The 57,024-nt window shown below is 70.7% G+C and carries 52 protein-coding genes and 1 pseudogene (2 of these 53 running past the window's edge); 24 read left to right on the top strand and 29 right to left on the bottom strand.

Translation table 11 applies throughout. The features are described 5' to 3' along the window. The 3 genes in view from KALB_RS44615 to KALB_RS38165 are tightly spaced (each overlapping or abutting the next) and all read right to left on the bottom strand, a layout consistent with a single transcriptional unit that may run on beyond the window. On the bottom strand, window positions 1-441 hold the 5' portion of the coding sequence (locus tag KALB_RS44615; protein ID WP_025360947.1) for a hypothetical protein. It extends 51 nt beyond the left edge of the window; only the first 441 of its 492 coding nucleotides appear in the window; the start codon lies at window positions 439-441; its stop codon lies off the left edge, out of view. Beyond that, a complete protein-coding gene (locus KALB_RS38170; protein WP_025360946.1) occupies window positions 438-1,883 on the bottom strand; it encodes an ATP-binding protein in 1,446 nt (481 codons plus the stop codon). Before KALB_RS38170 ends, KALB_RS44615 begins: the two co-directional genes overlap by 4 nt. Continuing rightward, window positions 1,880-2,554 carry a response regulator transcription factor gene (locus KALB_RS38165; protein ID WP_030108478.1) on the bottom strand — a complete coding sequence of 225 codons (675 nt, stop codon included), beginning with the start codon at window positions 2,552-2,554 and terminating at the stop codon, window positions 1,880-1,882. Before KALB_RS38165 ends, KALB_RS38170 begins: the two co-directional genes overlap by 4 nt. A 98-nt stretch (window positions 2,555-2,652) precedes the next feature. Between KALB_RS38165 and KALB_RS38160 the strand changes: the two genes are divergently transcribed. Continuing rightward, a complete protein-coding gene (locus tag KALB_RS38160; RefSeq protein WP_025360944.1) occupies window positions 2,653-3,246 on the top strand; it encodes a D-alanyl-D-alanine carboxypeptidase family protein in 594 nt (197 codons plus the stop codon). Window positions 3,247-3,326: 80 nt separating this feature from the next. Next, entirely contained in the window at window positions 3,327-3,872 is a 546-nt protein-coding gene (locus KALB_RS38155) for a SigE family RNA polymerase sigma factor (RefSeq protein ID WP_081790039.1), read from the top strand. Here KALB_RS38155 and KALB_RS38150 read toward each other — a convergent pair. Continuing rightward, complete coding sequence (locus KALB_RS38150; RefSeq protein ID WP_025360942.1) at window positions 3,829-5,385, bottom strand: FAD-dependent monooxygenase; 1,557 nt, start codon at window positions 5,383-5,385, stop codon at window positions 3,829-3,831. The genes KALB_RS38155 and KALB_RS38150 overlap by 44 nt on opposite strands. Before the next feature lie 77 nt (window positions 5,386-5,462). On the opposite strand from KALB_RS38150, the gene KALB_RS38145 reads away from it, so the two are divergent. Further along, window positions 5,463-6,182 (top strand): TetR/AcrR family transcriptional regulator, encoded by a 720-nt coding sequence (locus KALB_RS38145; protein WP_025360941.1) that lies wholly within the window; start codon window positions 5,463-5,465, stop codon window positions 6,180-6,182. Here the strand turns inward: KALB_RS38145 and KALB_RS38140 are convergent. The 5 genes from KALB_RS38140 to KALB_RS38120 form a co-directional block, all read right to left on the bottom strand. Beyond that, complete coding sequence (locus KALB_RS38140; protein WP_025360940.1) at window positions 6,155-6,961, bottom strand: SAM-dependent methyltransferase; 807 nt, start codon at window positions 6,959-6,961, stop codon at window positions 6,155-6,157. The genes KALB_RS38145 and KALB_RS38140 overlap by 28 nt on opposite strands. Before the next feature lie 35 nt (window positions 6,962-6,996). Next, entirely contained in the window at window positions 6,997-8,760 is a 1,764-nt protein-coding gene (locus KALB_RS38135) for a fatty acyl-AMP ligase (RefSeq protein WP_025360939.1), read from the bottom strand. Between the two features lie 248 nt (window positions 8,761-9,008). Beyond that, entirely contained in the window at window positions 9,009-9,791 is a 783-nt protein-coding gene (locus KALB_RS38130; RefSeq protein ID WP_025360938.1) for a carbohydrate ABC transporter permease, read from the bottom strand. Between the two features lie 63 nt (window positions 9,792-9,854). Then, complete coding sequence (locus tag KALB_RS38125; protein ID WP_025360937.1) at window positions 9,855-10,757, bottom strand: carbohydrate ABC transporter permease; 903 nt, start codon at window positions 10,755-10,757, stop codon at window positions 9,855-9,857. After that, window positions 10,754-12,019, bottom strand: a complete 1,266-nt coding sequence (locus KALB_RS38120; protein ID WP_025360936.1) for an ABC transporter substrate-binding protein — start codon at window positions 12,017-12,019, stop codon at window positions 10,754-10,756. Before KALB_RS38120 ends, KALB_RS38125 begins: the two co-directional genes overlap by 4 nt. A gap of 326 nt (window positions 12,020-12,345) precedes the next feature. Between KALB_RS38120 and KALB_RS38115 the strand changes: the two genes are divergently transcribed. Further along, complete coding sequence (locus KALB_RS38115) at window positions 12,346-12,603, top strand: hypothetical protein (protein WP_025360935.1); 258 nt, start codon at window positions 12,346-12,348, stop codon at window positions 12,601-12,603. A 300-nt stretch (window positions 12,604-12,903) separates the two neighbouring features. Here the strand turns inward: KALB_RS38115 and KALB_RS38110 are convergent, their stop codons facing one another. From KALB_RS38110 to KALB_RS38090, 5 genes are all read right to left on the bottom strand, one after another. After that, the gene (locus KALB_RS38110; protein ID WP_051913388.1) at window positions 12,904-13,827 is read right to left on the bottom strand and encodes an ABC transporter permease; all 924 of its coding nucleotides are present in this window, start codon (window positions 13,825-13,827) and stop codon (window positions 12,904-12,906) included. Next, entirely contained in the window at window positions 13,824-14,777 is a 954-nt protein-coding gene (locus KALB_RS38105) for an ABC transporter permease (protein WP_030111466.1), read from the bottom strand. The genes KALB_RS38110 and KALB_RS38105 overlap by 4 nt, the downstream gene beginning before the upstream one ends. After that, window positions 14,767-16,266 carry a sugar ABC transporter ATP-binding protein gene (locus KALB_RS38100; RefSeq protein WP_236650108.1) on the bottom strand — a complete coding sequence of 500 codons (1,500 nt, stop codon included), beginning with the start codon at window positions 16,264-16,266 and terminating at the stop codon, window positions 14,767-14,769. The genes KALB_RS38105 and KALB_RS38100 overlap by 11 nt, the downstream gene beginning before the upstream one ends. 80 nt (window positions 16,267-16,346) lie before the next feature. Then, entirely contained in the window at window positions 16,347-17,405 is a 1,059-nt protein-coding gene (locus KALB_RS38095; RefSeq protein WP_025360934.1) for an ABC transporter substrate-binding protein, read from the bottom strand. Between the two features lie 84 nt (window positions 17,406-17,489). After that, window positions 17,490-19,976, bottom strand: coding sequence for a glycoside hydrolase family 2 (locus KALB_RS38090; protein WP_025360933.1), 2,487 nt, complete (start codon window positions 19,974-19,976; stop codon window positions 17,490-17,492). Window positions 19,977-20,256: 280 nt separating this feature from the next. On the opposite strand from KALB_RS38090, the gene KALB_RS38085 reads away from it, so the two are divergent. After that, a complete protein-coding gene (locus KALB_RS38085; RefSeq protein WP_236650107.1) occupies window positions 20,257-22,023 on the top strand; it encodes an LCP family protein in 1,767 nt (588 codons plus the stop codon). A 242-nt stretch (window positions 22,024-22,265) separates the two neighbouring features. Beyond that, on the top strand, window positions 22,266-23,852 hold the full coding sequence (locus KALB_RS38080; protein WP_201771865.1) for an alpha/beta hydrolase: 1,587 nt from the start codon (window positions 22,266-22,268) through the stop codon (window positions 23,850-23,852). Between the two features lie 225 nt (window positions 23,853-24,077). Here KALB_RS38080 and KALB_RS38075 read toward each other — a convergent pair whose 3' ends face one another. Continuing rightward, window positions 24,078-24,299 (bottom strand): hypothetical protein, encoded by a 222-nt coding sequence (locus tag KALB_RS38075; protein WP_025360930.1) that lies wholly within the window; start codon window positions 24,297-24,299, stop codon window positions 24,078-24,080. A 203-nt stretch (window positions 24,300-24,502) separates the two neighbouring features. Between KALB_RS38075 and KALB_RS38070 the strand changes: the two genes are divergently transcribed. Further along, entirely contained in the window at window positions 24,503-25,447 is a 945-nt protein-coding gene (locus KALB_RS38070; RefSeq protein ID WP_025360929.1) for an AraC-like ligand-binding domain-containing protein, read from the top strand. Here KALB_RS38070 and KALB_RS38065 read toward each other — a convergent pair. Continuing rightward, complete coding sequence (locus tag KALB_RS38065) at window positions 25,434-25,784, bottom strand: PH domain-containing protein (RefSeq protein ID WP_025360928.1); 351 nt, start codon at window positions 25,782-25,784, stop codon at window positions 25,434-25,436. The two genes, KALB_RS38070 and KALB_RS38065, sit on opposite strands and share 14 nt — an antisense overlap. Before the next feature lie 150 nt (window positions 25,785-25,934). Between KALB_RS38065 and rarD the strand changes: the two genes are divergently transcribed. Both rarD and KALB_RS38055 read left to right on the top strand, forming a co-directional pair. Then, complete coding sequence (rarD, locus tag KALB_RS38060; protein ID WP_025360927.1) at window positions 25,935-26,861, top strand: EamA family transporter RarD; 927 nt, start codon at window positions 25,935-25,937, stop codon at window positions 26,859-26,861. A 20-nt stretch (window positions 26,862-26,881) separates the two neighbouring features. Further along, window positions 26,882-27,721, top strand: coding sequence for an LLM class F420-dependent oxidoreductase (locus tag KALB_RS38055; RefSeq protein ID WP_025360926.1), 840 nt, complete (start codon window positions 26,882-26,884; stop codon window positions 27,719-27,721). Here the strand turns inward: KALB_RS38055 and KALB_RS38050 are convergent. Then, complete coding sequence (locus KALB_RS38050) at window positions 27,710-28,603, bottom strand: AurF N-oxygenase family protein (protein WP_025360925.1); 894 nt, start codon at window positions 28,601-28,603, stop codon at window positions 27,710-27,712. The two genes, KALB_RS38055 and KALB_RS38050, sit on opposite strands and share 12 nt — an antisense overlap. Before the next feature lie 66 nt (window positions 28,604-28,669). Then, window positions 28,670-29,407, bottom strand: a complete 738-nt coding sequence (locus KALB_RS38045; RefSeq protein ID WP_025360924.1) for a MerR family transcriptional regulator — start codon at window positions 29,405-29,407, stop codon at window positions 28,670-28,672. A 93-nt stretch (window positions 29,408-29,500) separates the two neighbouring features. Here KALB_RS38045 and KALB_RS38040 point away from each other — a divergent pair, with 93 nt between their 5' ends. The 6 genes and pseudogenes from KALB_RS38040 (at window position 29,501) to mtnC (ending at window position 35,152) form a co-directional block, all read left to right on the top strand. Next, window positions 29,501-31,549 (top strand): NACHT domain-containing protein, encoded by a 2,049-nt coding sequence (locus tag KALB_RS38040; protein WP_025360923.1) that lies wholly within the window; start codon window positions 29,501-29,503, stop codon window positions 31,547-31,549. A gap of 34 nt (window positions 31,550-31,583) precedes the next feature. Then, a complete protein-coding gene (locus KALB_RS38035; protein WP_025360922.1) occupies window positions 31,584-32,309 on the top strand; it encodes a class I SAM-dependent methyltransferase in 726 nt (241 codons plus the stop codon). 48 nt (window positions 32,310-32,357) lie between these two features. Continuing rightward, window positions 32,358-33,347, top strand: a pseudogene (gene mtnA, locus KALB_RS49670) (S-methyl-5-thioribose-1-phosphate isomerase); the annotation flags it as partial. Further along, on the top strand, window positions 33,321-33,914 hold the full coding sequence (mtnB, locus tag KALB_RS49665; RefSeq protein ID WP_268872282.1) for a methylthioribulose 1-phosphate dehydratase: 594 nt from the start codon (window positions 33,321-33,323) through the stop codon (window positions 33,912-33,914). The pseudogene mtnA and the gene mtnB, both read left to right, overlap by 27 nt. 9 nt (window positions 33,915-33,923) lie before the next feature. Continuing rightward, window positions 33,924-34,499: a 1,2-dihydroxy-3-keto-5-methylthiopentene dioxygenase gene (locus KALB_RS38025; RefSeq protein WP_025360920.1), complete on the top strand. Its 576-nt coding sequence runs from the start codon at window positions 33,924-33,926 to the stop codon at window positions 34,497-34,499. After that, the gene (mtnC, locus tag KALB_RS38020; protein ID WP_030111335.1) at window positions 34,496-35,152 is read left to right on the top strand and encodes an acireductone synthase; all 657 of its coding nucleotides are present in this window, start codon (window positions 34,496-34,498) and stop codon (window positions 35,150-35,152) included. Before KALB_RS38025 ends, mtnC begins: the two co-directional genes overlap by 4 nt. Window positions 35,153-35,310: 158 nt before the next feature. On the opposite strand, the gene asnB is transcribed toward mtnC, so the two are convergent. The 6 genes from asnB to KALB_RS37990 form a co-directional block, all read right to left on the bottom strand. Continuing rightward, a complete protein-coding gene (gene asnB / locus KALB_RS38015) occupies window positions 35,311-37,134 on the bottom strand; it encodes an asparagine synthase (glutamine-hydrolyzing) (protein ID WP_025360919.1) in 1,824 nt (607 codons plus the stop codon). Between the two features lie 129 nt (window positions 37,135-37,263). Then, window positions 37,264-39,441 (bottom strand): 3-hydroxyacyl-CoA dehydrogenase NAD-binding domain-containing protein, encoded by a 2,178-nt coding sequence (locus KALB_RS38010; protein ID WP_025360918.1) that lies wholly within the window; start codon window positions 39,439-39,441, stop codon window positions 37,264-37,266. 18 nt (window positions 39,442-39,459) lie between these two features. Next, window positions 39,460-40,674 (bottom strand): acetyl-CoA C-acetyltransferase, encoded by a 1,215-nt coding sequence (locus tag KALB_RS38005; RefSeq protein ID WP_025360917.1) that lies wholly within the window; start codon window positions 40,672-40,674, stop codon window positions 39,460-39,462. Between the two features lie 198 nt (window positions 40,675-40,872). Beyond that, complete coding sequence (locus KALB_RS38000) at window positions 40,873-42,456, bottom strand: beta-N-acetylhexosaminidase (protein ID WP_030111336.1); 1,584 nt, start codon at window positions 42,454-42,456, stop codon at window positions 40,873-40,875. Window positions 42,457-42,545: 89 nt separating this feature from the next. After that, window positions 42,546-43,184 carry a LuxR C-terminal-related transcriptional regulator gene (locus KALB_RS37995; RefSeq protein ID WP_025360915.1) on the bottom strand — a complete coding sequence of 213 codons (639 nt, stop codon included), beginning with the start codon at window positions 43,182-43,184 and terminating at the stop codon, window positions 42,546-42,548. Next, complete coding sequence (locus KALB_RS37990) at window positions 43,172-44,248, bottom strand: sensor histidine kinase (protein WP_025360914.1); 1,077 nt, start codon at window positions 44,246-44,248, stop codon at window positions 43,172-43,174. The genes KALB_RS37995 and KALB_RS37990 overlap by 13 nt, the downstream gene beginning before the upstream one ends. Window positions 44,249-44,335: 87 nt before the next feature. Here KALB_RS37990 and KALB_RS37985 point away from each other — a divergent pair, with 87 nt between their 5' ends. Both KALB_RS37985 and KALB_RS37980 read left to right on the top strand, forming a co-directional pair. Further along, complete coding sequence (locus KALB_RS37985; protein WP_025360913.1) at window positions 44,336-45,169, top strand: CPBP family intramembrane glutamic endopeptidase; 834 nt, start codon at window positions 44,336-44,338, stop codon at window positions 45,167-45,169. Window positions 45,170-45,231: 62 nt separating this feature from the next. Then, window positions 45,232-45,678, top strand: coding sequence for a hypothetical protein (locus KALB_RS37980; RefSeq protein WP_148309813.1), 447 nt, complete (start codon window positions 45,232-45,234; stop codon window positions 45,676-45,678). 4 nt (window positions 45,679-45,682) lie between these two features. Here KALB_RS37980 and KALB_RS37975 read toward each other — a convergent pair whose 3' ends face one another. Next, window positions 45,683-46,882 (bottom strand): cytochrome P450, encoded by a 1,200-nt coding sequence (locus KALB_RS37975; protein WP_025360911.1) that lies wholly within the window; start codon window positions 46,880-46,882, stop codon window positions 45,683-45,685. 86 nt (window positions 46,883-46,968) lie between these two features. Here KALB_RS37975 and KALB_RS37970 point away from each other — a divergent pair, with 86 nt between their 5' ends. Next, entirely contained in the window at window positions 46,969-47,595 is a 627-nt protein-coding gene (locus KALB_RS37970) for a TetR/AcrR family transcriptional regulator (RefSeq protein ID WP_148309812.1), read from the top strand. A 219-nt stretch (window positions 47,596-47,814) separates the two neighbouring features. On the opposite strand, the gene KALB_RS37965 is transcribed toward KALB_RS37970, so the two are convergent. Then, entirely contained in the window at window positions 47,815-48,474 is a 660-nt protein-coding gene (locus tag KALB_RS37965) for a VC0807 family protein (RefSeq protein ID WP_025360909.1), read from the bottom strand. Beyond that, on the bottom strand, window positions 48,471-49,796 hold the full coding sequence (locus KALB_RS37960; RefSeq protein ID WP_025360908.1) for a carotenoid oxygenase family protein: 1,326 nt from the start codon (window positions 49,794-49,796) through the stop codon (window positions 48,471-48,473). Before KALB_RS37960 ends, KALB_RS37965 begins: the two co-directional genes overlap by 4 nt. Before the next feature lie 105 nt (window positions 49,797-49,901). On the opposite strand from KALB_RS37960, the gene KALB_RS37955 reads away from it, so the two are divergent. Next, window positions 49,902-50,459: a PadR family transcriptional regulator gene (locus tag KALB_RS37955; RefSeq protein WP_025360907.1), complete on the top strand. Its 558-nt coding sequence runs from the start codon at window positions 49,902-49,904 to the stop codon at window positions 50,457-50,459. An 86-nt stretch (window positions 50,460-50,545) separates the two neighbouring features. Then, window positions 50,546-51,304, top strand: a complete 759-nt coding sequence (locus tag KALB_RS37950) for a VOC family protein (RefSeq protein WP_025360906.1) — start codon at window positions 50,546-50,548, stop codon at window positions 51,302-51,304. 48 nt (window positions 51,305-51,352) lie between these two features. On the opposite strand, the gene KALB_RS37945 is transcribed toward KALB_RS37950, so the two are convergent. Together KALB_RS37945 and pabB are read right to left on the bottom strand one after the other, a co-directional pair. Beyond that, window positions 51,353-51,826, bottom strand: a complete 474-nt coding sequence (locus tag KALB_RS37945) for a hypothetical protein (protein WP_025360905.1) — start codon at window positions 51,824-51,826, stop codon at window positions 51,353-51,355. A gap of 69 nt (window positions 51,827-51,895) precedes the next feature. Then, window positions 51,896-53,866, bottom strand: coding sequence for an aminodeoxychorismate synthase component I (gene pabB, locus KALB_RS37940; protein ID WP_025360904.1), 1,971 nt, complete (start codon window positions 53,864-53,866; stop codon window positions 51,896-51,898). Window positions 53,867-53,969: 103 nt separating this feature from the next. Between pabB and KALB_RS37935 the strand changes: the two genes are divergently transcribed. The 4 genes from KALB_RS37935 to KALB_RS37920 form a co-directional block, all read left to right on the top strand. After that, window positions 53,970-54,944: an LLM class F420-dependent oxidoreductase gene (locus KALB_RS37935; protein WP_051912845.1), complete on the top strand. Its 975-nt coding sequence runs from the start codon at window positions 53,970-53,972 to the stop codon at window positions 54,942-54,944. Between the two features lie 114 nt (window positions 54,945-55,058). Next, window positions 55,059-55,811, top strand: a complete 753-nt coding sequence (locus tag KALB_RS37930) for an MlaE family ABC transporter permease (protein WP_035966547.1) — start codon at window positions 55,059-55,061, stop codon at window positions 55,809-55,811. Between the two features lie 10 nt (window positions 55,812-55,821). Beyond that, window positions 55,822-56,610 carry an MlaE family ABC transporter permease gene (locus KALB_RS37925; RefSeq protein ID WP_025360902.1) on the top strand — a complete coding sequence of 263 codons (789 nt, stop codon included), beginning with the start codon at window positions 55,822-55,824 and terminating at the stop codon, window positions 56,608-56,610. 3 nt (window positions 56,611-56,613) lie between these two features. Further along, on the top strand, window positions 56,614-57,024 hold the 5' portion of the coding sequence (locus KALB_RS37920; RefSeq protein ID WP_025360901.1) for an MCE family protein. 690 nt of this gene lie beyond the right edge of the window; the window shows 411 of its 1,101 coding nt (coding positions 1-411); the start codon lies at window positions 56,614-56,616; its stop codon lies beyond the right edge, outside the window.

The raw sequence follows: 57,024 nt of genomic DNA, 5'->3' as shown, positions 1-57,024 counted from the left end.
CTGGTAGATCCGGACCGAGGTCTGCGGAGTCTGGCCGCCGTAGGCGTTCTGTGCCACCAGCGCGGTGCAGGTGATCTGGTCCAGCGCCAGCTCGCTGAGCGGCACCTCGCTGAAGACCTGCACCGTGAAGGCGTAGTCGGGGGCGGGGTTGCCGGTCGTGAGCTTGGCCTCGGTGGGCAGCTCGCTGCTCAGGCCGTCCTTGCGCTCGGCATCGGTGGGACCGGCCAGCAGCGTCCGCAGCGTGCTGGTCGTGTCGAACGAGGTGCTGGTCAGCGGGCGCTGCACGTCGCGCAGCTTGCCCTCGCTGACGAAGAACAGGTGCGTACCCGCGATGACACCCCGTGGCGCGTCCTTGCCGGTGATCACGGGGGTGGGCCGCACCCCGCAGCCCGCGGCCAGCACCGCCGCCGCGAACAGCACCAGCCAGACGCGCGGTCTCACGGGCTGTCCTCCTCCAGGTTGCGCGGCAGCCGCAGGGTGAACACCGCCCCGCCCTGCGGACGGTTGTCGGCGGACAGGCTGCCCTCCGCCTGGCCCGCGGTGTGCAGCCGGGCGTTCTCCCAGGCTATCGCCAGGCCAAGGCCGCTGCCCTCGGAGCGGGCCCGCGCGCTGTCGGCCTTGTAGAACCGGTCGAACACGTGCGGCAGCACCTCGGGGTCCAGGCCCGGGCCGTGGTCGGTGACGCGCAGTTCCACCCAGTCGCTGTCGGCCCACAGCGTGACCTCGACCGGGGGCGAGCCGTGCCGCAGCGCGTTGCCCACCAGGTTCGCCATGATCACGTCGAGTCGGCGCGGGTCCACCCTGGCCGTGACCCCGAGGGGCAGCTCGGCCCACACCCGGCCCACCCAGCCCCTGGCCCGCAGGGTGGCGGCCACCGCCTCGGCCAGGTCGATCTCGTCCAGGGCCAGCCGCGCGGCCCCCGCGTCGAACCGGGACACCTCCATCAGGTCCTCGACCAGCCGGGTGAGCTTGCGCGTCTCCTGGCTGACCAGGGTGGCGGCCAGCTGCGCGTCCCCGCCCAGCAGCGGGGCCTCCTCGTCGAGCACGTCGGTCACCGCGGTCATCGCGGCCAGCGGGGTGCGCAGTTCGTGCGACACGTCGGCCACGAACCGCCGCGCGTCGGACTCCATCCTGCGCAGCTCGCCCACGTGGTACTCCAGCGCGGTCGCGGTCTCGTTGAACGTGCCCGCGAGCTCGGCCAGCTCGTCGTTGCCGCGCACGCGCAGCCGGGTGCGCAGGTCACCGGTGCCCAGCCGCCGCGCGGCCACGCCCAGTTCGCGCACCGGGCGCAGCACACCCCGGGCCGCGAGCAGGGCCATCACCACCGCGAGCACCGCCGCCAGCCCGCCGAGCACCCAGGAGGCGCCTGCCAGCTTCTGGATCGCCTCGGCCTGCGGGCCCAGCTCCTGCAGGGCGTAGACCTCCAGCCCCGAGCCGCTCCACTGGCCGTCGGTGTGCCAGGAGAGCACCGGGATGCCGATGATCATCACGGGGAGGCCGTCCAGGTCCAGTCGCTGCCAGGCGACCGTGCTGCCGTGCGCCACCGCGGCGCGCAGGTCGGGGGTGATCTTGGTGAGGTCGACCCCGTTCTTGGACTGCATGTCCTTGTAGACCAACTTGACGTTGCCGCCCAGCGAGCTGGCGATGCTGTCCAGGGCCTGCTGGTTGGGCGGCAGCCGCATGCCCATCAGCTGGTTGCGCACCCTGCTGTCCAGCGGCAGCACGATCGAGCTGGTGGCGTCGTCCAGGATGATCTGCCTGGCCACCACGTAGCTGGCGCCGGAGGCGGCGGTGGCGCTGATCGCCGCGATCAGCACGCAGGTGATCACCAGGCGTGGCCGCAGCCCCCACGCCTTGCCGAGCAGCTGCCGGACCCGGTTCACACGGGACCGAACCGGTAGCCGAAGCCGCGCACCGTCTGCACGAAGACCGGCTCCGCCGGGTTGTCCTCGATCTTCGCCCGCAGCCGCTGCACGCAGGCGTCCACCAGTCGCGAGTCGCCAAGATAATCGTGCTCCCACACCGCCTCCAGCAGTTGTTGGCGGCTGAGCACGCGTCCGGGGGTGTTGGACAGCTCCAGCAGCAGGCGCAGCTCGGTCGGGGTCAGGCTGACGGGACGGCCGTCCTTGCTGACCACCAGCGCTGCCCGGTCGATGCCCAGACCCGCGTGGTGCTCGGATTCGGCACGCTCCGCACCGGTGCGCCGCAGCACCGCCCTGATCCTGGCGTCGAGCACCCTGGGCTGCACGGGTTTGACCACGTAGTCGTCCGCGCCCGCCTCCAGACCGCCGACCACGTCGAAGTCGTCGCTGCGCGCGGTCAGCATGATGATCGGGATGTCCCCACCGGCGCGGATCCTGCGGCAGACCTCGAACCCGTCGATGCCGGGCAGCATCAGGTCCAGCACCACGATGTCCGGCGGTTCGGCGCGCAGCCTGGTGAGACCTTCCTCACCCGAGGCGGCCGTGTGGATGGTGTGGCCCTGCCTGCGCAGGGCGAGCTGAAGCCCCTCCCGCACTGCCTGGTCGTCCTCAATCAACAGAACCCGTGACACATCCGCAGATTATTCGGTTATGGTCCCAGCGCTGCTGGCTGAACGCCGCTGGTGGGCAGTCTGTAGCAGAACCATGACACGATCCGGACGGACAGGTGATGTTCCGACTCCGCAGGTCGTCGGGTGAGGTGCTGGTGGGCCAGGAGCCCGTGCGCCGCCGCGACCACGCCTACCGGCACGCCACGGTGGTGGTGGCCACGTTGCTGCTGCCCCTCGCGCTGGTGGTCACGCGCGGTCGGCGGTTCCGCGAGCGCGCCTGCGAGTGGGCGTTCCGCATCCGTTACCCGGCGGAGTCGCTGGCCGGGCTCACCCCGGAGACCAGGGCTGCCTTCGTGGCCGCCCGCTGCGCCGCGCTGTGGCACGACGCCGAGCTGATCGGCGTGACCTCCGGCCACCGGCTGTTCGCCGAGCAGGAGGAACTGTTCCAGGAGGCCGTGACCAGCTACGGCTCGGAGCCGAGGGCCCGCGAGTGGGTGCTGCCCCCGCAGGAGTCCGCGCACGTGCAGGGCATCGCCGTGGACGTGCGGCCCACCGAGGGCGCCCGCTGGCTGGAGCGGCACGGTGACCGGTTCGGGCTGTACCGCACCTATGCCAACGAGTGGTGGCACTTCGAGTACCACCCGTCCTACCGGGCGACCGGCCGCCGCCCGCCGATGCGGCCGACCCCGGGCACGCTGCCGGCGAGGTACTGACGCCGTTCTGTCTCGTTCTGTGACACGGCTGTGACACGGCCAGCACAGGACCAGGACACCGATTGGCCATCGTTTCGGTCATGCAGTCAACCCAGCTCCGGCCCGTTCGCCCCGCAGCCCCGTTGACGATCGAGGATCTCTACCGGGTGCACCGCAGGCGGCTGATCGGCCTGGCCATGAAACTGGTCGACGACGTCGCCAGCGCCGAGGACGTCGTGCAGGACGCGTTCGCGGCACTGCACCGCAACTGGTCCGGCCTGCGTGACGCCTCGGCGGCCTCCTCCTACCTCAGTGCCGCCGTGGTCAACGGCAGCCGTTCCATGCTGCGCCGCCGCAAGCGCGCCCGTGACTACGTGCCCCCGCACGAGCTGCCCGCGCGCTCGGCGGAGTCCCTGGCCATGCTCACCACCGACCAGCAGGCCGTCATGGACGCGCTGGCCCAGCTGGCTCCCCGGCAGCGCGAGGTGCTGGTGCTGCGCTACTACGGGGGCATGACCGAGGCCGAGATCGCCGCGGCCACGCAGATCTCGCAGGGCGCGGTCAAGTCCACCGCCAGCCGCGCCCTGGACAAGCTGGAACGGCTCATGGCCGAGCACCGCCCGGCACACCTGCGCCAGACGGCGTGAGCACCCGGTCGAGCGCCGCGCGCAACACGCCCGCGGGGTCCGCGCCGAGGTCCTCGGCCCGCCACGCGATGAACGAGTCCGGGCGGATCAGCACCGCGCCGCGGTCGGCCAGCCAGTCCACGGAGTTCGGCAGGGCGTGCACCCGGAGGCCCTGCGCCGCCGCGGGTCGCTGCCACGCCTGACCGTCAACCCCGGTCAGCAGGGCCAGGTCCGTACCTGCGATGTCCACAGTGGACAGATCCTGACCGCTGACCCACTCGTGCGGGACCCGTGAGCCGGGCGCCCCGTCCAGCACCGCGAGGGCGTCCTGGGTGGAGGGCAGTTCCGGCTCCGGGTCGATGACCGCCGAGGAGCTGTACCGGTCGGCCAGGCTCATCACGAACGGCGCGAGCAGGCCGATCTCCGCGCGCTCGCGGGCCGCCTGCTCCGAGCTGTCCCAGTGCAGGTGCGCGTTGTCCATGCGCAGCAGGGCCTGCGCCAGGTTCAGCCGCGCGGCGGGCAGACGTTCCTGCTCGTAGCTGTCCAGCAGCTTCTCGCTCGCGCGTCCACTGTGGACGAACGCGAGCTTCCACGCCAGGTTGTACGCGTCGGCCACCCCACTGTTCATGCCGGTGGCGCCCAGCGGGGGCACGGCGTGCGCCGAGTCGCCCGCGAGGAACACCCTGCCGACCCGGAAGGTCTCCGCGAGCCTGCCGTTGACCTGCCAGGACATCGTGCTCAGTACCTCGATCGGCAGGTCCGTGGCGCCGAGCGCGCTGCGCACGAGTTCCTCCGGCGTGCGCCCCGCGCTGGTGGCCACCCCGGTGTGGAACACCCAGCGGTCCACGGCGTCCATCGAGATCAGCATGCCGGGCGCCTCCGGGTTGCGCACCTCGCAGAGCAGGAAGTCGTTGCCCTGACTCAGTTCGGTGAGGTCCGCGCGGAACAGCACGCTGGTGTTCTCCGTGCCGATCGGGCCGGGTCCGGTGGTCCGCACGCCCAGTTGCTCGCGCACCTGGCTGCGCACCCCGTCCGCGCCGACCACGTGCTCGGCACGGATCTGGTAGCCGCCCGCCGGCCCGTCCACCGTCACGGTGACCCCGGATTCGTCCTGTGCCAAGGACTTCAGCTCGGTGCCGAACCGGAACTCCGTGCCAAGGCGCGTCGCGGCCTTGTGCAGCGCGGCGTCGATCCGGTCCTGGGCGCTCGGCGCGGGCCTGGTGGGCGTGAGCGCGGTCCACGGGCTGGTGCTGGTCGTGGCGGGCAGGGCCTTCGGTGCCGCAGCGCTCTCCGGGTCGGCCAGCGTGTGCACGGTGATCTTGCCGGTCCTCGGGTTGCTGCCCAGATCCTCGACGGCGCCCAGTTCGCGCAGCACCTCCATGGTGCGCATGGCCGTGCCCATCGCCCTGGGGTGCGCCGAGAGCCCGGCGCGCCGCTCGATCACCAGCGGCCGCAGCCCGTGGTGCGCCAGCAGCGCTGCCGTGGCCAGCCCCACCGTGCTGCCGCCGACGACAAGAACCCTGGTCTCCAACATCGTTCCCCCTCGCTGCGTACGTCGTACGTTCTGGGTACAACGTACGCGTCGGGTATGGTGTACGCAAGGAGGTGGCCATGAGCGTCCCCGGACTGGTCTGGATGTACGAGGGGCAGCCGTCCCGGCCTGGGCTCAGCCGTGACCAGATCGTGTGCGCCGCGGTCGCGCTGGCCGACGCCGAGGGCATCGCCGCCGTGTCCATGCGCCGGGTGGCCGACGCGATCGGCGCGGGCACGATGTCGCTGTACCGGCATGTGCCCGGCAAGGACGAGCTCCAGGAGCTGATGGTCGACCGGGTGCTCGGTGAGCAGGCCCGCACGGCGCACGAGGGGGACTGGCGTGCCCAGGTGTGCGGGTTCGCGCACGCGTACCGGGACCTGGTGCTGCGGCACCGTTGGCTGCCCGAGCTGATGGCGGGCAGGCCGCCGATGGGCCCCAACGCGCTGCGGCAGTTCGAGTCCGGTGTCGGCGTGTTCCGCGAGCTGGGCTGCGACATCACCACCGCGTCCAGCCTGATGAAGCTGATCCGCAGCTACCTGCTCGGTGTGTTGCAGGACGAGCTCGGTGATCAGGACACCTGGCGGCGCGCGGGCATGACGGAGCTGGAGTGGCGTGACCAGATCGGTCCGTACGTGCGCTCGGTGGTCGAGTCCGGGCAGTACCCGCACTTCACCGAGTACGTGTTCAACGCCGAGGACCACGAGCAGGCCGAGGAGTTCGAGTTTGGCCTGAACTGCCTGCTGGACGGGGTGGCCGCGCGGCTGCCGGATCAGGGTTTGCGGGCTACGACCCCGTAGGTGCAGCTGCGCTCCGGGTGGTCGTCGACCTCGTCGGGACCGTCCGGGCGCCACAGCGGCAGGAACACCACGCCCGGTTCCACCGGCTCCAGCCCGGACACCAGCTTGGCGACCTGCGCCTGGTTGCGCGGCGCCAACGGGTTGTCGGTCCTGGTGTAGAGCCGTTCCACCTCGCGCCCGCGCTCGCCGACCGGCTCGTGCGTGCCGTGCGAGATCACCACGTAGCTGCCGGTGGGCAGGGCGCCCATCAGGCGGCGCACCGAGGCGGCGGCCTCCTCGTCGTCCCGCACGAAGTGCAGCACCGCGAACATCAGCACGGCCACGGGCTGGTCCAGGTCCAGCAGTTCGCGCACCGGGGCGGAGTCCAGCACCACGTGCGGCTCGCGCAGGTCCGCCTGCAGCACACCGGCGCGCGGGTTGCCCTCCAGGATGACCTGGCTGTGCGCCACCGCCACCGGGTCCTTGTCCACGTAGACCACCGTGGACTCCGGGGCCGCGGCCTGCGCGATCTCGTGCACGTTGCCCACGGTCGGGATGCCCGAGCCCAGGTCGAGGAACTGCCTGATGCCCGTGCCCACCAGGTGGCGCACCGAACGGCGCAGGAAGGCCCGGTTCGTGCGCATGATCAGCGGCAGCTCCGGCATGGCCTTCATCGCCTGCTCGGCGAAGGCCCGGTCCACCGCCAGGTTGTGGTAACCGCCGAGGTAGTAGTCGTAGACCCGGGCCGCACTGGGTCTGTCCAGGTCAACCTCGCCGGGTGCCCACGAGGGTCTGTCCACCGCGCACCTCCCGAGCTCGGGCCGAACGCTCGACTCTAGTGCAATGCGGAGACACTGACCGTGTACGGCGCCTCGTGCACCGAGCCGGACAGGAATGCCTCCTTGCACGCCTGTCGGCGGATCTTCCCACTCGTGGTCTTGCTGACCAAGCCCGAGAGCCCGACTACAACCGTATGGCTGGCAAGCCGGTGGTCGGTGTACACCGCGTGCCGCACCGCCCGCACCACCTCGTCCACCAGGGCCTCGCCGGGCCGGCGGCCCTTGAGCTCCACGTACAGCACCAGCCGTTCGGCCGCGGGCTCGTTGTCCCCGGTGGTCACCGCGAAGGCCGCCACACCGCCCGCCCGCACCGCCGCGTGGCAGCCGCGCACGCTGTCCTCGATGTCCTGCGGGTAGTGGTTCTGGCCGTGCACGATGATCAGGTCCTTGTACCGGCCGGTGAGGTAGAGCTCCTCCTCGTGCAGGAAGCCCAGGTCCCCGGTGCGCAGGTACCGCCGGCCGCCGAACTCCCCGGCCACCACCGCCTCGAAGCACTCGGCGGTCTCCTCGGGCAGCCCGAAGTAGCCCAGGGCCTTGCTCGGCGAGTCCACCCAGATCTCGCCCACCTGCCCGGTGCCGCAGGGCTGCCGGGTCCTCGGGTCCACGATGCGCACGTCCGCGCCCTGCTTGGTGACCCGCCCGCAGGCCACGTAGGTCACCGCGCGCACGTCCGAGTCGTCCTCGAGCTGCACCACCTTGCCCTCGTCCAGCGCGGCCTTCTCCACCCGCAGCCGCCCGCGCCCGCCCATGGTCACGCTCACCGTGTGCTCGGCGAGCCCGTACGCGGGGTAGAACGCGTTGCGGTCCAGCCCGGAAACCGCGAAGGCCGCCAGGAAGGCGTCGACCGTGGCCGGGCGCACCTGCTCGGCGGCGGTCATCACCACCCGCAGCGCGCTGAGGTCCCAGTTCGCGCGCATCTGCTCGGTGGTCTTGCGCACGGCCAGGTCGTAGGCGAAGTTCGGCGCCGCGGTGTGCGTGGCCCGTACCCGCGCCAGCACGTCGAACCAGGTGGTGGGCCGGTGCAGGAAGGTCAGCGGGGACAGCTGGTACACCCGCCCGTTGCCGGACATGGCGCTGAGCAGGAAGCAGATCAGCCCGAGGTCGTGGAAGTGTGGCAGCCAGGACACGGCACGGGTGTCCAGCCCCAGCCCCAGGTCCACGGCGTTGTGCGCGAGCTCGTGGTGCAGGTTGCGGTGGGACAGCACCACTCCGCGCGGTGAGCCGGTGGAGCCCGAGGTGTAGTGCAGCAGTGCCGGTTCGTCCAGCTCGGCGGGCTCGTACCAGGTGGTGCGGCGCGGCCGGGTGGGCCGGTCCGTGCGCAGCCAGTGCACCAGCGGCCACGGGTGTCCGTCCTGCATCGAGGCCCGGGCCCGGTCGAAGGTGGCGTTGGTCAGCGCGACCCTCGCCCCGGTGCTCTCCGCCAGCAGGGTGAACGCGTCCAGGTCGTGGTGCAGGGTGAACGGGTTCGGCGGGCAGACCGGGACGGGGATGACCCCCAGCGCGAGGCAGCCCAGCAGCGCGACCACGAAGTCGGCCGTCTCCAGGTAGACCAGCAGCGCGCGGTCACCGGGGCCGAGCCCGCGCGCGTGCAGCTCGGCGGCGACCCGCTCGGCCTCGTCCCCGAGCTGGGCGAAGGTCAGCGTGGACTGGTCGCGGCCCTCGTGGTCGAGGAAGGTGAACACCGGCAGGTCGGGGTGTTCCGCGCGGAGCCGGCGGAAGGCCGCGGACACCGAGCATGGCGACTGGACGTCCATCGTCATTCCCGGGCCTGCCCCCTTCGCGCGCGCGTGGCACCACTGTAACCACGTCAGCGCAGGTCAACCGGGCTCCGTACCCGGATCGGGGGAATGCCCGGCGCGTCGCGCGCGCCAGGCTCGGCTGTCCGACACGCCGTACGGGATACGCCGACACGCGGTGCCGCAAGCGCCGACACACCGCACGGGAGCGTCCGACACGCGGTGCCGCAAGCGCCGACACGCGCGGGGCCTGCGCATGTCGGCGCCTGGGGTCAGCCCTTGATGCCGCTCTCGGTGACCCCGCGCACGAGGTGCCGTTGCAGCACCACGAACACCAGGACGAGCGGGGCGATGCTCACCGCGGCGGCAAGGAACAGCTCGTGCAGGTTGATGTTCTGCGCGGTCAGGAAGGTGGACAGCGCCACCTGCACGGTCCAGGTCGACTCGTCCTGGCCGATCACCAGCGGCCACAGGAACGCGTTCCAGCTGCCGATGAACTGGATCACGCCGACGGCCGCGAAGAAGCCCTTGGAGTTGGGCACCACGATCCGCCAGTACGCACCCCAGTGACCGAGCCCGTCGATGCGGGCGGCCTCCTCCAGCTCGCGCGGGAAGTCCAGGAAGTACTGGCGGAACAGGAAGGCCGTGATGCCCGCGAACAGCCCCGGCACGATCAGGCCGCGCAGGTCGCTGACCCAGCCCAGCGAGGAGACCAGCACGAAGCTGGGCACGAAGGTCACCGCCGCGGGGATCATCAGCGTGGCCACCACGGCGTAGAACACCTTGTTGGCGTGCCGGTACGGGATGCGCGCCAGGCCGTAACCGCACAGCGAGCCGAGCACGAGCTGGCCCGCGGTCTGCAACACGGCCACCAGCAGGGAGTTGAGCAGGCTGCTGGCCATCGGCACGGACTGGTCGCCGAACAGTTCGCCGAGGTTGTCCCAGTGCACGGTCCGCGGGAACAGGGTCCACTCGGGCGAGGTGATGTCCGACTCCGTGGCCAGCCCGTTGCGCACGACCAGGTAGAACGGCAGCAGGAACAGCAGCGCCGCCAGGCTCAGCGCCAGGTAGCGCAGCGCACTGGCCAGCCTGCTGGGGGAGTGTCCGACCGGCACCGTTCAGTCCCTCCGTCCGAGCCCGAGCAGCTTGCCCTGTGTCAGGGTCACCAGCGCGATCAGCAGCGCCAGGATCAGCGCGCCCGCGCTGCCGTGCCCGTAGTCCTGGTTCTGGCCCAGCGCCAGGTAGTACAGGTACACCAGCGGTGGGCGGGCGAAGTCGGGGTAGCCCTGGGCGGTGCCGAGCAGGTTGTAGAACTCGTCGAACGCCTGGTAGGCCGCGATCAGGCTGAGCAGCAGCACCGCCACCGAGGTGGGCCGCAACTGCGGCAGGGTGATGTACCGGAACACCTGCCAGCCCGGCTTGGCCCCGTCCACGTAGGCGGCCTCGTACAGGGTGGCCGGGATGCGTTGCAGGCCCGCGATGAACAGGATCATGTAGAAGCCGACCTGAAGCCACAGCCGCACGGTCACCAGCACCACCCAGTACCAGGGCGGGTTCGGGTCGGACAGCCAGGCGACCGTGTCCCCGCCGAACCAGCCCAGCACGGTGTTGGCCAGCCCGAACCGCACCCCGTTGAAGATCGACAGCTTCCACACCAGCGAGGCGACCACGTAGGAGCAGGCCGTGGGCAGGAAGAACACCGAGCGGAAGAAGGTCCTGGCGAAGCGCACCTGGTTCACGGCAACCGCCAGCGCCAGTGACAGCACGAAGGTCAGCGGCACCACGAACAGCGCGAACAGGCTGAAGGTGAGCAGGCTGCGCAGGAACCGGTCGTCGGCGAGCATGTCGGCGTAGTTGCCCAGCCCGACGAACTCGGTTGGCGTGACCGTGTTGTGCGCGTCGAACAGGCTGAGCACCGCGCTCCACCCGATCGGCAGGTAGGCGAAGATCGCCAGGCCGATCACGAACGGTCCGACGAACACCCAGAACGGCAACGCCGTGCGCTGCTTGGCGCCGGTCATCCGTACAGGCGCTTGAGCTCGGTCTGCACCGCCTGCACCGCCGTGCGCAGCTCACCGGAGGCGTCGCCCCCGCTGCGGACCGTGCGGGAGAGCAGTTCGCTGAACGCGCTCTGCATCTTCGAGGTCCACTGCGGCGGGTTCGAGGACCGGCCCAGTTCCTGCACGAAGCGCACCGCGTCGGCGGCCACACCCGTGCGCAGCTTGTCCGCCTTGGCCACGATGGACTTGCGCGCCGGGATGTGGAACCCGTAGTTCAGGTCGAAGTCGGCCTGGTAGTCGGTGCGGTCCAGCCACAGCCACTTCACGAACGCCTTGGCCTCGTTGACCTTCTGGCTCTTGCCGCTGACCATCGAGCCGTACGCGCCGAAGGGCACCGACTGCTTGCCGCTCTCGGTCAGCCTGGGCCAGGGCAGCACGCCGAAGTCCGAGCCCAGCGCCTTCTGCACCGCGGGCACCGCCCACAGCCCGGACCACTGCATCGCGGTCAGGCCCTGGGTGAACGCCGCGGGGTCCGCCCAGTCGGTCGGCGCCCCCAGCAGCAGTGAGCCGCTGGTGAACAGGCCGCGCAGCTTGCCGATCGCGGTCACGGTCGCCGGGTCGTCGAAGCCCACCTTGTGGTCGGGCGTCAGGTAGTCCAGCCCCGCCGACCACAGCAGCGGGCCCGCCAGCACCCCGACCCCGCCGTCGTTGCCCAGGAACAGGCCCTTCACCTTGTCGCTGGTCAGCCGGTGCGCCGCGTCCACCAGTTCGTCCACCGTGGTCGGCGGCGTGACGCCCGCCTTGTCGAGCAGGCTCTTGCGGTAGAACAGCATCTGCATGTCCACGGCCTGCGGGATGCCGTACACCGCCCCGTCCACGGTGTGCGAGGCCAGCACCGACTCGGTGAAGTCGGCGCGGGCGTCACCGAGCAGGTCGTCCAGGGAGACCACCTGCTTGGCCCGCACCATGTCCACGTGCAGGGTGGACTCGAACACGTCCGGGCCCGAACTGCCCGCCAGCCCGCTGGCCAGCTTCGAGTCGTAGTCGCCCGGGTTCCACTGCACGTGCACCGCGGCCTTGTCGTAGGCCTTGGCGTAGCGCTCCACCGCCTGCTGCACGCCCGCCTCGCCGTAGGCGTGGTACCACTGCTCGATCGTGGCCCCGTTGCCACGCCCGTTGTTCGAGCCGCAGGCCGCCAGCAGGCCCGCCGCCGCGACCCCGCCCGCGAGCCCGAAGAACTGCCTGCGCTGGTACCTGGCTGGTTGGTACCTGGCTTGGGACATGCCCCCACCCCTCTCGATCACGATCAGCTCATCACGACAGCTTGGACCGCGCGGCGCAATCCAACAATGTGGGACGCCGTTCGGCGGTGTGACCACCGTGATCCGACAGTGATCTGCTGCATGTTTTCCCTCAATCACTCTGCGGTGGGCGTGTTGGCACGTATGGTGTGCCGAGTGACGCCGACGAGCCTCCCGCAGGATCCGGCCTCACCGTGGACTCCCGCCGTTCCTCCCCCCTGAACGGCGGGTCTCGATGGAGCCCCCGCCCACCCCCGTGCGGGGGCTCCACCCTTTTGCCCTGTCCACCCCGCACTGGGAGCTCATCGATGTCCGTCACGTTCCACGATGCCGCCGACGCCGTGGACCACGTAGTAGACCTGATGCTGGAGACGCTGGTCCCGCTCGACGAGCTCACCGAGGGCAACCGCGTCGACTTCCTCTCCGGCATGGCGCTGGCCGCCGAGGCCCTGCGCGCCGCGGGCCGGGGTGAGCACGAGCGCGCCGACGAACTGGGCCGCTCCGCCAGCGACAACCTGCGCCGCGCCGGCTCCATCGACCTGATGCTGCCCGAGGACGAGGGCTGAGTGGCGGGGTTGTGAGCCTGCCCCACCAATGAACGTCCCCCGCCACTCCCTGGGGGGGGCGACCCCGACTCCAGCCTACCGCCCGACCCACCTCGTTGATCTTGCTGAAGATCCACGTGTGGACAACTCGGCGCCTGTGCACAGGTCGGGGCCCCAGCCCTTGTCGCAGCGGCCCTGGGCCAGGTCGGACGGTGTCAATCCCACCTTCGTGATCCGGTCACGCCGTGAAGGTGCCCTTGCGGACGCCCAACGTCCTGAACGGCACCTTCATGGCGCGTGCGGCAGCGCGAGTACTCCAGCTCAGCGCCGAGCGCGGCTCAGCAGGGTCTGCAACACCACGACGACGATGAGCACGGCACCGCTGACCACGGCCTGCATGCTGGAGTTGAACCGGCCCACCTGGTTGATCAGCTCCTGGATCACGGCGAGCAGCGCGACCCCGGCGAGCGTGCCGCTGACGGCCCCGGCCCCACCGGTGAGCATGGTGCCGCCGATGACCACGGCGGCGATCGCGTTGAGCTCCAGCCCCACGCCGACCACGGTCACGCCGGAACCGAGCTGCGCGGTGGACATGACCCCGGCGAGCCCGGCGAGCAGCCCGGACAGCACGTAGACGGACACCTTGGTGCGGGCCACCGGCAGCCCCATCAGCGAGGCGGCGTCCTCGTTGCCGCCCACGGCGAACAGCCGCATGCCGAACCCGGTGCGCTGCAACAGGACCCCACCGGCCAGGTAGCCGAGCACGGCCAGCACGACCAGCACCGCGCCCTGCCCGAGCCAGCGCAGCGCGGAGTCCTGCGGCACCAGGTAGGTGGTGCTGCCCTCCTTGGTGAGCAGCTGCAACAGCCCGCGCGCGAACAGCAGCCCGCACAGGGTCACGATGAACGGGGCCATCCGCCAGCGGGCGATCAGCGCGCCCTGCACCAGCCCGATCAGCGCGCTGACGGCCAGCGGCAGCAGCAGGGCCACGAGCAGGCCCCAGCGGGAGCCGTACGCGGCGAGCACCCCGGCCAGCGCGAAGGTCGAGCCCACCGACAGGTCGATGCCGCCGCTGACGATCACCAGCGTCATGCCGAGCGCGACCACCGCGAGGAAGGTGGCCTGCACGGCCAGGTTGCTCAGGTTGTACGGGGTGAGGAAGGTGCTGAAGGACAGCCCGCCCACCACGAGCAGCACCGCGAGCACGGCCAGCGCGCCGTGCCGCCGCACGATCCCGGCGATCATCGAGCCTCCTGACGGCGCAGCCGCAAGCCGGTGCCCTCGCGTTGCAACAGCACGGCACTGGCGATGATGACGGCCTCCAGCATCTGGGTCACCGAGGCGGGCACGTCGTGCTTGATCAGCGTGGCGGCGATCAGCTGCATCAGCAGCGCCCCGGCCACCGTGCCGATCACGCGCACCCGCCCGCCGGTCAACGGGGTGCCACCGACGACCACCGCGGTGATCGCGGACAGCTCGACCAGCAGGCCCACACTGGACGGGTCGCTGGCGGTCAACCGTGCGGTGGCCAGCACGCCCGCACCCGCGGCGAGCAGCCCGGACAGCAGGTACACAACCAGCAGCACGCGCCGCACGGGCAGGCCCGCGAACTCCGCCGCCTTGCGGTTGCCGCCGACCGCGACCAGTTGGCGGCCGAAGGTGGTCTTGCCGACCAGCAGCGCCACGAGGACCACGAGCACCGCGGCCACGAACACGGTCAGCGGCACGCCGAGCACGCTGCCCGAGCCCAGGTCGAGCAGTTGCTGGTTGCGGATCTGCTTGAGCTGCCCGTCGGCGATCACCAGCGCGAGGCCGCGCCCGCCGACCAGCAGTGCCAGGGTGGCCACGATCGGCTGCACCCCGGCGAAGGTCACCAGCGACCCGCTGAGCAAACCGGCCGCGGCCCCGGCGACCAGGCAGATGCCGATCGCGGGCAGCGCACCGTAGCCGAGGTAGAGCGGCAGCAGCGCGGCGGCGATGGCCATCACCGAGCCCACCGACAGGTCGATGCCCTCGGTGCCGATCACCAGCGCCATGCCCAGCGCCACCACCAGCACCGGCACCATCTGCACCAGTTGCGTACGAATGTTGTCCGCGGTCAGGAAGTTCGGCGTGATGACCAGGTTGACCAGCACCAGCAGCACCAGTGCGAGGTACACCCCGTGGTCGCGCAGGTTCAGTCGATCAAGCCTCATGGGCGATCACCGCCAGCACGGAGTCCACGCTGACCTGGTCGCCGGTCAGCTCCGCCACCGAGGCGCCCTCGCGCAGCACCACCACGCGGTCGGCGCCCTCCACGACCTCCTCCAGGTCGCTGGACACCAGCACGATGCCCAGGCCCTGGTCGGCCAGTTCGTCCACCAGTGCCTGCACCTCCGCCTTGGCGCCCACGTCGATGCCCCGGGTCGGCTCGTCCAGCAGCAGCACCTTGGGGCTCATCGCCAGCCACCTGGCCAGCATCACCTTCTGCTGGTTGCCGCCGGACAGCTCGCTGACCCGCTGCTCCTGGCTGGCGGCCTTGATCCGCAGGCGGCGCATGAAGGTGTCCACGAGCTCGCGCTGCCGCCGCTTGGACACGATGCCCGCGACGGACAGCCGGGGCAGCGCGGCCAGCACGATGTTCTCCCGCACCGACAGGTGCGGGATGATGCCCTCCGCCTTGCGGTCCTCCGGCACGAGCACCAGCCCGGCCCTGATCGCCGAGCTGACCGAACCGGTACGAACGGTCGTGCTGTCGACCTGGATCTCGCCGGAGTCCAGTGGTTGCAGGCCGACCAGGGCCTTGAGCGTCTCGGTGCGGCCCGAGCCGAGCAGCCCGGCCAGGCCCAGCACCTCACCGGGCGCCACGTCCAGGTCCACCCCGTCCAGCACGGTCCGCCTGCGCAGGCCGACGGCCCGCAGGGCGGTGCCGGAGCGCGAGTCGTGCTCCCCGGAGAAAACTGTACGAACGTTCGTCAACTCGCGGCCGAGCATGGTGGCGACCAGCTCCAGCCTGCCGATCTCCGCCATCTGTCCACTGTGGACGACCTGCCCGTCGCGCAGCACGGTGACCGAGTCGCAGATCCGGTACAGCTCCTCCATGCGGTGGCTGACGTAGACCACCGCCACGTCCCGCTCGTGCAGCTTGCGGATCACCTCGAACAGGGTCTCCACCTCGCGCGGCTCCAGCGAGGAACTCGGCTCGTCCATGATCACGACCTTGGCCTCGGCGCCCACCGACCGGGCCACCGCGACCATCTGCTGCACGCCGAGCCCGTAGCTGGTGAGCGGGCGCCTCGGGTCGATCGGGATGCCCAGCTCACCCAGCAGTTGCCCGGCCTGCCGGTACAGGGCCGCGAAGTCCAGCAGCCGCAAGCGGTTGCGCGGCTCGCGGCCCAGGAACAGGTTCTGCGCCACGGACAGTTGCGGCACCAGGTTGACCTCCTGGTACACCGTGCTGATGCCCGCCTGCTGGGCCTGCGCGGGCGAACCGAAGGACACGGCATCGCCGAACAGCCGCAGCTGCCCGCCGTCGGGCTGGTGCACCCCGGTCAGCACCTTGATCAGGGTGGACTTGCCCGCCCCGTTCTCACCGACCAGCGCGTGCACCTGACCCGCGCGCAGCGTGAAGTCCACGCCCCGCAACGCGTGCACCCCGGCGAAGTGCTTGTCGACGCCCACGGCCTCCAACACGATGTTCGACACGCCGACTCCTGGGTGTGCTCGAGACAGGACACCCGCCCGCCCCCTCGGCGCGCACTGCCGGAGGGGGCGGCCGGGCGGGCTCAGTAGGCCCCGGCGACCTCCGCCGCCGCGTTGCCCGGGTCGTACTCCTTGTCCTTGATCGTCACCGTGTTGGGGATGCCCTTGCCGGACAGGAAGTCCCGCAGGGTGGACATCGCCAGCGGCCCGAACCTCGGGTTGGACTCGACCACCCCGTTGATCGTGCCGTCCACGATGCCCTGCACGGCGTTGCGGGTGCCGTCCACCGAGACGACCTTGACGTCCTTGCCGGGCTTGCGGCCCGAGCCGCTGATCGCGGTGACCGCGCCCAGCGCCATCTCGTCGTTCTCCGCGTAGACCGCGGTGATCTCCGGGTGGGCCTGGAGCAGCTGCTCGGTGACCGACTGCCCCTTCTCCCTGGTGAACTCACCGGTCTGCTCGGCGACCACGGTCAGGCCCTTGCCCTGGGCCGCCAGGTAGTCCTTGAACCCGCTGGTGCGGTCGGTGGTCACGTTGTTGCCCGTGGCGCCGAGCAGGATGGCCACCTTGCCGGTGCCGCCGGTGGCCTTCACCAGCTGCGCCGCCGCCCGCTTGCCCTGCTCCACGAAGTCCGAGCCGATGAAGGTCAGGTAGTCCTTGCACGGGGTGGCCGAGCTGAGCTTGCGGTCGATGGTCACCACCGGCACGTGCTTGGCCCTGGCCGCGTCCAGCGCTGGTTGCAGGCCCTCGGAGTTGAGCGGGGCCACGACCAGCAGGTTCGCACCCTGGGCGAGCAGGCCCTGGATGTCGGAGACCTGCTGCCCCAGGTTGGAGTTGGCGTTGCGCTTGAGCAGTTTCACGCCCAGTTTCTGCGCCTCGTCAGTGATCGACTGGGTCTCGGTGATGCGGAACGGGTTGGCCTCCGCCTCGGACTGCGAGAAGCCCACCACCGCGTTCTTGAAGTCGACCTTGGTCGCCCCGTACTGCTCGATCGTGCAGGTCGGCCCGCTGGCGGCCGAGGCCGTCTGCTGGCCGCCCGACCCCGTGCCGGACGAGCCCCCGCCCTCGGGGTTCGCGCAGCCGGTCAGCGTGAGCGCTGCCAACGTTGTCAGCGTGGCACTGAGTCTCAGGGAAGACTTCATCGTGTTCCCGCCTCCTCGACCGAGTCGTAGCAAATTAACGGAGGATCCGGACGGCGTGTCAACCTTTGGCACTTCTTACCCCGATCAGGTGCCCGCGCGGTACAGCTGGGCGATCTCCGCCGAGGTCAGCGCCCGGTCGTAGACGTGCACCTGGTCCAGCGCGCCCGGCCAGAAGTCCACCTGGTTGCCGCCGTAGAGCGCCCGCCCGATGACCGTGTGGCCCGGCGCCACGTGCCCGGGGCAGTAGCCCGAACTGCCCTCCAGCACCCCGTTGACGTACAGCCTGGTCTGTGCCGCGCGTGAGTCGTACTGGCCGACGAGGTGGTACCAGACCCCGGTCTGCGGCGGTTGCTTCGCCAGCGCGCGGGTGCCCGCGGTGCTGAAGGCGAACCTGTTGTCCGCGGCGGAGTACTGGAGGAAGAACTCACTGATGCCGTCCGGCCGGTCCTGGCTGACCGCCGTGGAGAACCGGCCCGTCCTGTCCAGTTTTACCCACGCCGCAACGGTGAAGTCCGTCGAAGTGTCCAGAATGGACGCACCGGTGTCGGCCCACTGGTTGCTGCCGTTGAGCTGCAACGCGCCCGCGGTGTGCCCCTCGGTCCAGGTCGGCGCGTTGACCAGGCTGGCGTCGTGCCCGCGCCCCGAGCTGTCCGCCGTGTTGCCGTCCAGCGCCCAGGCCCCGGTGCCGGTGAGCCCCGGCGTACCGGGCGGGGGCGGCGGCACTGGATCGGTGGCGTGCGCCGAGGCGGCGATGACCTCGCGGTTCACGGCGGTGATCTGCGCACGGTCCGGCTTGAGCACCTTGCGGTCGTAGGTGAACAGGCCGTTGACCTCGTTCTCCACGTCGGTGGGCTCGGTGTAGATCGCGGCGGACAGGCCGCACTTGAGCTCGCACTCCTTGACCTGCTTGAGCAACTGCACGTACCGGCTGGTCAGCGTGGCCGCGTCCGGCTCCATCTCGTAGGAGCTGCCCTTGCCCGGCTGCCACTCGTGCCCGGTCACCCGCAGCCCGAGCCCGCCGAACTCGCCCTCAACGGCCGCCCTGGTGTCGCTGGGCGTCGGGCTGCCCGGCCCGACGTAGGTGTGGTCGTCGTAGATATCCCCGTTGCCGCCGTCGAAGGAGTAGCAGCAGTTGACCCCGCTGTTGGCGTTGACCAGCCTGCTCGGGTCCCAGGCCTTGACCTGGTCGGCCACCCCCGCCGGGTCGAACTCGCCCCAGCCCTCGTTGAACGGCACCCACTGCACGATCGACGGGTGGCTCAGGTGCTGGTCGATCATCGCGTGCAGTTCGGTGCGGAACTGCTGCTGCGCCTGGGGAGTCGGCCGCGGCTCGGAGGGCTTGGCCGAGCCGAAGTCCACGTTCATCGCGGGCATGTCCTGCCACACCATGAGCCCCAGCTTGTCCGCCCAGTAGTACCAGCGCTGCGGCTCCACCTTGATGTGCTTGCGCACCGTGTTGTAGCCCAGGGACTTCTGCTGGGCCAGGTCGAAGCGCAGCGCCTGGTCGGTCGGCGCCGTGTAGATGCCGTCCGGCCAGAAGCCCTGGTCCAGCGTGCCAAGGCTGAAGGTGAACCTGCCGTTGAGCACGGTGCGCAGCTTGCCGTCGGCGCCCTTGGCCAGCGCGATCGAGCGCATGCCGAAGTAGCTGTGCACCACGTCGCGGGAGCGGCCCGGGTCGATCAGCCGTAGGTCCAGGTCGTACAGGAACGGGCTGTCCGGGCTCCACAACTTGGGGTTGCGCAAGGGGATCCGGAACTCCTGGTCCGCGCGGCCCTGTGCGGTGGCCACCGGTCGGCCACCGTCCTTGACCGAGGCGACCACCTCGGCGCCGTGACCGCCCGTGGAGTGCACGGTCAGCCGCAGCGAGTTGGTCGCCAGGTCGGGGATCGCGTCCACGGCCGTGATGTGCGCGGCGGCAACGGGTTCCATCCACACCGTCTGCCAGATGCCCGAGGAGGGCGTGTACAGGATGTTGTTGACCGGGTTGACCCGCTGCTTGCCGATGGGTTGCCCGCCCTGCTCGGTCGGGTCCACCACGCCGACCAGCAGTTCCTGCTCGCCGCCGGGGCGCAGCGCGTCGGTGACGTCGGCGCTGAACGAGTCGTAGCCGCCCTGGTGCGCGGCCACCTGCTTGCCGTTGACGTACACGGTGGCCTGGTAGTCCACCGCGCCGAAGTTGATCATCAATCGGCTTTCCGAGCCCACCCGCCAGGAGCGCGGCACGGTGAAGGTGCGGCGGTACCACATGGCCGATTCGTGCCGCTGTATGCCGGAGAGTGCGGATTCCACCGGATAGGGCACCAGGATCCGTTCCGGGAGCTGCTGTCCGGTCGGCGGTGCGCCGGCCCCGCCCGCGAACTGCCACACACCGTTGAGGTTGCGCCAGTCGTCACGGGCCAGATGCGGGCGTGGGTACTCCGGCAGCGCGTTGTCCGGGCCGACCTGGTCGGTCCACGGGGTGCTCAGCGGTGGTGTGCCGCGGTGCCAGCCGCCGTCGGGTGCGGCCGCTGCCGGGGGGCCGACCAGCGACGCGCTGGTCAGCAGCGCTGCTAGCAGTGCGAGGGCTCTCATGGGCGCGCTCCTAGCCACAAGGGTGGTCTGGGTGCGCGAACCCCGGCGGGGACCAGATCACGGAGGATAGTAGGGCCAGCACCGTGGGTGATCAACCGCCATCCGGCCGCCGGGCGATTTCAGGCCACCGCGTCAACTCAAGTAGGCTGGATGGTGGATTTTTGTCGGTGTGCGCGCCCACAGTCGGTCGTGCCGCCGCTTTTTTCGCATCGGGAGGTGGAAGCCTGTGGAGAACCCGCCGCGTCGGCCGGGTCCCCCCTCAGGGGGTGCGGGTCGTCCGGTGCCTCCCCGGCGCCCCAATCCGCAGAACCCCGGCGCCCAGAACCCGGCCGTGCCCGGTCGGCAGCCTGGGCAGCCGCCGCGCCGCCCGCAGCCGCCCAGGTCGCAACCGCCCGGTGAGCCGGGCGCTGGTCAGCAGCGCAAGCCGGTCCCGCCGCCGCCCAAGCCGGTGGCCAAGCCCACCGAGGCCGCGCGCGCCGCCGCCCCGGACCAGCCCGCTGCCAAGCCCAAGTCGGGGCCGCGGCGCCCCGTGGCCAAGGGGGCCAACGGTTCGGTGGGCCGCAAGGCGGGCATGGTCGCCCTGGCCTTCGCCTCCACCGTGGTGCTGCTGCTCACCGGCTACGGCTACGCCACGCTGGACAGCCTGCTCAGCGGGCTGGCCACCGACGACGTGATCAAGAACGGTGGGGAGGAGAAGCCCGCCGACGGCGCCGTGGACATCCTGTTGGTGGGCCTGGACAGCCGCACCGACGCGCACGGCGACCCGCTGCCAAGGGACGTGCTCAACCAGCTCAACGCGGGCGGGGACGACGGCGAGCTGAACACGGACACGCTGATCCTCGTGCACGTGCCCAACGACACCTCCAAGCCCGCCTCGCTGCTGTCCATCCCGCGCGACTCCTATGTGGACATCCCGGGCGGCTACGGCAAGCACAAGATCAATTCCGCGTACGCCCGCGCGATGAACGACGAGATGGGCAACCTGCAGAAGCAGGGCGGCATGGACCAGAAGACCATGCAGCAGAAGGCGCAGTCGGCGGGCCGCAAGGAGCTCATCGACACGATCTCCAAGCTGACCGGTGCCACCATCGACCACTACGCCGAGATCAACCTGTACGGCTTCAGCGAGATCACCAAGGCCGTGGGCGGCGTGGAGGTGTGCCTCAAGGCCCCGGCCAAGGACTCCTTCTCCGGGGCCAACTTCCCCGCGGGCAAGCAGAGCATCCAGGGCGTGGACGCGCTGAAGTTCGTGCGCCAGCGGCACGGCCTGCCCAACGGGGACCTGGACCGGATCAAGCGCCAGCAGGTGTTCATGGCGGGTCTGGCCAAGACCGTGCTGTCCGCGGGCACCCTGACCAACCCGAGCAAGCTCAGCGACCTCATCGGCGCGATCAAGAACGCCGTGCTGCTGGACGCCAAGTGGGACCTGCTCGGCTTCGCCCAGCAGCTCAAGGGCATGACCGGTGGCGGGCTGCACTTCCAGACCATTCCCACCGGACGTCCCGACCTGGAGACCAACGAGGACGGTCAGGCCGTGGAGGTCATCCCCTCCGAGGTGCAGGCGTTCGTGCGCAAGCTCACCGGGGACACGCCCAGCTCCACCTCCAGCGCGGGCCAGCCCTCCGGAACCTCCGCCACCGGTGGCGCCAACGCGGACGTCACGGTCGAGGTGCGCAACGCCAACGGCACGCCCGGTCTTGCCGACCGCGTGCTGAACGCCTTGGCGGCCAAGGGTTTCAGCAAGGGCAACACTGACAACTCGCCCAAGCGTGCCAAGTCGGTCATCCGCTACCCCAGCGGTGGGGCCGACAACGCCAAGCGGGTCTCCGAGGCGCTCGGCGGCGGCTACACCCTGGAGCAGGACGACGCCAACGGCATCGCCTCCGGTCACGTCCGGATCTTCCTCAGCACCGCCTACGACGGTCCCGGGGCGCAGGGCTTCACCGGCCCGCAGCAGTACCAGCTCGCCCCGCCCGCGACCAGCTCCAGCGCTCCGGCCGGGGACGACGGCGCCATCACCGCCGACGGCATAACCTGCATCAACTGACCCACCCCGCGTGTCATGAAAGTGCCGTATGGGACATCTAGTGTCCGCAACGGCACTTTCATGGCATGAGGCGGCGCGGGCCGCCACTGTGGACAGTTCGCGGGTAGACCCGGCCCAACCCGATTCTTGAGTGTCACTCTTGATAACGTTTTGATCACCTTGCCACGTCGGTGCGTGTCAGGCGCGCGTGGGCACGGTCAGATTCGACGAACTCGACAGTTCGGATTCGAGGGGAACTCACTGTGAAATCACCCTTGCCGGTCACGGCGGTGCTGGTTGCCGCGCTGACCGCGGGCACCATGGCCGCCACCGGGGCGAGCGCGCTCGCGTCCCCCGCGGGGCTGCCGACCGCCGAGCCCCGCCCGGTCGCGGCGGACAAGCTGTTCACGCACGCGTGCGACGGACACCCCGGGTACGAGTGCGGCACACTGACCGTGCCGATGGACTACTCGCGCCCGTGGGGCCCGAAGCTGAAGATCGCTGTCACCAGGGCCAAGGCGACCGGCACGCCGGAACAGCGCCAGGGTGTGATCCTGTTCAACCCGGGCGGTCCCGGCGGCAGCGGCCTGTACTGGGCCACCTCGGTGCCCGCCAGCGTGCGCCAGGCCTACGACTTCATCGGTTTCGACCCGCGCGGTGTCGGCGAGAGCAGCCCGATCCACTGTGTGGACGCGACCAAGTTCTTCGCGCAGCCCTCGGCGGACCCGAACCCGGCCACCGAGGCCGACAAGGAGCCGTTCAAGCAGCGCGCCAAGGACTACGCCGCGGGCTGTGCCGCCAAGAACGGCGCGGAGTTGCCGTACCTGACCACGCCCAACACCGCGCGTGACGTGGACTCGATCCGCGAGGCGCTGGGCGAGAAGAAGATCAACTACTACGGCGTGTCCTACGGCACCTACCTGGGTGTGGTGTACGGGCAGCTGTTCCCGAACCGCGTGCGCCGGATGCTGATCGACAGCAGCACCAACGCCGACCCGGCCAACGTCTGGTACCAGTCCAACCTGGACCAGGACATCGCCTTCGAGGCGCGGGCCGACCAGTGGTTCGAGTGGATCGGCAAGTACGACTCGGTGTTCCACCTGGGCACCACCCGGGACGCCGTGAAGGCGAACTACACCAAGGCCCGCGCCCAGCTCAAGGCCAAGCCGCAGGGCATCGTGGGCCCGAACGAGCTGGACGCGATGGTGGTCAACTCCGGCTACTACGACGTCGGCTGGGTCAGCAACGCGCAGGCGCTGAGCGACTACGTGGTCAAGGGTGACGCCACCAAGCTGATCAACTACACCAAGCGCGGGGACGCCACCTCGGCGGACTCGGAGAACTCCAACGCGGTCTACACCGCCGTGGAGTGCAACGACGCGCGCTGGCCGCGTGACTGGAACACCTGGAACCGGGACAACTCGGCGTACGCGGTGAAGGCTCCGATCGAGACCTGGAGCAACGCCTGGATGAACCTGCCGTGCGCGTACTGGAAGGTGCCGCAGCAGACCCCGATCAAGATCGACGGCAGGGGCCTGCCGCCGATCATGATGTTGCAGGGCACGATGGACGCCGCCACCCCGTTCGAGGGCGCGCTGCGCACGCACGGCCTGATCCCCAGCTCGCGGATGATCATCGAGCAGGGCGGCGGCTCGCACGGGCTGTACAACGAGCCGTGGGTGCACAACACCTGCCTGGACGGCTACGCCACCAACTACCTGTTGACCGGTGCGGTGCCCTCGGCCGACGTGACCTGTGCCGGTCACGCCCAGCCGGTGCCCGCCGGTGCCAGGGAGCTGTCCACCAGCGACCTGCAGGCCAGCCGGTTCGGCGGTCGCGTCCGCGGCTGAGCCGCCCTCGTGCGGGGCGCTGCCGCGACGGCGTCCCGCACACACACCTGGTGACAGTCCCCCGCCACTCCCTGGGGGACGACCCCGTCACCAGTCTACCGCCCCACCCCGACAGTTGATCTTGCTGAAGATCCACGTGTGGACAACTCGCGCCCTGTGGACAACTGCCGGACGCAGTGATGCCCCCGTCCTCGTTGGCGGGGGCATCGTTGTGTACTGAGGGGTTCAGCTGGCGCGCTGGTACGGATCGGGCAGTTCGGCACCGACGAGCAGGATGCAGCGCATGCACTTCATGCCCTCGGCTGTGTCCACGATCAGCTCCTTGGGGGCGCTGTGCGTGCACCGCGCGCTGAGTGTGCGGCGGTCCACCTCGGTGATCTGACCCAGCGGGAAGGCGTGCACCTGGTCGTCGTAGGCGCTGCGCCACCAGATGATGGGAAGGCTCACGTCCTGGTCCCTTCGGTGTTGCGGCGTCACAGGAAGGAGACGGCTATGGAGGTTGCGGCGGCAACGTTAGGTGCCTACCCGTGAGTTCGGTCGCCAACGAGTGCACAGGTGCTTGGCGCTTCGTGCACAGTTGGCTACTGTGAACGTGAGGGGGCGGTTGGAGTACCCGCTGCTACTCCGAACGTCACTGGGGAACGAGATCCATGCCCGAGCTCGCCTTCGACGCGCAGACCCCTGTCGCGGAGCGTCTTGAGGTTTTCCAGCAGGCCGCCTCCGAGGCGTTCGCCCCGCTCCGGCTGGCACCCGAGGACCTGGCCGGGTTCGACGGCCGGATCAACTACGCCCAGGCGGGCCGTGTGCTCGTCGCCGACATCACCACCACGGCGGGCGCGGTGCAGCGCACGCCCAAGTTGATCACCTCCACCGACACCCCGCTGTACAAGGTGTCCCTGCACCTGAGCGGGCACGGCATCCTGTACCAGGACGACCGGCAGTGCGTGCTCAAGCCGGGTGACCTGGTGGTCTACGACACCACCCGGCCCTACGGGCTGGTCTACGGCAGCGACTACCGCACGGTGGTGCTGGGCGTGCCCCAGGAGTTCCTGGCCACCAGCGCCGAGGCGGTGCGCGAGGCCTGTGCGCTGCCGGTGTCCTGCGAGGCGGGGCTGGCCCGGGTCGTCGCGGGCTTCCTCGGCGGCATGGTCGAGGACCTGGAAGGCAGTGCCGTGCAGGGCGGCAACCAGCTGGCCGACTCGCTGGTCGGCCTGCTGGGCAAGGTGTTCACCGGCAGCGCCGAGCGGCTGGCCGACCCGCGCACCACGATGCGCGAGCGGGTGCTGGCCTACTGCGAGGCCAACCTGACCGACCCGGACCTGTGCGTGGAGTCGGTGGCGCTGGCGCACGGCATCTCCGTGCGGTACCTGCACAAGCTGTTCGCCGAGACGGACACCACGATGGCCGCCTGGATCCGCGGCAGGAGGCTGGAGCACATCCGCCGCGACCTGATCGACCCGTCGCTGGCCGGGCGGACGGTGGCCGCGGTGGCCGCGCACTGGGGCGTGCTGGACCCGACCCACCTGAGCCGGGTGTTCCGCAGCGCCTTCGGCGTGAGCCCCTCGGGCTACCGCAGGGCGGTCACGGGTTGCTGACCGGACCGCGCTGGGTGGGCATCCACACGGCGGCCTGCACCCTGGCCAGGCCGCCGCGCACCGCCGCGGCGAAGCGCTGGGCCTGGTCGAAGGGCACGCCGGTGATGCGCAGTTCCCCGTCCTCGGAGCGGATCGACAGCGAGCCGCCGGACAGGGAGTTGCCCGAGGTCGCCACGGAGACCACCTCGGACAGCGGGATCTGCGTGTCGCTGGACAGGATGCGGAAGTCGGTCACCAGGAGCACGGGCTGACCAGCGCCTGCGATGACGGCGTGCACACGCTCGTCGGCACCGAGCAGGGCGGACAGCTCCACGGGTACCGCAAGTGTGTCGGCCATGCGCTCAGCATCCAGCCCGTTGACCGTTGCCGTCATTCACCCGGAGGGGTGTACCCGTTGGTAACTCTGCGCGATGTGTGTAGCTGAACTACACGATTCATGCAGTAGAATTAAATAGAATTTCTTATTTGACGGAGGCAAACTAGCAGCGTGGTCGCCTCCCTGTCTGCCCCAGACGTCCGTGCCGAGCAGTCCCGCCGAGGCTCGCAGGGCCTGTGGCTCGCGGTGGCCGCCTACGGGGTGTGGGGCCTGTTCCCGCTGTACTGGCCGCTGCTCAGCCCGGCGGGCGCGGTGGAGATCCTGGCCAACCGCATGGTGTGGTCGCTGGCGGTCATCCTGGTGCTGCTGCTGGTGCGCAACCGCTGGGGCTGGGTGCGCGAGCTGCTGCGCCAGCCCGTGCGGCTGGTGATGCTGGTGCTGGCCTCGGCCGCGATCTCGGTGAACTGGGGCGTCTACATCTGGGGCGTCAACAACGGCCACGTGGTGGAGACCTCGCTGGGCTACTTCATCAACCCGCTGGTGACCATCGCGTTCGGCGTGGTGCTGCTGCGCGAGCGTTTGCGCACCGTGCAGTGGGTGGCCGTGGGCATCGGGCTGGCCGCGGTGCTGGTGCTCAGCTTCGCCTACGGGCGCCCACCGTGGATCTCGCTGGTGCTGGCCTTCAGCTTCGGCACGTACGGGCTGCTCAAGAAGCGGGTCAACCTGCCCGCGATCGAGGGGCTGGCCGCGGAGACGGTCGTGCAGTTCATCCCCGCGGCCGGGTACCTGGTCTGGCTCCAGGCCTCCGGCGCGGGGTCGCTCGGGCAGGGCTGGTCGCACACCGCGCTGCTGGTCGGCACCGGCGTCATCACGGTGATCCCGCTGCTGTGCTTCGGCGCCGCCGCGATCCGGCTGCCGCTGTCCACCATCGGCCTGGTGCAGTACCTGGCCCCGGTGTTCCAGTTCCTGGTCGGCGTGCTGGTCGTGCACGAGCAGATGAGCACCGCCAGCTGGGTCGGGTTCGGCATGGTGTGGCTGGCGCTGCTCGTGCTCATCAGCGACGCGCTGCGGCCGATGCTACGCTTTGTACGACGCTGATCGTACGAAGGTGGGATCTCATGCAACTGGGACGAGTCGGCATCTGGAACCACGAACTGGCCCGCACCGACCCTAGTGAGCAGGCCCTGTTCGGCGAGGCCGTCGCGGAGTTGGACGAGCTCGGCTACGGCACGATCTGGATCGGCGGCAGCCCCGGCGTGGACCGCGCCGCCAAGGTGCTCGCCGACACCAGGCAGATCACCGTGGCCACCGGGATCCTCAACATCTGGTGGCACGAGCCCGCCGACGTGGCCGCGCAGACCGCGGCGCTGGCCGCCGAGCACCCGGGCCGGTTCGTGCTCGGGCTGGGCGCCAGCCACAAGAAGCTGGTCAACGACTACCGCAAGCCGCTGTCGTACATGCGGGAGTACCTGGATGGCCTGGACGCCGCCGGGCAGCCCGCCGCGGAGCGCGTGCTCGCGGCGCTGGGTCCGAAGATGCTGGAGCTGTCCCGGGACCGGGCCGCGGGCGCGCACCCGTACCTGGTGACACCGGAGCACACGGCCCGCGCGCGGGCGACCCTCGGCGACGCGGTGCTCGCGCCGGAGCTCAAGGTCGTGCTGGACACCGACCCGGAGACGGCGCGTGCCACCGCCCGGGAGCACCTGGCGATCTACTTCCAGCTGGCCAACTACCTGAACAGCCTGCGCACCTTGGGTTTCACCGACGAGGACTTCGCCGAGGGCGGCAGCGACCGGCTGGTCGACAGCACCGTCGCCTGGGGTGACGAGAACGTGGTGGCCGACCGGCTGCGCCAGCACTTCGACGCGGGCGCCGACCACGTGTGCCTCCAGGTCCTCGGTGCCAGCCTGCCCCGTGAGCAGTGGCGCAGGCTGGCGCCGTTGACCTCAGTCCAGTAGCCCGGAACGGCGCCACAGCCTGACCGTGGGGCCGCCGATCAGGTCCTGCTCGGACAGGAAGCGCACGACTCGCTCGGCCCCGTGCCGCTTGGCCTCGCGGTGGTGCGGGTTGGCCCAGGCCTGGCGGCGGGCCTCGCGCGGGTCCAGCCCGGCCCGCTTGTACTGGCTCGGGTTCGTCAGCGCCGTGGCCAGCAGCATCGCGCCCTGTGCGCCCACGAACCGGGCGAACTCCTTGCTCGCCCGGTTCGTGCGCTCCAGCCTGCGGACCAGGTCCGCACGCGCGTAGCGCACGTGCCGGGCCTCCTCCGTGACGTGGATGCGCATCACCGCCTGCACCAGCGGTTGCAGCCGCTCGTCGCGCATGGTGTCGCGTTGCAGCACGTCGAACACCTCCTCGCCCATCAGCGTGGCCACCCACATCGACGGGCCGGTCAGCACCAGCGGCAGGACCTGGCCGATCCGGTGCCACACGAACGGCTGGCGGTACGGCCTGCCGTCCACCCGCTCGATGAGCCGCCCGAACATCGTGGAGTGGCGGCACTCGTCGGCCACCTCGGCGAAGGCGTAGTGCACGTGCCGCGAGGTGGGGTCGCGGTGGTAGGTCAGCCGCAGCAGCAGCTGCATCAGGATCGTCTCGAACCAGATGCCCACGCTGACGGTGTTGACCAGCTCCTGCTTGGACAGCTCGATGCGCTGCCGCTGGTCCATGGCCGCCCACATCGGCGTGCCGTAGAGCGTCACCAGGTGCTCCGGCACGTAGAACTTGTCCTCGGCCAGCGGCGCGTCCCAGTCGATGTCGATCTCGGGGTCGTAGCTGAGCTTGGCGCTGGAGGTGAGCAGGCGCTGGGCGGTGGCCTCGCGGTTGGGGGTAGACGGGCTCATTGCACGCTCCTGTCCGCACTGTGGCACTGAGGAACGTTACAATGACCATTCAAACAATGGAAGATGTCAGGGTTGCTCGCGCAGCAGGGAGCCGAACCGCTCGTCCAGCAGGTTCGCCAGCTCCGCGGTCATCGCCAGGGCCAGGGTCGCCGACACCGCCGACTGGGCCAGTGGCCGCAGCCGCCCGGTGAGCGCGGTCAACTCCGGGATCTCCTCCTTGGACGGCACCCACTTCTCCCCGTGCGGGTCCAGCACGTGGCGCGACACCATGTCCAGGAACAGCCCGGCCACCCCGTCCAGGCTCTCCCGCAGCCGCTCCGCGAGGTCCAGCACCGCGGGCACCGGCACGCCCGCCGCGATCAGCTCCCGGCCCGCCTGCAACAGGCGTGGGCTGAGCACCACGAAGTGCAGCCCACGCCGTTGCAGCACGCCCAGTCGCAGCGCCCGGCGCACGTTGTCCGGGGTCGCGTACTTGCCGAACTCGCGCACCAGTTCGGCCGCCGACACCGTGGTCGGCACCTCGTCCGACCAGGGCTCGGTCAGCGCCTGCTCCAGGCCAAGCACCTCGGCCAGGTCCCGGCCCGACTCCCAGGCCGCCAGGATCTCCTTGATCTGCGCGAAGGTGTAGCCGCGCGCCAGCATGTTCACGATGATCCGCAGCCGGGCCAGGTGCGCCTCGCTGTAGATCGCCACCCGCCCCTGGCGGACCGGCGGGGGAAGCAGGCCCCGGTCCTGGTACACGCGCACGTTGCCGACCGTGGTCCCAGCGGCGCGGGCGAGATCGTCAACCCGGTACTCCGACACGGGGGGAGTCTAGGCGGGTGACCGGGTCCCGCCTGGTGGGGCAAAGCGCCTCCGCCCACGCACGCCACCTCCTATCTTCTTCGGGTGCGAGGAATGCGGCGGAGCGGGAACGGCGGGGCGCGCAACGAGCTCACCGGCACCGCGCGCGACGTGGTCCAGATCGGCGCCGTGTACGGCGACGTGCACCTGAACCGCGCGGACTCGCCCGCCGAGGTGGACCACGCGGTGGAGCAGTTGCGGCAGGTCGTGTTCCAGCAGTGGGCCGAGGAGGCGGGGCTGCGCTCCCTGCGCCGCCCGGAACCGCTGCGGGTCAGGTGGTCGAGCACCGGGCGGCCGGTGGCGGCGGCACCAGGGGCGGTGATCGGTAGGGGAGCACTGCCCGGGCGGCCGATCCGGCTGCGGCTGCACGGGGACGTGCACCAGGTGGTGGCGGCCTTCCTCGCGCTGCCCGCCCAGCAGCTGGTGGTCATCGGTGAGCCGGGCGCGGGCAAGACCGTGCTGGCGCTGCTGCTCACCCTCGGCCTGCTCGGCAGGGCGGCACCCGAGGACCCGGTTCCCGTGCTGCTGAACGCCTCGACCTGGAACCCCCGCGCCGAGCACCTGCACACCTGGCTGGCGCGGCGGCTGATCGAGGACTACCCGGCACTGACCGACGCCCCCCAGCTGATCGCCCAGGGGCGGGTGATGGTGGTGCTCGACGGGCTCGACGAGATGCCCGCCGCGCTGCACCCGGCGGCGATCAACGCCCTCGACCGGGCCTCCAGCGACAACCGGCCGCTCGTCGTGACCTGCCGCAGCGCGGAGTACGAGGCCGCCGTCGCCGAGGGCGGCACGGTGCTGTCCCGCGCCGCCGTGGTGGAGATCGAGCCCGTCGAACTCGTCGACGCCGCTGCCTTCCTGACCGCGGCGAGCCCCTCCGCGCGGCGCTGTTGGCCGCCTGTCGTGGACAGGCTCGCCGCGGAACCCGGCCTGCCGCTGGCCCAGGCGCTCACCAGCCCGCTGATGCTCGCGCTGGCCCGCACCGCGTACGGCTCGGCCGCCGCGGACCCGGTCGAACTGCTCGACCCCGCAGCCTTCCCGGACCGCACCGCGGTCGAACGGCACCTGCTCGACGCCTTCGTCCCGGCCGCCTACCGCGAGGAACCCGCCGCCCCCGGCAGCCCGCGCGTCGGTTTGAGCCCGCACGACCCCGGGCAGGCCCGCGACTGGTTGCGCTTCCTGGCCGGGTACCTGGACCGCAGGGGCACCCAGGACCTGGCCTGGTGGGAACTGGCTCACGCGGTTCCCAGACCGGTGCTGGGGCTGGCCGCGATGCTGTGCGTGGCCTCGGTCTCGTGCCTGTTCGTCTGGGCCGTGGCTGAGCTGGGAGCCTGGCCCGGGGCCTTGGGCGAGGGCTTCCTCACGGCGGGGTCGGCCTCCAGCCTGCTCTGCGGTCTCGTCGGCGGCCTCGTGATGTCCTTCGGCCTGTTCCGGTGGCGCTTCCCGGCCCGGATGCGACTGCGCCTCAGGAGACGCTGGCGGGAGGTGTCGGTGGACCTGGTTCGCCGCTACCTCGATCGCAGGGCGGTGGTGTGGATGCTCGCCTGGCTGGGCACCGGGCTCGCGGTCGGCCTCGCTCTCGGCGGTACGCGGAGCATCCCGTTCGGCCTCGCCGCGGGTGCGGTCATCGGAGCCGGGATCTGGTTGTTCGGGGGCCTCGCGGGGGTGCTGAGCGTTCCCGTCGAGTTGACCGAGACCGTGGGCGCGGTGGACCTGCTGCGCGTGGCCCGGCGCTCGTCGATCTCCCAGGCGGCGCTGGTCGGCGTGGGTGGTTCGACGGTGCTCTGGGCCGGGCTGTGGATTGCCTTCGAGCCCGCCACGGGATTCCCGTTCGACCTCGTGCTGGGCCGGGTGCTGGTGCTCGGCTGGATGATCAGCGCCGTCGGCGGTTTCCTGTGCTGGGTCCTGCTGTTCACGGTCTGGGGCCCGTGGCTGATCGCGCGCTTGTGGCTGCCGCTCACCGGAGTCCTGCCGTGGCGGCTCGTCGGCTTCCTGGGCGATGCCCACCGCCGGGGTGTGCTCCGCCAGGCCGGTGCCGTGTACCAGTTCCGCCACGCCTTGGTTCAGCACCACCTGTCTGGCGGGGATCGGGGAAATCCCTGATGGCGCCGCACCACCACGGGTGGAGACTGGCGGGGTGAGCGGGAAACGGGGGGAGTACGGGGTCGACGCGCCCTACGCGCCGATCGGCATGCTCGTCGGTGCGCTGTTCGCGTTGAGCGGAGCGGTGTTCGGGCAGCAGGTGTGGCTGTACGCGGTGGCGGCCCTCGTGGCGCTGTTCGCCGTGCTGTACCTGCACACGACCCGCCGCGGCAAGTTCCTGGTCTGGGACGAGGTGCTGGACGGGCTGCCGATCGGTGGCGCCGAGCGGGTGCTGGACCTGGGCTGCGGGCGGGGTGCGGTGCTGCTCAACGTGGCCCGCAGGCTGACCACGGGGCGGGCGGTGGGGGTGGACCTGTGGCGCAGTGTGGACCAGTCCGGCAACGCGGTGCGGACCACGGCCCGCAACGCCGTGCTGGAGGGGGTCGAGGACCGGGTGGAACTGCACACGGGCGACCTGCGGGAACTGCCGTTCGAGGACGCGGGCTTCGACCTGGTGCTGTCCAGCCTGGCGATCCACAACATCAAGGACGCCGGGGGCCGGGCGAGGGCGGTCGAGGAGGCCGTGCGGGTGCTCAGGCCGGGTGGCAGGCTGGTGATCGCCGACATCAGCGCCACCGGGCTGTACCGGCGCAGGCTCACCGAGTTGGGCATGGCGGAGGTCCGCGACCGCGGGCTGGGCTGGCGGATGTGGTGGGGCGGGCCATGGATGCCGACCCGGCTGGTCACCGCGACCAAGCCGGTGTCAAGCGGTCCCGCGTGACGGACGGGAGCTAACACCGCGGGGGTCGTTGCGGGCAGACTGTCAGGCATGGAGAGGACCCTGGCCTGGGATGGCTCGGCAGTGGTGGCCGTGGACCAGTGCGCGCTGCCGCACGCCCGTGTGACCCTGCGGCTGACCACTCCCGACGAGGTGATCGACGCGATCAAGCGGCTGGCCATCCGGGGTGCCCCGGCGATCGGCGTGGCCGGGGCGCTGGGTGTCGCGTTGTCGGCGCACCTCAACGACGGGGACGAGGACGCGGTTCGCGCGGACGCACGGCGCATCGCCGACGCGCGGCCCACGGCGGTGAACCTGAGCTGGGCCGTGCGGCGGGTGCTGGAGCGGTTGCCGGAGGGCACCAAGGCGTTGCTCGACGAGGCGCTGCTCATGGTGGACGAGGACGTGCGCACCAACCGCGCGATGGCGGCGCTGGCGGCCGAGACGGTGCTGCGGCTGACCGACCGCAGGCCGCTGCGCATCCTCACGCACTGCAACACGGGCAGCCTGGCCACCGTGGCGATCGGTACCGCGCTGGGCGGTATCAAGGCACTGGCCGAATCCGGCCACGTGGCCGAGGTGATCGCCGACGAGACCCGGCCGCTGTTGCAGGGGGCGCGGCTGACCGCTTGGGAACTGGCCGAGGCCGGCATCCCGTACCGGCTCTGCGTGGACTCGGCGGGACCGGCCGCCATCGCCACCGGGCTGGTCGACGTGGTGATGGTCGGCGCCGACCGGATCACCGCGAACGGGGACGTGGCCAACAAGATCGGCACCTACTCGCTGGCGGTGGCCGCCGCGCGCAGCGGCATCCCGTTCGTCGTGGTGGCGCCCGAGTCCACTGTGGACGAGTCCATTCCGGACGGTTCGGGCATCGTGATCGAGCAGCGGGCCGCCGAGGAGGTCACCGCCTTCGGCGGCAGCCAGGTGGCGCTGCCGGGCACGCCGGTGTTCAACCCCGCCTTCGACGTCACGCCGAACGACCTGGTGACCGCGATCGTCACCGAGCGGCGGGTGATCGAGCAGCGGCCGGGCGCGGAGCTGGCCGAGGTCGCGCGCGGGCTGTACCGGCGCGGCTGGATGGACGGCACGGCGGGCAACCTCTCGGTGCGCCAAGGTGATCGCGCGCTGATCACCGCGAGCGGGCGCAGCAAGGGGGAGCTGACCGCGCGCGACGTCGTGCTCGTGGAAGCGACCACCGGCGCGCTGGTCGCCGGGCCGAAGCCCTCGGCGGAGACCTGCATCCACGCGGCGCTCTACAGGCTGTTCCCGGACTGCGGCGCCGTGGTGCACGCACACCCGCCGCACGCCACGGCGGTGGCCGCGCTGTCCGGACCGGGCAGCGTGCGGTTCACCGAGTTCGAGATCATCAAGGGGCTGGGCCTGCCCGATCCGAGTTCGGTGGAGGTACCGGTCTTCGCCAACTGGGTGGAGGTCCCGCGCATCGCCGAGGACATCGCCGCCCGGCTCACCGAGCAGGACCCGCCGGTGCTGCTGATCGCCCACCACGGCGTCACCGCGTGGGGGCCCACCCTTGAGGTGGCCCGGAACCGGTTGGAGAGCCTGGAGATGCTCTGCCGGTTGCACCTGCTCACCCACGGTCGATAGGAGAAACCGATGACACTGCTGCAAGTCATGGCCGACAGCGACCGCGAACAGGTGCTGCTGCGCACCACGGACGTGGCCACCATCGCCGCCGAACTCGCCCCGCACGGGGTCGTGCTGGAGCAGTGGGACACCGTGCCGCTGGCCCGCGACGCCGGTCAGGACGAGGTGCTGGCCGCGTATCGGTCCGATGTGGACAAGGTGTCCGCCGAAGGCGGGTACAAGCTGGTGGACGTGGCGCGCATCGTGCCCGACGACAGCAATCCCGAGTGGCCCGCGATCGCCAAGGGCGCGCGGGAGAAGTTCCTCAACGAGCACACCCACGACGAGGACGAGGTGCGCTTCTTCGTGGAGGGCAGGGGCTGCTTCTACCTGCACTTCGGGGACAAGGTGTACGCCGTGGTGTGCGAGGCGGGCGACCTGATGTCGGTGCCCGCGGGCACCACGCACTGGTTCGACATGGGGCAGCGGCCCGAGTTCTGCGCGATCCGGTTCTTCCAGGAGGAGGACGGCTGGGTCGCGGGCTTCACCGGTGACGGCATCGCCACCCGCATGCCCACCCTGGACGAGCTGCTGGTGTCGGCTTGATCGTCACCGACATCGAGGGCACGACCAGTTCGATCTCGCACGTGCACGAGGTGCTGTTCCCGTACTCGCGGGCGCGCGTCGCCGACTGGATCGGCCGCGCCGAGTGCGCGGGGATCGTCGAGCAGGTGCGGGCGGAGGTGGGGCGGCCCGATGCCGGTCTGGACGAGGTGGCGGCCGTGCTGGTCGGCTGGCTGGACGCCGACGTGAAGATCGCGCCGCTGAAGTCCTTGCAGGGCCTGATCTGGCAGCACGGCTACGACTCGGGTGAGCTGACCGCCCACGTGTACGAGGATGTGCCGCCCGCGCTGGAGCGTTGGCGTGCGGCGGGCGTGCCGGTGTACGTCTACTCCTCCGGATCCGAGCTGGCGCAGCGGTTGTGGTTCCGGCACACGCAGCACGGGGATCTGCTCGACTACTTCGCGGGCCACTTCGACACGGTGTCGGCCGGGCCCAAGAAGGCCGCCGAGTCCTACCGGGTGATCACGAAGGCACTGGGCGCCGAGCCCTCCGCGATCACGTTCCTGTCCGACGTGGCAGCGGAGCTGGACGCCGCCGCGGCGGCGGGCTGGCACACGGTGGGCGTGTCGCGGCCCGCCGACGGCTCGCCCGAGGTGGGTCGTCACCGCAGGATCACCACGTTCGACGTGCTCTGAGCGCCGAACACACCGTACGGGAACGTCCGACACGCCGTACGCGAAGCGCCGACACGCGGTGCCCGAAGCGCCGACACGCGGGGTTGACCGCGCGTGTCGGCGCTTCCGGGGCGGTGTGTCGGCGCTTGCGGTGCGGTGTGTTCGCGCTTCCGGTACGGCTACAGCCTCAGGTCCACGGCGTAGGTGCTCAGCCAGGAGTTCATGCCCAGCACGCGCTCGATGTCGAAGCGGGTCGCCATCGGGACCGGATCCTCGGCGACGGGGCGGTTGAGCACCAGGCGGACCTGCTCCGCGTTGAGCATCGAGCCCAGCGGGGCGGTGTCGTCGATGACCAGCTTGGCCAGCTCCTCGCGCAGCGCGTGCTCGTAGGTCGGGTCCTGGGTGGACGGGTACGGGCTCTTCTTGCGCTGCACGATCGACTCCGGCAGCACGTCCCTGGTGGCCGCCCGCAGCAGGCTCTTCTCGCGGCCGTCGAAGTTCTTCATCGCCCACGGGGTGTTGAACACGTACTGCACCAGCCGGTGGTCGCAGAACGGCACGCGTACCTCCAGGCCGCTGGCCATGCTCATCCTGTCCTTGCGGTCCAACAGGATCTGCACGAACCGGGTCAGGTGCAGGTAACACACCTCGCGCATGCGCTTCTCGTGGCCGTCCACCCCGTCCAGGTAGGGCACCTCGGCCAGGCCGTCCCGGTACGAGTCGGCGCGGTAGGCGGCCAGGTCCAGCTCGCGCAGCAGGTCCGGGGCGAGCAGGCTGGGCTGCTCGGAGAACAGGCCGGCCTGGGCCAGCCACGGGAAGGTGTCGGCGTAGACCAGCTTCGGGTCGTGGAACTGGAGGTAGCCGCCGAACACCTCGTCGGCGGACTCACCGGACAGGGCCACGGTCGAGTGCTGGCGGATCGCCTTGAACAGCAGGTACAGCGAGGTGAACGCGTCGCCCAGCGAGTTCGGGCCGTCGTTGGCGCGCAGCACCGCCGCGCGGTTGACCGGATCCATCAAGTCCACAGTGGACAGAACGATGTCCTTGTGGTCGGCGGCAACGTACTCGGCCAGCTCGTGCACGTACGGGGTGTCCGGGGTCTCGCGGACCACGTCGGGCTTGAAGTTCTCGGCGTAGCCGGTGAAGTCCACGGCGAAGGAGCGCACCGGCACGTCCAGGGCGCGGGCGGCCAGGGCGGTGATCGCCGAGGAGTCCAGGCCGCCGGAGAGCAGGGTGCACAGCGGCACGTCGGAGATCAGCTGCCGCTGCACGATGTCGTCCAGCAGCGAGCGCACGGTGCCGATCGTGGTCTCCAGCGAGTCGGTGTGCTCGACCGGCTCCAGCTTCCAGTACCGGCGCTTGCTGATCCCGTTGCGGCGCACGCGGACCAGCTGTCCCGGCCGCACTTCGTACACGCCCTTGTAGATGCCGTGCTCGGGGGTCTTGACGAAGGCCATCAGCTCGCGCAGCCCGTCGATGTCCACCACCGCCTCGACCTGCGGGTGGGCCAGGATCGCCTTGGGCTCGCTGCCGAACAGCACCCCGTGCGGGGTCGGGTGGATGAACAGGGGCTTGATGCCCATGCGGTCGCGCACCAGCAGCAGTTCCTCGGTGCGCTGGTCCCAGATCGCGAAGGCGTACATGCCGTTGAGGCGGTGCACGAAGTCCTCGCCCCACTGGAGGTACGCGTGCAGCACGACCTCGGTGTCGCTCTCGGTGCGGAACGAGTGGCCGTGGCCCTCCAGTTCCTCGCGCAGCTCGCGGTAGTTGTAGACCTCACCGCTGTAGGTCATGACGGCTAACTCGTCCACCGCCATGGGCTGCACACCGCCCTCGATGTCGATGATCGACAGTCGGCGGTGCGCCAGCACGGCGTGCCTGCTCAGCCAGATCCCGTGTGCGTCCGGGCCTCGGCAGGCCATCGTCTCGGCCATGGCGCGACCGGTCGCGCCCTTCGTGCTCAGGTCACGTTCGAAGTCCACCCATCCGGAGATCCCGCACATGACGCCTCCCCAGTTGTTGTTTTATACAACTATGTTACTAACAGAAGTCGTTCGGTAACACAACGGGAGGAAACGCCAAAAACCCCGCCCGTGCGGCACGGGCGGGGTTTTCCTGGCAGGGACGGGGGATTACTCGAAGGTCTCCCCGTTGGCGGCCTTGGTGCGCAGCAGTTCCGGCGGGCTGAACCGGTCGCCGTAGGTCTTGGCGAGCTCCTCGGCCCTGGCCACGAACCCGGCGACACCGCCCGGGTAGCCGTTGATGTACTGGAGCACACCGCCGGTCCAGGGCGGGAAGCCGATGCCGAAGATGGAGCCGATGTTGGCGTCGGCCACCGAGGTGATCACGCCCTCCTCGACGCACTTGACGGTCTCCAGCGCCTCCGCGAACAGCATGCGCTCCTGCATGTCCTTGAAGGGGATGGCATCCCCGTCGCGGATGATCGCATCGCCCTTGCCGAAGTGCTCGCGCAGCCCCGGCCACAGACCGGCCCGCTTGCCCTCGGCGTAGTCGTAGAAGCCCTTGCCCGCCGAGCGCCCGCCGCGGTCGAACTCGGTGACCATGCGGTCGATCACGGCCTCGGCCGGGTGCGCGTGCCACACCCCGCCCGCGGCCTCCACCGCCTTGCGCGTCTCGTCGCGGATCTTGCGCGGCAGGGTCAGCGTCAGCTCGTCCATCAGCGAGAGCACCGGGGCCGGGTAACCGGCCTGGGTGGAGGCCTGCTCGATGGACGGGGCGGGCAGGCCCTCGCCGAGCATGGCCACGCCCTCGTTGATGAACGTGCCGATCACGCGGCTGGTGAAGAAGCCGCGGCTGTCGTTGACCACGATCGGCGTCTTCTTCAGTTGCAGCACCACGTCGAAGGCCTTGGCCAGTGCCTCGTCGCTGGTGTTCGCGCCGCGGATGATCTCCACCAGCGGCATCTTGTCCACCGGGGAGAAGAAGTGCAGCCCGACGAAGTCCTCCGGGCGCTTGACGCCCTCGGCCAGGCCGGTGATCGGCAGGGTCGAGGTGTTCGAGCACAGCAGGGCGTCCGGGTTGACCACGTCCTGGATCTCCGCGAACACCTTGTGCTTGAGCTCGGTGTTCTCGAAGACGGCCTCGATCACCAGGTCCGCACCGGCCAGGTCGGCGGCATCGGCGGTCGGGGTGATCCTGGCGAGGATCTCCGCGCGCTTCTCGGCGGTCAGCTTGCCGCGGCTGACCTGCTTGTCCAGCAGGCCCACCGAGTAGTTCTTGCCGCGCTCGGCCGCTTCGGCCGACACGTCCTTGAGCACGACCTCCATGCCCGAGCGCGCGCAGGAGTAGGCGATGCCCGCGCCCATCATGCCCGCGCCGAGTACGGCCACCTTGCGTGCGGTGTAGGCGGGCACGCCCTGGGGCCTGCTGCCGCCCTTGTTGATCGTCTGCAGGTCGAAGAAGAACGCCTTGATCATGTTCTTCGCGGTCTGGCCGCTGGCCAGGCTGAACATGTAGCGGCTCTCGATACGCAGCGCGGAGTCGAAGTCCACCTGCGCGCCCTCGACCGCCGCGGACAGGATCGCCTTCGGCGCGGGCATGGGGGCGCCCTTGAGCTGCTTGCGCAGGTTCGCCGGGAACGCGGGCAGGTTCGCCGCGAACTTCGGGTTCGTCGGCGTACCACCGGGAATCTTGTAGCCCTTGACGTCCCAGGGCTGCACGGCCTCCGGGTTGTCCTTGATCCACTGCTTCGCGCGCGGGATCAGCTCGGACTCCTCGCTGATCACCTCGTCCACGATGCCGGTGGCCTGCGCGTCGGCCGGGCGCAGCTGCTGGCCCTGCAACAGCAGCTTGAGCAACGCGTCGGCGATGCCCAGCATGCGCACCGTGCGCACGATGCCGCCCGCACCCGGCAGCAGGCCCAGCGTCACCTCGGGGAAGCCGAAGCGCGCCTTGGGGTTGTCCAGCGCGATCCGGTGGTGGCAGGACAGCGCGATCTCCAGGCCACCGCCCAGCGCCGAGCCGTTGAGCGCGGCCACCACGGGGCGCCCCAGGGTCTCCAGCCCGCGCAGCGCACCCTTGGTGCTGGCCAGCGTGGCCATGAACTCGTCCGCGTGCTCCGGGGTGATCCGGCGCAGGTCGTTGAGGTCACCACCGGCGAAGAAGGTCTTCTTCGCCGAGGCGAGCACCACGCCGGTGATCTCCTCGCGCTCACGGCGCAGCCGCTCGACCACCTCGGCCACGGCGGAGGTGAACTCGGCGTTCATCGTGTTGGCCGACTGCCCCGGCGCGTCCATCGTCAGCGTGACGATGCCGTCGGAGTCCTTGTCCCACTTGAAGAACTCGCTCATGCTGAAGTCCGCTCCCGCTCAGACGCGCTCGATGATGGTGGCGATGCCCATGCCGCCGCCGATGCACAGGGTGACCATGCCGTAGCGGCCCTCGCGCCGCTCCAGCTCGTCGATCAGGGTGCCCACCAGCATCGCGCCGGTGGCGCCCAGCGGGTGGCCCAGCGCGATCGCGCCGCCGTTGACGTTGACCTTCTCCCAGGGCAGGTCCAGGTCGCGCATGAAGCGCAGCACCACGGCCGCGAACGCCTCGTTCATCTCGACCAGGTCGAGGTCGTCCACGGTCAGCCCGGCCTTGGCCAGCGCCTTGCGGCAGGCCGGGGCGGGGCCGGTGAGCATGATCGTGGGGTCGGCGCCGCTGACCGCCGTGGCGACCACGCGGGCGCGCGGGGTGAGCCCGAGCTCCCTGCCGATGGCCTCGCTGCCCACCGCCACCAGCGCGGCCCCGTCCACGATGCCCGAGGAGTTGCCCGCGGTGTGCACGTGGTCGATGCGCTCCACCCAGTGGTACTTCTGCAACGCGACGGCGTCGAAGCCGCCCATCTCGCCCATGGCGGCGAAGGAGGGCTTGAGGCCGCCGAGGGCGTCCAGCGTGGTGCCCGCGCGGACGTGCTCGTCGTGGTCGAGCACCACGACCCCGTTGCGGTCCTTGATCGGCACGACCGAGCGGGCGAAGTAGCCGTTGCTCCACGCCTTGGCCGCGCGGGCCTGCGACTCCACCGCGTAGGCGTCCACGTCCTCGCGGGACCAGCCCTCGATCGTGGCGATCAGGTCCGCGCCGATGCCCTGCGGCACGAAGCTGGTGTCGTAGTTGGTCTCCGGGTCCATGGCCCAGGCCCCGCCGTCGGAGCCCATCGGCACGCGGGACATCGACTCCACGCCGCCGGCCAGGATCAGGTCCTCCCAGCCGGAGCGGACCTTCTGCGCCGCGGTGTTGAACGCCTCCAGGCCGGAGGCGCAGAAGCGGTTGAGCTGGACCCCGGCCACCGTGTTCGGCAGCCCGGCGGCCAGCGCCGCCGTCTTCGCGATGTCCGCGCCCTGGTCACCGACCGGGCTGACGCAGCCCAGGACGATGTCGTCGATGCGGGCCGGGTCGAGGTCGGGGTAGCGCGTCCGCAGCTCGTCGATCAGTCCGACGACCAGCGAGACGGGCTTGACCTCGTGCAGTGAACCGGTCTGCTTGCCCCGCCCTCGCGGGGTACGGACCGCATCGAACACAAAAGCTTCGCTGCTCATGGGTGTGCGCCTCCTGGGTGGGCCTCCCCACGAAGGTAGCGCCGCCGCAAATAACAATCAATCCGGCCTGCTTGTTTTACATACCGGCCGGGATGTGAGCTGCTTCACGCCGTGGAGGCGGGCGGGTGTGCCATGAAAGTGCCGTTCCTTGCGTTCAACGCAAGGAACGGCACTTTCATGACATCTCTGGAGGCGGGATCAGCTGGCCCAGGGGACCTGGGGCGATGCGTAGTAGTTGACGCCCTGGGCCTTCCAGCGGGGCGCCTGCGAGCCGAGGCGGACCTTGAACTGGTCCCAGTTGTGCGTGCTCGCCGGGGACCAGCCCAGCTCGGCGATGCCCGCCAGGCGCGGGAACACCATGTAGTCGATGTCCGCGGTGCTGGTGATCGTCTCGGTCCACAGCGGGGCCTCGACCCCGTCCACCTGGCTGGCGTTCACCCCGGTGAGGTACCCGCCGGGATTCCAGTTGTACGAGTCGCGGACCTCGATGTACCCGGCCCAGTTCTGGCCCAGCTTGGTCGAGGCGTCGTACTTCATGTCCAGGTAAGCCAGGTTCGCCGGGGACAGCACGTAGTGCGTGCCCTTGGCGGCGGCGGCCTGCACGTTGGCGTCGGTGGGCCCGGTGCCCCAGAACTGGCCGACCGTGCCGGGCTGCAGCGCGGCCTTGCTGATGTCGTGCCAGCCCAGCGCCTTCTTGCCGTGCGCGGCCACGATCTGCTGCACCCGCGCGATGAACGGCTTGTAGTCGGCGTCAGTGGTGGAGTGCGCCTCGTCCCCGCCGATGTGGATGTACGGGCCGGGGGTCAGCGCGGCCAGTTCACCGATGACGTCGTCGAGGAACTTGTAGGTGATGTCCTTGCCGGTGCACAGGGAGCTGAAGCCCACCTCGGTACCGGTGTAGAGCGGCGGGGCGACCCCGTTGCAGTTCAGCTCGGCGTAGGAGGCCAGCGCGGCGTTGGTGTGCCCGGGCATGTCCATCTCGGGGATCACCGTGATGAACCGGCTCTGCGCGTACGCCACGAGGTCGCGGTACTGGGCCTGGGTGTAGTAGCCGCCCTTGCCGCCGCCGACCTGGGTGCTGCCGCCGTAGGTGGCCAGCTTGGGCCAGCTGTTGATGGCGATGCGCCAGCCCTGGTCGTCGGTCAGGTGCAGGTGCAGGGTGTTCACCTTGTACCTGGCGAGCTGGTCGATGTAGCGCTTGACCGCGTCCACCCCGAAGAAGTGCCTGGCCACGTCGAGCATCGCACCGCGGTAGGCGAACCGGGGCGCGTCGGAGATCGTGCCGCCCTGCACCTGCCACGGCCCGCGCTGGCGCTTGCCGCTGTCGATGCTCGCGGGAAACAGCTGGCGCAGGGTCTGCACCCCGGAGAACAGCCCGGCGGGCTTGTTCGCGCGCAGGGTGACCCCGTTGCCGGTGACCTCCAGCCGGTAGCCCTCCTCGCCGAGCTCCGGACCGGCCCCGGACAGCAGCAGCGTGATGCCCGCGGCGTGGCCGGACCTGGTGTCCACGGGCAGCGGGTAGCCGGTGGCCGGGCGCAGCACCGAGGCCAGGTACTGGCCCACCTCGGCCGCCGCCCCGGCAGCCGAGATCCGGGCCGCCGGGCCGAGCGTGAAAGTCGCGCCGGACTGGCTGGCCGTCACCGGGGCGGGTACGAGGTGGCTGTAGGGCACGACCTGTCTGGGCGCCGCCTGCGCGGCATCGGTGGTCACGGCCAGCCCGCCGCAGACGGCCAGTGCCGTCAGCGCGGAGGCCAGCCTTCGTGGGTAGGGGCGAACGGTCACGTCGTCCTCCTGCAACGATGCCGGGAACGCGGCGGCTTGGCTCATTGCATACAGACCGGCACGCAGTGTCAAGGTCTGGACCACTCGGCTCAGGCCCGCAGGTGCCGCAGCACCGCGAGCACCCTGCGGTGCCCCGCGTCGGTCGGCGGAAGGTCGAGCTTGGCGAAGATGTTGGCGATGTGCTTGCTGACCGCCCGCTCGGTGATCACCAGCAGCTCGGCGATCGTGCCGTTGGCGTGCCCCTGTGCCATCAGGGACAGCACCTCACGCTCCCGCGGTGTCAGGCCCTCCAGCGGGTCGTCTCGCCTGCTCAGCAGCGTCGAGACCACCTCGGGGTCCAGCGCGGTGCCGCCGCCGGCCACCCGCTCCAGGGCGTCCAGGAAGTCCTGCACCCGGCCCACCCGGTCCTTGAGCAGGTAGCCCAGCCCCTGCGCGCCCCCGGCCAGCAGGTCGGCGGCGCAGCCCTGCTCCACGTGCTGGGACAGCACGAGCACGGGCAGCCCGGGTAGCCGCTCGCGGACGGCCAGCACCGCGCGCAGGCCCTCGTCGGTGCGGGTCGGCGGCAGCCGCACGTCCACGACGGCCACGTCCGGCCGGTGCTCCAGCAGCGCGGGCACCACCTCCGGGCCGCTGCCCACCAGGGCCGCGACCTCGTGGCCCACGCTGGTCAGCAGCAGCACCAGGCCCTCGGCCAGCAACGCGTTGTCCTCGGCGATCACGATCCGCACGGCAGCACCACCCTCAGTTCGGTCGGCCCACCCGGTGGGCTGGTCAGCCGGGTCCGCCCGGCCAGCGCGGCGACCCTGCGCCGGATCCCGGCCAGCCCGCCGCCCACTCGCTCGGCGGCACCGCCGCGGCCGTCGTCGCGCACGCTCACCCACACCGAGCGCCGGGACCGCCCGATGCGGACACACACCTCGGACGCTTCACCGTGCCGGGTGACGTTGGTCAGCGCCTCGGCCACCACGAAGTACAGAGCCGCCTCGACGGCCGGCGCCAGCCGGTCCAGGTCCCGGCCGGCCCGCACCGAGGTGGGCACCCCGCAGCGCGCCGCCAGCCCGCGCACCGCCCCGACCAGCCCGCGCTCGGTCAGCACCGGCGGGTGCACGCCGTGCACGAGGTGGCGCAGGTCGACCAGCGCCTGTTCCACCCCGTCGTGCGCCTCGCGCACCAGGTCCAGCGCCCCGGCCGGGTTCGCGCTGAACGCGCGCTCGGCCAGTCCCAGCCGCAGCGAGATCGCCACCAGCTGGGCCTGCGTCCCGTCGTGCAGGTCGCGCTCGATCCGGTGCACCTCGTCCCCGTGCGCCAGCACCGCCCGCTCGCCGCGCTCCCGCGCCGTGGGCCGCAACAGCACCTCGGCCAGCCGGGCCTGCCCGGTCGCCAGCCTCGGCAGCGCCACGACGAGCAGTGCGAGGACCAGCGCCGCTTGGACGAGCCCGAGCAGCAGCGCGCTGGGCACGCCGGTGGCGACCGGGCCGAAGCTCAGCAGGACGCCGCCGGGCAGCAGCCGCCACCACAGCGGTAGCCCCAGCGCGAGCAGCAGCACCGGCCACAGCCCGAGCGCGAGGTAGCCCAGCACGAGCCCGGACAGGCCGTGGCCGAGGTGCCAGAGCAGCACGCGCGGGGATTCCCCGGCTTCGATGGTGGTGCCCAGCCGCCGGCCCGCCCGGCTGCGTTCGACCGCGGCCACGCGGCGCCCGTATGGCCCCAGCGGCAGGGTGACCAGTGCGAGCAACGCCGTTCCCGCGCCGACGGCCAGGTACCCGGTGGCCCGCAGCGATTCCCGCACCATCGCCCCCCGAGATGGTGTAGCTGGCTACACCCCGTTCGGGGTGCGCGCACCCTGGGACGGCGCCCCGGGTCTTCCTACGTTGAGTGTGTGAGCACCGCAAAGATAGCGCGCAACCAGGTCGCCACCTTCCTGCTGCTGGCCTTCGCCGGGGCGTGGGCGGTGACGATTCCCCTGTGGGGGAGCGGATTCCAACGCACGAGCACGACCCAGGTGGACGGTCCGTGGGTGCAGGTGATCATCGCGGCGATGATGGCCACGCCCGCACTCGCGGCGCTCGCGGTCACCCGCTCGGTCCGGGCGGTCGGGCTGGTTTGGCCGCGCGGGCAGTGGCGGCACTGCCTGACCGGGTTCGGGGTCCCGACCGCGATCCTCCTGCTCTCCCTGGGCCTCAGCTCGGCGCTTGGGGTGTTCCCGGTGGACCTCGGCCACGTCCAGGTCGGCGGCATCCTGCTGTCCTACCTGGTGAGCCTGCCGCTGTTCCTGGGGGAGGAGTTGGGTTGGCAGGGCTTCCTGCTGCCCCGCCTGTTACCGCTGGGCGCCTGGCCCGCGCTGCTGGCGGGCGGGGTGGTCTGGGGCCTGTGGCACGCCCCGGTCACCGTGCTGGGCGCCCAGTACCCCGGCCACCCGCCGCTGGTGGGCCTGGTCTGCGTGCTGGTGTCCACCGTGCTGATCGGCGTGCTGATCGGGTTCCTGCGCCTGGTCACCGGCTCGGTGTGGCCCACCGTGCTCGCGCACGCCGTGGTCAGCCAGCTCGCACCCGACCTGATCAAGGCGGTCTCCGCCGGTGGCCGCGCCGTGGACCCGCTGCTGGTGGGCCCGGCCAGCGTGGTGAGCTGGCTGCTGGCCGCGGGCCTGATCCTGGTGCTGCGCAAGCGGGTGGGCGAGTCCGGCCACCCCGCGCGACCAGCCCTGGAGCACTGACGTGCAACCCCGCGGCCCGCGGGCACCGTCCCTTCCGCAGGAGACGACACCAGGGAGGCGACATGCGAGCCGGTGGTACAGCGGTGACGGCGGTGGCGGTGGCGGTGCTCGCGGCGGGCTGCGCCGCGCACGGGACCATCGACTCCGCGGCGGGTCCGCCCAGTTCGGCCACGCCGACCAGCAGCGGCACCTGCCAGCAGTCGCCGACCGTCACGGCCACCGACAACGGCCGCACCCTGTGCGTCACGGCGGGTGGCACGGTGCTGGTGTCGCTCAAGGCGGTCGGCGACAGCATGTGGAACGGCGTTGAGGTGGACAACGACGCACTGGTCCGCGACCCGCACCCGAAGATCCGGGTGCCGCAGGGCGAGACCGACGCCTCGTTCGTGGCCAAGCACGCTGGCACCGTGAAACTGAGTGCGGCTCGCCCGCTGTGCCCTTCCTCCAGCAACGGCCCGATGCGCTGTGCCGCGCTGGAGGAGTTCACCGTGACGGTCGAGGTGCGCTGAGCGTTCAGCCGAGTCCGACGTGCAGCGCGGCGAGCCCGCGCAGCACCAGGTTCTCCCGGTACGTCGGGTGCTCGTCGAGTAGCCGCATCTCCGGGAAGGCCCGCACCAGACCGGCCAGTGCCAGCTGGCCCTCCAGCCTGGCCAGCGGTGCGCCCAGGCAGAAGTGGATGCCCTGGCCGAACGCCAGCTGCCTGCCCGCGGGGCGCAGCAGGTCCAGCCGGTCCGGATCCTCGAACACCTCGGGATCGCGGTTGGCCGCGCCGATCAGCGCCATCACCAGGTCGTTGCGCTTGATCAGCTGGCAGCCGAGCCGCACCTCGGACTTGGCCACCCGCATGGTCAACTGCACGGGCGGGTCGTAGCGCAGCAGTTCCTCGACGGCCTCGGGCGCGCGGTCCGGGTTGGCCCGCAGCACCTCGAACTGGTCGGGGTTGCGCAGCAGGGCGAGCGTGCCGTTGGCGATCAGGTTGACCGTGGTCTCGTGCCCGGCCACCAGCAGCAGGGTCAGCGTGTCCAGCAGCTCCTGCTCGGTCAGCACCACCCCGTCCTGCTCGGCGGCGACCAGCCCGCTGAGCAGGTCCTCGGCGGGCTCGGCCCGGCGCAGTTCGATCAGACCTCGGAAGTAGTCGTCGAACTCGGCCTTGGCCTCGTTGCGCCAGGCCAGCTGCTGCGGGGTGAGCAGGAACTCGGGGTCCAGACCGCGGGCCAGGGCGTTGGACCAGTCGGTGAACCGGTCCTGGTCCGCGGCGGGCACCCCGAGCATCTCGCTGATCACCTTGACCGGCAGCGGGTGCGCGAACTCGCTGATCAGGTCGACCTCGGTACGGCCGCGCAGGCCCGCGAGCAGCTCGTCCACCAGCTCCTGCACCCGTGGCCGCAGGGAGCGCACCACCTTGGCCGTGAACGCCTTGCTGACCAGTCCGCGCAGCCGGGTGTGGTCGGGCGGGTCCATGGTCAGGAAGGACAGGTCGCCGACCGCGCCGTTCATGCCCACGTGCTGGCCGGAGTCGTCGTAGTGTCCGAAGTTGTTGTCCCGCAGCACTTCCATGCAGTCGGCGTGCCTGCTGAGCACCCAGACGGCGGACGGGCTGCGGTAGACCGGGCTGCTCTCGCGCAGCGGGCGGTAGTGGGCGTAGGGATCAGCCTGGAACGCCGGGTGGAACGGGTCGAACCCCAGCGGCGGGGCGTCCTCGACAGCGGTCATGACTCCACTGTGACCCGGACCACCTCACGGAGTCAACATCGTGTCGATTTTTTTCGTCACCATGTTGATAGGGGTAGTCTGTGCCGATGTCGACTCCGTTGCGCCGCAGGGGCCCGAGCAAGGGGGACCTCAAGCAGGAGGCGATCCTGGAGACCGCCGAGCGGCTGCTGGCGGTCAAGCCGCTGGCCGAGATCGGTATCGGTGAGCTGGCCGCGGGCGCGGGCATCTCCCGTTCCAGCTTCTACTTCTACTTCGAGTCCAAGCAGGCGCTGCTGTCCGCGCTGCTGGACAAGGCCGCCGACGCGCTGCTGGCCGATGTCGACACCTGGCTGGAGCCCAGCACCGGCGAGCCCGGGCACGAGATCTGCCAGAGCGTGGAGGTCGCCGTGCGCATGTGGCGCGAGCACGGGGCCGTGTTGCTCGCCGCGCAGAACCCCGACTCCCCGCCCGAGGCGAGGGAGTTCACGGCGGGGCTCACCGCGCGGCTGATCGAGGCCTCCGCCGCCGTGATCCGGCACAAGCGCGAGGAGGGCCAGGCCCCCGACGGCCCGCCCTCGGCCGAGGCGCTGGCCACCATGCTGATCGGCATGACCGAGCACTGCATCGCCCGGCACTTCACCTCGCCCAGTCTGGTCCGCGACGACCGCGAGCTGATCGACACCCTGACCGCCGTCTGGACCCGCTCCATCTTCGCCGCCGACCTGCCCCGCTGAGGCCCAAGACGCCGCGAAGGTGGCTTTCACTGCGCTGGGCGCAGCGAAGGGTCCTTTCGCTGCGGGCTCCACCAGCCGGACGGATCGCCGCGAAAGTGCCCTTCGCGACGTTGGGGCACGGGCTCGCCGTCACGCTGGCCCGCGCACGCTCCGCGTCCTGAAGGTGCCCTTCGCGGCGTTGGGCGTCGCGAAGGGCACCTTCAGGACATGAGCCGCTGCTCAGGCGTTCGCGGTGTCCGTCTCGGCGGCAGCGGCAGCCGCGGCGGCGCGGGCCTGCACGCGCTTGGCGTACATGCCGCTCCACAGGGACAGCGCGACCATGGTGCCGATGAACAGCACGCTGGACACGGTCACGGCGACCGAGGTGTCGAGCAGGTAGACCAGCGGGATGCGGACCAGCGCCTCGGCGAGCAGGCCACCGCCCCAGACGCCGGTCATGATCCGGAACGTGCGGCGGAAACCGGGCAGGGTGGCCCACTTGTGCTCGAACTCGGCGACCTCCTCGGGCTTGCCGACCTTGCCGCGCAGCGCCGCGTGGTAGATCAGCGGGCGCCCGAGGAACAGGCTGCCGAGGAAGGCCAGGCCCACGATGCCGGTGCCGAAGGACTCCTTGATCAGCAGGAACCGGGCGTCACCCGACAGGAAGGACATGGCGAACCCGAACAGGAAGACACCAAGCATGAACCCGGCGAACACGTCGAGCTTGCGGGCCTTGAGCGCGACGTAGAGCAGGCGCAGCAGGGCGGCGGCGGAACCGGCGAGCAGGGCCAGGTAGTCGCTGGCGCCCAGCCAGTGGGCCACGAAGTAGGCGCCCAGCGAGAGGCCGACGTCCCAGACCAGCGACAGCAGGATGGCGAGCGGACCAGGTGCCTTGTTCATCGGTTCTCCCCCTCGTCGGCGATCCACGTGCCGTGGAAGCCAGCCGGAACCCTACGCGGCAGGTGCACCGTGGCGACAGGTCCGGCGGCCAGGTCGGTGGCGTCGTGTACCAGCAGCCGGGAGGGCACCTCGGGGTCGTCGTGGGTGGTGATGGACAGCAGCCAGCCGTCGTCCTCGTTGCGGGCCTGCTCGGCGGGGACGAACACGGCCTCGCCCGCGTGCCAGCCCGCGCCCAGTGAGTGCGCCTGGGTGGCGCCGCTGGCGGTGTCGTACTTGACGAGGTCCGCGTGGCTGACGGCGTACAGGAACTGGTTCTGCTTGCCGGTGCGCAGGTCGTTGAGGGTGGGGAACTCCACCGAGCGGTCGTCGAGCTGCTGCTCGGACACCTGCCCGGTCGCCGGGTCCAGGGTCCACCGGTGGAGCTTGCTGGTGCCGGTGGACGCGGCGTGCTCGGCCGGGTCCTCCTTGCCCCCGATGCTGGGCCACAGCGTCATCCACGCCGCCCGGTCGTAGCGCACGGCGTCGACCACGACCCGGCCCTGGGCGTCCTCGCACGCGTTGCCCACGTGGAACACGTAGCAGGGCTCGACCTCGAACCACCGCACCGGCCCGCCCGTCTTGGGCATCACGCCGATGCGGGCGCCGTAGCCCTCGCTCCACCGGTACGGCAGGGTCTTGCCGACCAGTTCCCGGTCGAACACCGCGGGCAGGTCCAGCCAGACCACGTTGTGCTCGGTGATCGCGAAGTCGTGCATCATCGTCGGCCCGGGCACCTGAACCTCGTGGCTGGCGACCAGGGTGCCGTCCGCGGCGAGCCGGTGGTAGGTCAGGAACGGCGGGATCGCGCTGTAGCCGAAGAAGTGCAGTTCCCCGGTGTCGGGGTCCTCCTTCGGGTGGGCGGTCATCGCGGTGGTCAGCCGCCCGTCGAAGTCGTGGCTGCCGATCGTGTTCAGCTCGCGGTCGATCTCCACCGGGAAGCTGCTCTCGACCAGTGCGAACACCCGCCCCGCGTGCTCGCGCACCGAGGTGTTGGCCACGCCCCCGCTGAAGTCGATCGAGCCGTCCTCGCGGAAGCGCTCCACCTTGTTCGTGCGCACCCACCGGTTGCGGTACCACTCCGCGCGGCCCTCGCGCAGCCGCACCCCGTGCAGCATGCCGCTGCCGCTGAACCAGTGCCGCACCGGCTCACCGGGCTTGGGGTTGGGGCCGTTGCGGAAGTAGCGGCCGGTCAGCTCGGTGGGCAGCGTGCCCGTCACGGCCAGGTCGACCGTGCTGATCTCGTCCGGTACCGGCGCCAGGTGGCCGGGCAACTGGTGGTCCATGGTGTCGTCCCTCCCTCGGTGACATGACGAGGCTGACATGTCGGCGCGTACATGTCAACGGCAACATGTCAGCTTTGTCATGTACGCTCGGTACAGGAGGTCACCATGTCACTGCGCCACGCCCTGCTCGGACTGCTCGCCGACACCCCGCAGACCGGTTACGACCTGGCCAAACGTTTCGAGCAGTCGCTCTCGGCGCACGCGTGGCACGCCAGCCACAGCCACATCTACCCGGAGCTCAAGCGGATGACCGCGGACGGTCTGGTGGAGGTGGTCGAGGAGGGCGCGCGCGGCAGCCGCACCTACGGGATCACCGGGCCGGGGCGCGCCGAACTGCGCCAGTGGATGTTCAGCCCGATGGGCGAGACGCCCGCCCGCAACGAGTTCGTGCTGCGGCTGTTCATGCTGTCCTCCCTGGACATCGAGGACACCCGGGAACTGGTCAGCCGGATGGCGGAGGCCAGCGGCGGGGTCGCCGCCGAGCTGACCGAGTCCATCGAGCACATCGACCAGCAGGCCGAACCCGGTGTGCGGCCTGGGTTCGCGCGCTTCGCCGCCGAGTTCGGCCTGCGTTGGTACGAGTTGCAGCGGGACTGGGCGCGCTGGGTGCTCGCCGAACTGGAGAAGTACCCGGCGGGTAGCGCACCGTCAACGAATGGCTGAATCCGGTGATGTAGTCAGGTTTCCTGCCATCGGGCCGTGGCGCCGCTGGCACGATGGGGGCGTTCGCACATCAGGCGGAGGACAAGATGCCCGAGGCAAGCGACTACGCCCAGGGGACCCCGTGCTGGGTCGACCTGTCGACACCTGACATCGAGGCGTCCAAGGAGTTCTACGCCGCGCTGTTCGGCTGGCAGTACGAGGTGGGCCCGCCGGAGACGCACGGCTACACCCAGGCCCTCCTGCGCGGCAAGACCGTGGCCGGGCTGATGCAGCCCCCGCCCGGCCAGGACGAGATGCCGCCTTCCTGGACCACCTACCTGGCCGCCGAGGACGCGGAGGCCGCGCTCAAGTCGGTGGTGGACAACGGGGGTCAGCCCTTCACCGGGGTGATCGACGTGCGGGGCCAGGGCAAGATGTGGATCGCGGCCGATCCCACCGGCGCGGTCTTCGGCGCCTGGCAGTCCGGGGTGCACCGCGGCTCGCAGCTGGTGAACGAGCCAGGCACGGTCATCTGGAACGAACTGTCCACTGGGGACGGTCCGGCCGCGCGCGACTTCTACGCCAAGGTGTTCGGCCTGGAGATCGGTGCCCCGATGGGCGGCATGGACTACACCACGCTCGAGGTGGCCGGTCGCCCGGTGGGCGGCATCGGCCAGTTCCCGGACACGATCCCGGCCTGGGCGGTGTACTTCGCCGTGGCCGACACCGATGCCGTGGCCGATCTGGCCGACGAGCACGGGGCCACGGTGGTCAACTCGCCCAAGGACACCACGTACGGCCGGATGGCCACGATCCAGGACCCGATGGGCGCGCTGTTCTCGCTGATGTCGGTGGCCGAGCAGTGATCGCGGGCCGTGGGCGGTGATCGGTCCGGTCACCGCCCACGGCCTCGCTCAGCCTGCCGATGAGGTGCTGGTGGTCGTGGTGGTGCTGGAGCTGCCGCCTCCGCCGAGCAACCCGTTGAGCAGCCCTTTGACGGTGTCCAGCAAGGAGTTCACCAGTCCGGTCACCGAGTCCAGGATGCCGCCGCGCGGTGCGGGCACGGTCAGTTGTGCGCGCAGTTCGGCGTTCTGCCGCTCGGCGGTGCTCAGGTAGTTGGCGGTCTCCGGGCGCAGCGCGCCCCGATCCAGTTCGGTGTGCACGGCGGCCAGCGCGGGCACCAGTTGGTCGGCGGCCTTGCGCACTCCCGCGAGGTCGTGCAGCTGCACGGCTGTGGCCAGGGCGTCCCGTGCCTGACGCACGTCCTGGGCGGTACCCGAGGGAGCCGAGGAGTACTCGGATTGTGCCGAGGCCAGGCTCAGCCCGGCGACGGAGAGCACGGCGGCGACGGCGAGTGCGGCGATGATCCCGATGGCGGTCTTGTTCATGGGTGACCTCTGGAGTTGGGTCGGAACATGACCCGGTCCATGGTTGACCCGCGCAGCGGTTCCCGCAGATCACATCACTCGATCGGGGAACTCCGCGCCGAGCAGGTCCAGCAGCGGCGCGGCCTTCACCGCCGTCTCCTCGTACTCCGCCTCGGCGTCGGACAGCGCGACCACGGCCCCACCCACCCCGTAGTCGACCAGACCGGGGGTGATCACCGCGGTGCGGATCACGATGCTCAGGTCGGCGGCCCCGGTCAGCGAGAAGTAGCCGATCGCCCCGGAGTAGACCCCGCGCGCCGCGCCCTCCAGCTGGTCGATCAACCGCATCGTGCGGATCTTCGGCGCCCCGGTCATCGACCCGCCGGGGAACGCGGCCCGCACGCAGTCCACCGCGCTGGCGTCGGCTCGCAGCTGCGCGCGCACCGTGGCCACCAGCTGGTGCACGGTCGGGTAGCTCTCCACCTGGAACAGGCCGGGCACGTGTACCGAGCCGATCTCGGCGCAGCGGGCCAGATCGTTGCGCACCAGGTCGACGATCATCAGGCTCTCCGAGCGGTCCTTCTCGCTCGTGCGCAACTGTTCGCGCAGCAACTCGTCCTGCTCGGGCGTGTCGCCACGGGGCCGGGTTCCCTTGATGGGCTTGGACTCCACGGCGCCGTGCCGGTCCACGCGCAGGAACCGCTCCGGCGAGGTGCTCAGCACGGACAGCTCGTCCAGTTGCAGCAGAGCGCCAAACGGGGTGGAGTTGTTGCGGCGCAGGAACTGGTACGCCTGCCAGGGGTCCAGGTCCCCACGGGCGCGCAGGGCGTTGGTCAGGTTGACCTCGTAGGTCTCGCCAGCGGCGATGGCGTCCTGGCAGGCCGCGATCGACTCCAGGTAGCGGTTCCTGCCGTGCCGCAGGTGCACGCGGCTGGGTCCCTGCGGGCGTCCATGGTAGATCGGGTCCACATCGGACAGTCCGATCAACGCCGTCTCGGCCTCGTCCAGCCAGGTCTGGTCCAGCGCGAGCAGGTACGTCCTGTGCTCCAAGTGGTCGAACACCAGTGCGCGCTCAGCGAAGGCCAGCACCGCGTCCGGGTACGGCGAGGTGTGCGCGCGCTCCCCGCCGCACTCCGCCTTGAGCTCGTAGCCGAGGTAGCCGACCCAGCCCAGCGCGAACTCGAAGGGCAGTTCGGGCACGTCCACCTCGACCTGGCGCAGTTCGCCGTCCAGCCAGTCGAAGAAGCCGCCCGGCACGTCCTGCGCGCGCACCGCCGACCGGGCGTCACCCATGATCGAGAACCGGTCGCGGTCCCCGCTGTCCAGCCAGAAGGCGTACCTGCTGGGCCGGAACAGCCGGTCGAAGGCCACCTCCTCGTGCCAGTCGGTGGCCAGCTCGCGGACGTGCACCCGGCAGCGCCTACTACGACTGGGCTTGCCACCACTGGGATTCGCACCGCTGGTGCTGATCACCGGGCGCCGCGCCCCGTGCGGCCTCAGCTCCGCGAAGTTGCGCAGCAGTGCGTGCCCGTGCTCGGTGCGGATCGACTCCGGGTGGAACTGCACTCCCCACAGTGGACGGTCGCGGTGCCGCAGGCCCATCAGCACTCCGTCCGGGGTCCACGCGGTGGGCTCGATCTGCTCCGGCAGGTCCGTGACGGCCAGCGAGTGGTAGCGCACCGCCTCGAACGGGGAGGGCAGACCGGCGAACAGGCCCTCGCCCTCGTGCAGCACGGGGGAGGTGCGGCCGTGCCGTGGCTGCGGTGCACGGGCCACCTTGGCGCCGAAGGCGTGCGCGATGGCCTGGTGGCCCAGGCAGACCCCGAGCAGCGGCAGCTCGCAGCGATCGAGGAGCTCCAGGCAGCGGCCCAGGTCGGTGTCCTGCTCGGGCGTGCCGGGGCCGGGGGACAGGACCACGTTGTCGAACTCGGTCAACAGCGCGGGACTGAGCAGCGGGTCGTCGTTGCGCAGCACCACGGGGGCGCACCCGGTGACCTCGGCCAGGTAGTGGGCGAGGTTGTGGGTGAACGAGTCGTAGTTGTCCACGAGCAACGTGCGCACGGGGGACGGTAACCCGCTACCAGCCGGTACTCCACGTCGGTGCGCCCAATCTCACGGACCAGGCTTGACCTGGAGCGCGCACCAGGAGCAACACTGCGGTGTCATGACTCAGACGAAGGTGACCAGGTTCGGCCTGCAGATCCCCAGCTTCAGTTACCAGGTGCCGACCGAGCAGTTGTTCGAGCGGATCGTGCTCAGCGCGGTGGCCGCCGAGGAATCCGGATTCGACTCGCTCTGGGTGATGGACCACTTCTACCAGATCCAGGTCCCCGCGGGCGGGCGCAGGGAAGAACCGATGCTGGAGGCGTATTCCCTGCTGTCCGGGCTGGCCGCGCGCACCAGCCGGGTGCGTTTGGGGGCGATGGTCACCGGGGTGACCTACCGCAATCCCGCGCTGCTGGCGAAAACGCTGACCACCCTGGACGTGATCTCCTCGGGACGGGCCGTGCTGGGCATCGGCGCGGCGTGGAACAGCGAGGAGCACGAGGGCTACGGCTTCGACTTCCCGCCGGTCGGCGAGCGGTTCGACCGGCTGGAGGAGGCGCTGCGGATCATCCGCGCGATGCTGCGCGAGCCCGCGCCCAGCTTCCAGGGCGAGCACTACCGGATCAGCGGTGCGCTCAACGAGCCGCGCCCGGTGACCCCCGGCGGCCCGCCGGTGCTGGTCGGCGGCGGTGGCGAGCGCAGGACGTTGCGGCTGGTCGCGAAGTACGCCGACGCGTGCAACCTGTTCGGCGACATCCCCACCGTGCGGCACAAGCTGGCGGTGCTGGACCGGCACTGCGAGGCCGAGGGCAGGGACCCGGCCGAGATCACCAGGACCAGGCTGGGCACACTGATCATCGCGCCCACCGCCGGTGAGGCCGAGCACAGGCTGGTGCAGCTGGCCGCCAGGCACGGCATGGACCCGGAGGAACTGCGCACGGCCACCGTGGTCGGCGACCCGGACCAGGTCGTGGAGCAGGTGGCCGCCTACCTGGACGCGGGACTGGACGGGCTGGTGTTCAACCTGCCCCAGGCCAGCGGAACGGATACGATTCGCCTTGCGGGTGACACGCTCACCCACGCTTTCGGATGACATTTCCGCAATTGTGGCGACGGTCGGTCATGCAATTCCCTCGCGCGGGTGAGCAAATCTCCTGAATCGGGTTCGGGTATAAAAGCCTGAGCCCGGAAAGGGGGTTACGCGACAGTGCTCACTGGACCGGCCGCCGCCGTCGGAAGCTTCTACGCCACCGCACTGGACTCGTTCCGGCTCGCCTTTCGCGGGCCCTTCCCGGCTCGTGAGTTCGTGCGCCAGGCCTGGTTCGTGGCCAGCGTCTCGATCCTGCCCACCCTGCTGATGGCCGTGCCGTTCTGCGTGATCACCGTGTTCCAGCTCAACCAGTTGCTGATCGAGCTCGGCGGGGCCGACCTGGCCGGGGCCGGGGCGGGGCTGGGGGTGGTGCGCGAGATCGGCCCGCTGGTCAGCGCCCTGGTGGTCGCCGGGGCCGGGGCCACCGCGATCTGCGCCGACCTGGGCGCCCGCAAGATCCGCGAGGAGATCGACGCGGTGCGCGTGCTCGGCCTGGACCCGGTGCACCGGCTCGTGGTGCCCCGGGTGGCCGCCTCCACCGCGGTCGCCCTGTGCCTCAACGGGTTGGTGACCCTGACCGGGCTGGCCGCGGGCTTCGCCTTCTCGGTGTTCGCCCAGCACGCCAGCCCCGGCCTGTTCGCCGCCAACCTGACCCTGCTCACCGGTCTGCCCGACTTCCTGGTCAGCGAGTTCAAGGCCGCGGTGTTCGGGCTGTTGGCCGGGCTGGTCGCCTGCCACCTCGGGCTGCGCGCGCACGGCGGCCCCAAGGGTGTCGGCGAGGCCGTGAACCAGACCGTGGTGATCGCGTTCATGCTGCTGTTCCTGGCCAACAGCCTGATCACGGCGGCGTTCCTGCCGCTGCGTGGATGAGGGGCCCTCGGTGCTGACCGAACTGGGCAGGCAGCTGGCCTTCCACGCGAGGGCCTTCGGCTGGACCCCACGCGCGGTCCGCCGCTACTGGCGCGAGGTGCTGCGGCTGCTCGCCGAGGTCGGGCTGGGCAGCGGCGGGCTGGCCGCGATCGGCGGCACCGTGGTGGTCGTCGCGTTCATGACCTCGGCGGTGGGCGTGGAGATCGGCCTGCAGGGCTACACCGCGCTGTCCCGGATCGGGGCCGAAGCGCTGGCCGGGTTCCTGTCCTCCTACGCCAACACCCGCGAGGCCGCCCCGCTGATCGCGGGCATCGCGCTGACCGCCACCGTCGGCGCGGGCTTCACCGCGCAGCTCGGTGCCATGCGCGTGGCCGAGGAGGTCGACGCGCTGGAGGTCATGGCGGTGCCCTCGGTGCCGTACCTGGTGACCACGCGGATCGTGGCCGGGCTGCTCGCGGTCGTGCCGCTGTTCTGCGTCGCACTGATCGCGAGCTACACCGCCACCAAGCTGGTGATCGTGCTCGTGCAGGGCCAGTCGGTCGGCACCTACGAGCACTACTTCGGCACGTTCCTGCACCCGGCGGACCTGGGCTGGGCCTTCGCCAAGGCCCTGCTGATGTCGCTCGTGGTCGTGTCGGTGCACTGCTACCACGGGTTCTTCGCCCGGGGCGGGCCCGCCGGTGTGGGCCTGGCGGTCGGCCGCGCGGTGCGCACCTCGCTGGTGGCCGTGCTGCTGGTCGACCTCGCGGTGGACCTGAGCGTCTTCAGTGGACCGTCCACAGTGCACATCTCGGGGTGAGGCGTGCGCCACCGCCTGCTCGGGATCGCCTTCGTCGTGGCACTGGCCGTCACGGCGACCTTGGTGGTGGCGCAGTTCAACCGGGAACTGGACAGGGTAGTGCCGATCACCGTGCTTGCCGACCGATCCGGTCTGCTGCTGGACGCAGGCGCCCCGGTTAAGGTACTCGGCGTGGACGTGGGCTCGGTCCGCTCGGTGCAGGCTACGCCAGCCGGAGCAACTATCCACATAGGACTGTTCGAGGACCTGGCCGCCCGGATCCCCGGCGATGCCCGCGCGAAGATCGTGCCGCCGACCGTGTTCGGTGCCAAGTACCTGGAGCTGGTCCGCCCGCGGCACCCCGCCCGGGGGCCGATCCGCGCGGACGCGGTGATCGCGGGCGCCGAGGTCACCGTGGAGATCAACACGACCTTC

This window comes from Kutzneria viridogrisea DSM 43870 (assembly GCF_000525635.1).
GTDB lineage: Bacteria > Actinomycetota > Actinomycetes > Mycobacteriales > Pseudonocardiaceae > Kutzneria > Kutzneria viridogrisea.
The sequence above is the reverse complement of the archived record's forward strand: the minus strand, read 5'-3'. Positions and strand labels throughout refer to the sequence as shown.

Coding starts and splice junctions, on each gene's coding strand:
- KALB_RS38160 (WP_025360944.1), top strand. CDS start 2,653: ATGTTCCGACTCCGCAGGTCGTCGGGTGAGGTGCTGGTGGGCCAGGAG.
- KALB_RS38155 (WP_081790039.1), top strand. CDS start 3,327: ATGCAGTCAACCCAGCTCCGGCCCGTTCGCCCCGCAGCCCCGTTGACG.
- KALB_RS38150 (WP_025360942.1), bottom strand. CDS start 5,385: ATGTTGGAGACCAGGGTTCTTGTCGTCGGCGGCAGCACGGTGGGGCTG.
- KALB_RS38145 (WP_025360941.1), top strand. CDS start 5,463: ATGAGCGTCCCCGGACTGGTCTGGATGTACGAGGGGCAGCCGTCCCGG.
- KALB_RS38135 (WP_025360939.1), bottom strand. CDS start 8,760: ATGACGATGGACGTCCAGTCGCCATGCTCGGTGTCCGCGGCCTTCCGC.
- KALB_RS38125 (WP_025360937.1), bottom strand. CDS start 10,757: ATGACCGGCGCCAAGCAGCGCACGGCGTTGCCGTTCTGGGTGTTCGTC.
- KALB_RS38120 (WP_025360936.1), bottom strand. CDS start 12,019: ATGTCCCAAGCCAGGTACCAACCAGCCAGGTACCAGCGCAGGCAGTTC.
- KALB_RS38115 (WP_025360935.1), top strand. CDS start 12,346: ATGTCCGTCACGTTCCACGATGCCGCCGACGCCGTGGACCACGTAGTA.
- KALB_RS38110 (WP_051913388.1), bottom strand. CDS start 13,827: ATGATCGCCGGGATCGTGCGGCGGCACGGCGCGCTGGCCGTGCTCGCG.
- KALB_RS38105 (WP_030111466.1), bottom strand. CDS start 14,777: ATGAGGCTTGATCGACTGAACCTGCGCGACCACGGGGTGTACCTCGCA.
- KALB_RS38095 (WP_025360934.1), bottom strand. CDS start 17,405: ATGAAGTCTTCCCTGAGACTCAGTGCCACGCTGACAACGTTGGCAGCG.
- KALB_RS38090 (WP_025360933.1), bottom strand. CDS start 19,976: ATGAGAGCCCTCGCACTGCTAGCAGCGCTGCTGACCAGCGCGTCGCTG.
- KALB_RS38070 (WP_025360929.1), top strand. CDS start 24,503: ATGCCCGAGCTCGCCTTCGACGCGCAGACCCCTGTCGCGGAGCGTCTT.
- KALB_RS38065 (WP_025360928.1), bottom strand. CDS start 25,784: ATGGCCGACACACTTGCGGTACCCGTGGAGCTGTCCGCCCTGCTCGGT.
- KALB_RS38055 (WP_025360926.1), top strand. CDS start 26,882: ATGCAACTGGGACGAGTCGGCATCTGGAACCACGAACTGGCCCGCACC.
- KALB_RS38050 (WP_025360925.1), bottom strand. CDS start 28,603: ATGAGCCCGTCTACCCCCAACCGCGAGGCCACCGCCCAGCGCCTGCTC.
- KALB_RS38040 (WP_025360923.1), top strand. CDS start 29,501: ATGCGGCGGAGCGGGAACGGCGGGGCGCGCAACGAGCTCACCGGCACC.
- KALB_RS38025 (WP_025360920.1), top strand. CDS start 33,924: ATGACACTGCTGCAAGTCATGGCCGACAGCGACCGCGAACAGGTGCTG.
- asnB (WP_025360919.1), bottom strand. CDS start 37,134: ATGTGCGGGATCTCCGGATGGGTGGACTTCGAACGTGACCTGAGCACG.
- KALB_RS38010 (WP_025360918.1), bottom strand. CDS start 39,441: ATGAGCGAGTTCTTCAAGTGGGACAAGGACTCCGACGGCATCGTCACG.
- KALB_RS38005 (WP_025360917.1), bottom strand. CDS start 40,674: ATGAGCAGCGAAGCTTTTGTGTTCGATGCGGTCCGTACCCCGCGAGGG.
- KALB_RS37990 (WP_025360914.1), bottom strand. CDS start 44,248: ATGGTGCGGGAATCGCTGCGGGCCACCGGGTACCTGGCCGTCGGCGCG.
- KALB_RS37980 (WP_148309813.1), top strand. CDS start 45,232: ATGCGAGCCGGTGGTACAGCGGTGACGGCGGTGGCGGTGGCGGTGCTC.
- KALB_RS37975 (WP_025360911.1), bottom strand. CDS start 46,882: ATGACCGCTGTCGAGGACGCCCCGCCGCTGGGGTTCGACCCGTTCCAC.
- KALB_RS37970 (WP_148309812.1), top strand. CDS start 46,969: ATGTCGACTCCGTTGCGCCGCAGGGGCCCGAGCAAGGGGGACCTCAAG.
- KALB_RS37965 (WP_025360909.1), bottom strand. CDS start 48,474: ATGAACAAGGCACCTGGTCCGCTCGCCATCCTGCTGTCGCTGGTCTGG.
- KALB_RS37960 (WP_025360908.1), bottom strand. CDS start 49,796: ATGGACCACCAGTTGCCCGGCCACCTGGCGCCGGTACCGGACGAGATC.
- KALB_RS37955 (WP_025360907.1), top strand. CDS start 49,902: ATGTCACTGCGCCACGCCCTGCTCGGACTGCTCGCCGACACCCCGCAG.
- KALB_RS37950 (WP_025360906.1), top strand. CDS start 50,546: ATGCCCGAGGCAAGCGACTACGCCCAGGGGACCCCGTGCTGGGTCGAC.
- KALB_RS37945 (WP_025360905.1), bottom strand. CDS start 51,826: ATGAACAAGACCGCCATCGGGATCATCGCCGCACTCGCCGTCGCCGCC.
- KALB_RS37935 (WP_051912845.1), top strand. CDS start 53,970: ATGACTCAGACGAAGGTGACCAGGTTCGGCCTGCAGATCCCCAGCTTC.